Annotated in this window: 45 protein-coding genes and 3 pseudogenes; 42 read left to right on the forward strand and 6 right to left on the reverse strand. The window is 55.9% G+C overall.

Features of this window, described 5'->3' with window-relative positions:
* Both BFP96_RS06105 and BFP96_RS06110 read left to right on the forward strand, forming a co-directional pair.
* A pseudogene (locus BFP96_RS06105) lies at positions 1 to 366 on the forward strand (acetyl-CoA C-acyltransferase); the annotation flags it as partial.
* Positions 367 to 652: 286 nt separating this feature from the next.
* Positions 653 to 1,366: a GntR family transcriptional regulator gene (locus BFP96_RS06110; RefSeq protein ID WP_065892889.1), complete on the forward strand. Its 714-nt coding sequence runs from the start codon at positions 653 to 655 to the stop codon at positions 1,364 to 1,366.
* A gap of 6 nt (positions 1,367 to 1,372) precedes the next feature.
* Here BFP96_RS06110 and BFP96_RS06115 read toward each other — a convergent pair whose 3' ends face one another.
* Positions 1,373 to 2,323 carry a PDR/VanB family oxidoreductase gene (locus BFP96_RS06115; RefSeq protein ID WP_065935826.1) on the reverse strand — a complete coding sequence of 317 codons (951 nt, stop codon included), beginning with the start codon at positions 2,321 to 2,323 and terminating at the stop codon, positions 1,373 to 1,375.
* Positions 2,324 to 2,352: 29 nt separating this feature from the next.
* Positions 2,353 to 3,414 carry an aromatic ring-hydroxylating oxygenase subunit alpha gene (locus tag BFP96_RS06120; RefSeq protein ID WP_065935827.1) on the reverse strand — a complete coding sequence of 354 codons (1,062 nt, stop codon included), beginning with the start codon at positions 3,412 to 3,414 and terminating at the stop codon, positions 2,353 to 2,355.
* Positions 3,415 to 3,844: 430 nt separating this feature from the next.
* Between BFP96_RS06120 and BFP96_RS06125 the strand changes: the two genes are divergently transcribed.
* The 6 genes from BFP96_RS06125 to BFP96_RS06150 all read left to right on the forward strand — a co-directional run bounded on the left by BFP96_RS06125 (position 3,845) and on the right by BFP96_RS06150 (position 9,783).
* Positions 3,845 to 4,513: a GntR family transcriptional regulator gene (locus BFP96_RS06125; protein WP_065896222.1), complete on the forward strand. Its 669-nt coding sequence runs from the start codon at positions 3,845 to 3,847 to the stop codon at positions 4,511 to 4,513.
* A gap of 77 nt (positions 4,514 to 4,590) precedes the next feature.
* A complete protein-coding gene (locus tag BFP96_RS06130) occupies positions 4,591 to 5,400 on the forward strand; it encodes an ABC transporter substrate-binding protein (protein ID WP_065896221.1) in 810 nt (269 codons plus the stop codon).
* Positions 5,401 to 5,412: 12 nt separating this feature from the next.
* Entirely contained in the window at positions 5,413 to 6,189 is a 777-nt protein-coding gene (locus tag BFP96_RS06135; protein ID WP_003236553.1) for an amino acid ABC transporter permease, read from the forward strand.
* A gap of 2 nt (positions 6,190 to 6,191) precedes the next feature.
* Entirely contained in the window at positions 6,192 to 6,971 is a 780-nt protein-coding gene (locus tag BFP96_RS06140) for an amino acid ABC transporter ATP-binding protein (protein ID WP_053256191.1), read from the forward strand.
* Between the two features lie 23 nt (positions 6,972 to 6,994).
* On the forward strand, positions 6,995 to 8,605 hold the full coding sequence (locus BFP96_RS06145; protein ID WP_065935828.1) for a gamma-glutamyltransferase family protein: 1,611 nt from the start codon (positions 6,995 to 6,997) through the stop codon (positions 8,603 to 8,605).
* 419 nt (positions 8,606 to 9,024) lie between these two features.
* Positions 9,025 to 9,783: an SDR family NAD(P)-dependent oxidoreductase gene (locus BFP96_RS06150; protein ID WP_065935829.1), complete on the forward strand. Its 759-nt coding sequence runs from the start codon at positions 9,025 to 9,027 to the stop codon at positions 9,781 to 9,783.
* Between the two features lie 240 nt (positions 9,784 to 10,023).
* Here the strand turns inward: BFP96_RS06150 and BFP96_RS06155 are convergent, their stop codons facing one another.
* Positions 10,024 to 10,929: a LysR family transcriptional regulator gene (locus tag BFP96_RS06155; RefSeq protein ID WP_065892882.1), complete on the reverse strand. Its 906-nt coding sequence runs from the start codon at positions 10,927 to 10,929 to the stop codon at positions 10,024 to 10,026.
* Between the two features lie 95 nt (positions 10,930 to 11,024).
* Between BFP96_RS06155 and BFP96_RS06160 the strand changes: the two genes are divergently transcribed.
* The 6 genes from BFP96_RS06160 to BFP96_RS06185 all read left to right on the forward strand — a co-directional run bounded on the left by BFP96_RS06160 (position 11,025) and on the right by BFP96_RS06185 (position 17,928).
* Positions 11,025 to 11,810, forward strand: coding sequence for an SDR family NAD(P)-dependent oxidoreductase (locus tag BFP96_RS06160; RefSeq protein ID WP_065892881.1), 786 nt, complete (start codon positions 11,025 to 11,027; stop codon positions 11,808 to 11,810).
* A gap of 184 nt (positions 11,811 to 11,994) precedes the next feature.
* Positions 11,995 to 13,395: an aspartate aminotransferase family protein gene (locus tag BFP96_RS06165; protein WP_065892880.1), complete on the forward strand. Its 1,401-nt coding sequence runs from the start codon at positions 11,995 to 11,997 to the stop codon at positions 13,393 to 13,395.
* A gap of 70 nt (positions 13,396 to 13,465) precedes the next feature.
* A complete protein-coding gene (locus BFP96_RS06170) occupies positions 13,466 to 14,833 on the forward strand; it encodes a glutamine synthetase family protein (RefSeq protein ID WP_065935830.1) in 1,368 nt (455 codons plus the stop codon).
* Between the two features lie 430 nt (positions 14,834 to 15,263).
* The gene (locus tag BFP96_RS06175) at positions 15,264 to 16,376 is read left to right on the forward strand and encodes an alcohol dehydrogenase catalytic domain-containing protein (RefSeq protein ID WP_170875983.1); all 1,113 of its coding nucleotides are present in this window, start codon (positions 15,264 to 15,266) and stop codon (positions 16,374 to 16,376) included.
* Positions 16,377 to 16,426: 50 nt separating this feature from the next.
* Positions 16,427 to 16,963 (forward strand): cupin domain-containing protein, encoded by a 537-nt coding sequence (locus BFP96_RS31120; RefSeq protein WP_065892878.1) that lies wholly within the window; start codon positions 16,427 to 16,429, stop codon positions 16,961 to 16,963.
* Between the two features lie 59 nt (positions 16,964 to 17,022).
* Entirely contained in the window at positions 17,023 to 17,928 is a 906-nt protein-coding gene (locus tag BFP96_RS06185; RefSeq protein WP_170875984.1) for a SphA family protein, read from the forward strand.
* A gap of 18 nt (positions 17,929 to 17,946) precedes the next feature.
* On the opposite strand, the gene BFP96_RS06190 is transcribed toward BFP96_RS06185, so the two are convergent.
* Positions 17,947 to 18,624, reverse strand: a complete 678-nt coding sequence (locus tag BFP96_RS06190) for a GntR family transcriptional regulator (RefSeq protein WP_065935831.1) — start codon at positions 18,622 to 18,624, stop codon at positions 17,947 to 17,949.
* A 451-nt stretch (positions 18,625 to 19,075) separates the two neighbouring features.
* On the opposite strand from BFP96_RS06190, the gene BFP96_RS06195 reads away from it, so the two are divergent.
* The 24 genes and pseudogenes from BFP96_RS06195 to BFP96_RS31725 form a co-directional block, all read left to right on the forward strand.
* Positions 19,076 to 20,548, forward strand: coding sequence for a 4-hydroxyphenylacetate 3-hydroxylase family protein (locus BFP96_RS06195; protein ID WP_065935832.1), 1,473 nt, complete (start codon positions 19,076 to 19,078; stop codon positions 20,546 to 20,548).
* Between the two features lie 79 nt (positions 20,549 to 20,627).
* The gene (locus tag BFP96_RS31715) at positions 20,628 to 21,128 is read left to right on the forward strand and encodes a flavin reductase family protein (protein ID WP_083216592.1); all 501 of its coding nucleotides are present in this window, start codon (positions 20,628 to 20,630) and stop codon (positions 21,126 to 21,128) included.
* A gap of 74 nt (positions 21,129 to 21,202) precedes the next feature.
* Complete coding sequence (locus BFP96_RS06200; RefSeq protein WP_065935833.1) at positions 21,203 to 22,477, forward strand: OprD family porin; 1,275 nt, start codon at positions 21,203 to 21,205, stop codon at positions 22,475 to 22,477.
* Positions 22,478 to 22,526: 49 nt separating this feature from the next.
* Positions 22,527 to 23,867 (forward strand): MFS transporter, encoded by a 1,341-nt coding sequence (locus BFP96_RS06205; RefSeq protein WP_065892874.1) that lies wholly within the window; start codon positions 22,527 to 22,529, stop codon positions 23,865 to 23,867.
* A 186-nt stretch (positions 23,868 to 24,053) separates the two neighbouring features.
* The gene (locus BFP96_RS06210; protein ID WP_065935834.1) at positions 24,054 to 25,832 is read left to right on the forward strand and encodes an acetolactate synthase catalytic subunit; all 1,779 of its coding nucleotides are present in this window, start codon (positions 24,054 to 24,056) and stop codon (positions 25,830 to 25,832) included.
* Complete coding sequence (locus BFP96_RS06215; protein WP_065896210.1) at positions 25,829 to 26,581, forward strand: SDR family oxidoreductase; 753 nt, start codon at positions 25,829 to 25,831, stop codon at positions 26,579 to 26,581. Before BFP96_RS06210 ends, BFP96_RS06215 begins: the two co-directional genes overlap by 4 nt.
* A 47-nt stretch (positions 26,582 to 26,628) precedes the next feature.
* A complete protein-coding gene (gene dapA / locus BFP96_RS06220; protein WP_017138682.1) occupies positions 26,629 to 27,525 on the forward strand; it encodes a 4-hydroxy-tetrahydrodipicolinate synthase in 897 nt (298 codons plus the stop codon).
* 19 nt (positions 27,526 to 27,544) lie between these two features.
* The gene (locus tag BFP96_RS06225; RefSeq protein WP_017138683.1) at positions 27,545 to 27,862 is read left to right on the forward strand and encodes an NIPSNAP family protein; all 318 of its coding nucleotides are present in this window, start codon (positions 27,545 to 27,547) and stop codon (positions 27,860 to 27,862) included.
* A 56-nt stretch (positions 27,863 to 27,918) separates the two neighbouring features.
* The gene (locus BFP96_RS06230) at positions 27,919 to 28,884 is read left to right on the forward strand and encodes a VOC family protein (RefSeq protein ID WP_017138684.1); all 966 of its coding nucleotides are present in this window, start codon (positions 27,919 to 27,921) and stop codon (positions 28,882 to 28,884) included.
* A 65-nt stretch (positions 28,885 to 28,949) separates the two neighbouring features.
* Positions 28,950 to 30,068: an alcohol dehydrogenase catalytic domain-containing protein gene (locus BFP96_RS06235; RefSeq protein ID WP_065892871.1), complete on the forward strand. Its 1,119-nt coding sequence runs from the start codon at positions 28,950 to 28,952 to the stop codon at positions 30,066 to 30,068.
* A 271-nt stretch (positions 30,069 to 30,339) separates the two neighbouring features.
* A complete protein-coding gene (locus BFP96_RS06240; RefSeq protein WP_065896227.1) occupies positions 30,340 to 31,287 on the forward strand; it encodes a 3-carboxyethylcatechol 2,3-dioxygenase in 948 nt (315 codons plus the stop codon).
* A 72-nt stretch (positions 31,288 to 31,359) separates the two neighbouring features.
* Positions 31,360 to 32,229, forward strand: a complete 870-nt coding sequence (locus BFP96_RS06245) for an alpha/beta fold hydrolase (protein WP_017138687.1) — start codon at positions 31,360 to 31,362, stop codon at positions 32,227 to 32,229.
* A 113-nt stretch (positions 32,230 to 32,342) separates the two neighbouring features.
* Complete coding sequence (mhpD, locus tag BFP96_RS06250; RefSeq protein ID WP_065935835.1) at positions 32,343 to 33,137, forward strand: 2-keto-4-pentenoate hydratase; 795 nt, start codon at positions 32,343 to 32,345, stop codon at positions 33,135 to 33,137.
* A gap of 25 nt (positions 33,138 to 33,162) precedes the next feature.
* Positions 33,163 to 34,098 (forward strand): acetaldehyde dehydrogenase (acetylating), encoded by a 936-nt coding sequence (locus tag BFP96_RS06255; RefSeq protein ID WP_065935836.1) that lies wholly within the window; start codon positions 33,163 to 33,165, stop codon positions 34,096 to 34,098.
* Positions 34,099 to 34,108: 10 nt separating this feature from the next.
* Positions 34,109 to 35,128 carry a 4-hydroxy-2-oxovalerate aldolase gene (dmpG, locus tag BFP96_RS06260; RefSeq protein WP_065896206.1) on the forward strand — a complete coding sequence of 340 codons (1,020 nt, stop codon included), beginning with the start codon at positions 34,109 to 34,111 and terminating at the stop codon, positions 35,126 to 35,128.
* 177 nt (positions 35,129 to 35,305) lie between these two features.
* Entirely contained in the window at positions 35,306 to 36,565 is a 1,260-nt protein-coding gene (gene mhpT, locus BFP96_RS06265; RefSeq protein WP_065935837.1) for a 3-(3-hydroxy-phenyl)propionate transporter MhpT, read from the forward strand.
* Between the two features lie 153 nt (positions 36,566 to 36,718).
* Positions 36,719 to 38,473 (forward strand): FAD-dependent monooxygenase, encoded by a 1,755-nt coding sequence (locus BFP96_RS06270; RefSeq protein ID WP_058422020.1) that lies wholly within the window; start codon positions 36,719 to 36,721, stop codon positions 38,471 to 38,473.
* Positions 38,474 to 38,563: 90 nt separating this feature from the next.
* Positions 38,564 to 40,144: an aldehyde dehydrogenase (NADP(+)) gene (locus BFP96_RS06275; protein ID WP_065935844.1), complete on the forward strand. Its 1,581-nt coding sequence runs from the start codon at positions 38,564 to 38,566 to the stop codon at positions 40,142 to 40,144.
* Positions 40,145 to 40,400: 256 nt separating this feature from the next.
* Positions 40,401 to 41,099 (forward strand): pirin family protein, encoded by a 699-nt coding sequence (locus BFP96_RS06280; RefSeq protein WP_017138694.1) that lies wholly within the window; start codon positions 40,401 to 40,403, stop codon positions 41,097 to 41,099.
* A 535-nt stretch (positions 41,100 to 41,634) separates the two neighbouring features.
* Positions 41,635 to 42,756: a Re/Si-specific NAD(P)(+) transhydrogenase subunit alpha gene (locus tag BFP96_RS06285; protein WP_065935838.1), complete on the forward strand. Its 1,122-nt coding sequence runs from the start codon at positions 41,635 to 41,637 to the stop codon at positions 42,754 to 42,756.
* 15 nt (positions 42,757 to 42,771) lie between these two features.
* Complete coding sequence (locus BFP96_RS06290; protein WP_003220416.1) at positions 42,772 to 43,092, forward strand: NAD(P) transhydrogenase subunit alpha; 321 nt, start codon at positions 42,772 to 42,774, stop codon at positions 43,090 to 43,092.
* Positions 43,092 to 44,528, forward strand: a complete 1,437-nt coding sequence (locus BFP96_RS06295; protein ID WP_065935839.1) for an NAD(P)(+) transhydrogenase (Re/Si-specific) subunit beta — start codon at positions 43,092 to 43,094, stop codon at positions 44,526 to 44,528. Before BFP96_RS06290 ends, BFP96_RS06295 begins: the two co-directional genes overlap by 1 nt.
* Before the next feature lie 1,200 nt (positions 44,529 to 45,728).
* A pseudogene (locus BFP96_RS31720) lies at positions 45,729 to 45,929 on the forward strand (HAMP domain-containing protein); the annotation flags it as partial.
* Positions 45,930 to 46,268: 339 nt separating this feature from the next.
* Positions 46,269 to 46,787 (forward strand): annotated as a pseudogene (locus BFP96_RS31725) (methyl-accepting chemotaxis protein); the annotation flags it as partial.
* 423 nt (positions 46,788 to 47,210) lie between these two features.
* Here the strand turns inward: BFP96_RS31725 and BFP96_RS06305 are convergent.
* Both BFP96_RS06305 and BFP96_RS06310 read right to left on the reverse strand, forming a co-directional pair.
* Positions 47,211 to 48,479: a tyrosine-type recombinase/integrase gene (locus BFP96_RS06305; protein ID WP_065892810.1), complete on the reverse strand. Its 1,269-nt coding sequence runs from the start codon at positions 48,477 to 48,479 to the stop codon at positions 47,211 to 47,213.
* Between the two features lie 153 nt (positions 48,480 to 48,632).
* On the reverse strand, positions 48,633 to 49,547 hold the full coding sequence (locus BFP96_RS06310) for a LysR family transcriptional regulator (RefSeq protein ID WP_065892809.1): 915 nt from the start codon (positions 49,545 to 49,547) through the stop codon (positions 48,633 to 48,635).
* A gap of 269 nt (positions 49,548 to 49,816) precedes the next feature.
* On the opposite strand from BFP96_RS06310, the gene BFP96_RS06315 reads away from it, so the two are divergent.
* The 4 genes from BFP96_RS06315 to pgm all read left to right on the forward strand — a co-directional run bounded on the left by BFP96_RS06315 (position 49,817) and on the right by pgm (position 56,153).
* Entirely contained in the window at positions 49,817 to 50,839 is a 1,023-nt protein-coding gene (locus BFP96_RS06315; protein WP_065888106.1) for a zinc-dependent alcohol dehydrogenase family protein, read from the forward strand.
* Between the two features lie 701 nt (positions 50,840 to 51,540).
* Positions 51,541 to 52,965: a hypothetical protein gene (locus tag BFP96_RS06320; RefSeq protein ID WP_083216594.1), complete on the forward strand. Its 1,425-nt coding sequence runs from the start codon at positions 51,541 to 51,543 to the stop codon at positions 52,963 to 52,965.
* 34 nt (positions 52,966 to 52,999) lie between these two features.
* Positions 53,000 to 54,403, forward strand: a complete 1,404-nt coding sequence (locus tag BFP96_RS06325; RefSeq protein WP_065935841.1) for an aminotransferase-like domain-containing protein — start codon at positions 53,000 to 53,002, stop codon at positions 54,401 to 54,403.
* Positions 54,404 to 54,509: 106 nt separating this feature from the next.
* Positions 54,510 to 56,153 carry a phosphoglucomutase (alpha-D-glucose-1,6-bisphosphate-dependent) gene (gene pgm / locus BFP96_RS06330; RefSeq protein WP_065935842.1) on the forward strand — a complete coding sequence of 548 codons (1,644 nt, stop codon included), beginning with the start codon at positions 54,510 to 54,512 and terminating at the stop codon, positions 56,151 to 56,153.
* The last annotated feature ends 234 nt before the right edge of the window (positions 56,154 to 56,387 follow it).

Below are 56,387 nucleotides of genomic sequence, written 5' to 3' on the forward strand. Positions count from 1 at the left end.
CTGGCCAGCGCGGTGGTCGGCGTGGCCCCCGAGTTCATGGGCATCGGCCCGGCGCCGGCGATTCGTCTGCTGCTGCAACGCAGCGGGTTGAGTCTGGATGACATCGGCCGCTTCGAGATCAACGAAGCCCAGGCCGCCCAAGTGCTGGCGGTGGCCCATGAACTTGAGCTGGACAGCACCCGCCTCAACGTCCAGGGCGGCTCGCTGGCACTGGGGCATCCACTGGCTGCCACTGGCCTGCGCCTGGTCATGTCCCTGGCCCGACAACTGCGTCAGCACAACCTGCGCTACGGGATTGCCGCGGCGTGTGTGGGCGGCGGGCAGGGCACGGCGCTGCTGATCGAGAACCCTGCTTTTCGCGCATGAGTACGTGATTCTTTTTTAGTCGATGAGGCGTCCCGATGTGGAGCTATGAGGCGCCCCTGCGCGATATGCAATCGAGCGTGTGCAGATGCGTGCACCGTCAAGGCCCGAAGAGGTGGCCGCCCGGTTGGCGCCTTTGCTGACGCCCATCATCAAGGGTTTTTTCACCGAGCAGGGCTGGCGCAACACCTGGGTGCCATAGAGGGGGCGCGCGCCGCACTGGCGTTCGTCTGACGGGATCGGATGCTTGCGGTACTATGGCAGGTCACGTTTTCTGGAAGTTGCCTGGATGAGTAAGCCCGGTCAATTGGTGCTGGTTGCACTGCGCAAAATGATTGCCAGCGGGGAGTTGGTGGCGGGGGAGCGCCTGATGGAAATCCCTACGGCGCAACGCTTTGGTGTGTCGCGCATGCCGGTGCGCATGGCCTTTCGTACCCTTGAGCAGGAAGGGCTGCTGGTGCCGTTTGGCGGGCGCGGCTATCAGGTGCGCTCGGTCAGCCCCAGTGACATTGCCGGCGCCGTCGAAGTGCGCGGTGTGCTGGAAGGCCTGGCTGCGCGGCAAGCCGCCGAGCATGGTCTTTCCGACGCGGCTCTTGCGGCGCTGGAGCGCTGCCTGGTGGAAGGCGACCAACTGTTCGACAAAGGCTATGTGACCGAAGATGACCTTGAGGTTTACCACGACCTGAACATGCGCTTTCACCAGGTCATTGTGGAGTCCAGCCACAATCCGGCGATCACCGATGCGCTGGCACGCAATGATCACCTGCCCTTCGCATCGGTGACCGCGCTGGCGGTGGATCGTGAGGACATGGCCCGTGAATACCGGCGCTTCAACTATGCCCACATGCAGCATCACTCGGTGTTCGATGCCCTGGTCAATCGCCAGGGCGCGCGCGCCGAAGCCATCATGCGCGAACACGCCAATGCGACGTTGCGTTATGCCAAGATCTTCAGTTCAGCCACCGCCGACGCGCGCATGAAGGTGATTTTGCCCGCGTCGTGACACGGTTCAGATGTCGAGCACCAACAGTGGGGTTTTCGAGCGTGAGCAGCAGGGCGTGAACTGGTCGTTCAGCGCCTGTTCCTGCTCGGTGAGGAACAGGTCGCGGTGCTCCGGGATGCCGTCCAGCACGCGGGTCAGGCAGGTGCCACAGATCCCTTGTTCGCAGGACACGGCAATCTCGATGCCCTGGCTTTCCAGGACCTGGACCACGGTCTTGTCGGCGGGGATCGTGAAGACCTGGCCGCTGCTGCCGAGCTTCACCGCAAAGCTCCCGTCGAGGCTGTTGTCCACTGGCGCCGCGGAGAAGTACTCGCGATGCAGGCAGTTCTCCTGCCAGCCTTGCGCCCGCGCGCTGTCGAGCACGTGTTGCATGAAACCACCGGGGCCGCAGACATACAGGTGCACATCGTCTGTGGGCGCAGCCAGCACCTCGGCAGTCTTGAGCGCCGTGTGGGGCTGCTCATCGAAATGCAGGAACACGCGCTCGGCAAACGGTGACGCCTTGAGCCGCTGTACAAACGCCGCACGCTCACTGGCGCGGGCACAGTAATGCAGGTCGAAGTCGGCACCTGCATGGGCCAGGCGCTCGGCCATGCACAGGATCGGGGTGATGCCGATGCCGCCGGCGAACAGCAGGCTGCGTCGTGCTTCATGGGCCAGGGGGAAGAGATTGCGTGGTTCGCTGATCGTCAGGTGGGCGCCCTCGTGTACCTGCTCGTGCAAGCTGCGCGAGCCGCCGCGAGAGGCCGGGTCGTTGAGTACGCCGATCAGATAGCGATGACGCTCCTCGGGGTGATTGCACAGCGAATACTGGCGTACCAGCCCGTCCGGCAGATGCACGTCAATGTGCGCGCCGGCACTGAAGGCGGGCAGCGGCTGGCCATCGACCCTGGCCAGTTCATAGCTGCAAATGTCTTGGGCTTCGTTATTACGGGATACCACCACCACATCGATCATGTTCGGTCCTCGCAGAGTTGTCGCGCCGTTCAGGCGGTGGTGGTCGTGATCAGCTGTGGTTCGAGGGTGCGTTCCCGGGCAATCAGTCGCTCCAGGATCTTGCGCGACTGCACGCCGCCGGCATCGATATTCAACTTGAGCAGGTTGCGTTGCGGGTGGGCCAGCAGGTTCTGCTGCTGACGTTCAAGCATCTCCAGGTCTTCGCTGAAAATCTTCCCCTGGCCTTCGCGAATGCTGGCGGTCAGCGCCTCATCGTGAGGGTTGAAGTTGCGCGCCATGCCCCAGAAATACCAGATCGACGTCTCGGTCTGCGGGGTGATGAAGTCGACCACGATGCTTGCCGCCTTGTGTCCGGGCGCTGCGTGATAGCCGCCCTTGCCGGCGTGGGCCACGCCCACCTCGATCAGCACATGGCTGGGCGGGGTGAAGCGACAGATCTGCCAGCGGTCCACCGGCACATCGTCGGCGAGGTTGTTGCCGCGCAGGGCCATGCGCCAGAACGGCGGAGCCATGATGTTTTCCATGTGTCGGGCGGTGATGACTTGGTCGCCTTCAACCGTGGTGACGGGAGGCGCTTCATCGATTTCCTTTTGGCCGATGCTGGAAGCGTGGACGTAGGTTTCGTGGGTCAGGTCCATCAGGTTGTCGATCATCAGGCGGTAATCGCACTGGATATCAAACAGCCCGCCGCCGTACGCCCACTGGTCACTCACTGCCCACTCCAGGTGATGAATCAGCGCCGGGTCGGCAAGGGTCTGATCGCCGGGCCATACCCAGATAAAACCGTAGCGTTCAACTGCGGCAAAGGTCTTGTTGCACGGAAAACCACGCACCCGCTGCCCGGGCATTTCAACGGTCTTGCCGTCGGCCCCCATGACCAGTCCGTGATAGCCGCACACCAGGTTGCCATTTTCGACATAACCCAGTGAAAGCGGTGCGCCGCGATGGGGGCAGAAGTCCTCGACGGCTACGACGCTGCCTTCCGGGCCTCGATAAAACACCATTTTTTCACCGCAGATCTGCCGACCCAAGGGTTTTTGGGCGATTTCATCGGGTGTGCAGGCGACGTACCAAGTGTTTTTGGGGTACATGGCAATTCTCTGGCTGATTAATTATTTTTGTTTAATGGATCCATTAAATTTCCAGAGTTGTTGTGAGTCAATGTATTAGTCTGTGGTTTTAAGGTTATTTTGGGCGATTATCGATCAGTGCGATTTTACTGGATCCATTGATTGGGAGGCGCCTGGTGCGCTCATGGCAAAAAGGCCTGCCAAAAATACTCTGTGTAGATCATCGGGCGTCACCGGGCCCTTCACCGGACATCCGCTACTTTTTTGCGCAAAAATTGAAAGTCACTGCGTCATTTGGTAGCAAATCTCTTTACCCGCTTTGCGCAATTTTCCCCACCCAGACGAAAGACTTCATTTAAATCAACGAGTAATGCTCTGTGGGAGGTGTTGGCACGCGTTATGCTTTTTATATTCGTGGATAATTGGATACAAAAATACAAAGAGGCTGCCAATGCAATTTGCCCCCGCTTACGTTGACCGCCAGCCCCTCACTGCAGAGGAGGAGGCCTACAACTTCCTCCTCGACGCCATCTGCGGCGGTCGTTTCCGCAAGGGCGATCGCCTGATCGCCGAGGATATCGCCAGCGAGATAGGCATGAGCCGCATGCCGGTGCGTGAGGCATTTCGCCGCCTGGATGCCCAGGGCCTGGTGACGCTGCGGCCCAATCGCGGTGCCATTGTCAGCGGCCTGGATATCGCGGAGCTGCACGAGGTGTTCGAGATGCGTAGCGCACTTGAAGGCCTTGCAGTTCGCGTCGCGGTCAGCCGTATCGGTGAGCGCCAGATGGCGGCTCTGGAGCGCCTGCTGGACGAGATGGATGACTACCGAGACGAGAGCGCCGCGTGGGTCCGTTGCCACCGTGCCTTTCACGAATACCTGTGCGGGCTCAGCGGCCGGCCACGCTTGCTGAAGCAGATTTCGGCGTTGTATTCGCTGGTGGAAGCGCCCATGCGCTTGTGGCTGCAGCACAGCGAAAAACCCCTCAGCGCGCGCCAGGAACACGCGGTGATCCTCGACGCGATTCGCGCCGGTGACGCCGCCGGTGCCGAAGCTGTGGTACGCGAACACATCGAAAGCACCGTGCCGCTGCTGATTCAATTTCTGCAATCGAGAAAATAAGAGAGACGGGGTCCTGACCCGTCCGTGTTTTGACTTTAGTCCTGCCCCCTTTATCTAACGAAGTGGAGTGTCTGGTCATGCATAAACAACGCCGCGCCTTGCTGGTGGCTGTAACCCTGGGTCTCTGCACACAATGGGCGGTTGCCACGCCCCAAGTGCCGGAGCGTCTGCAAAAGATCAATAAACTCACCTACTGCTCGGGGATGGATTCACCGCCCCTGGTCTCTTTCGACGAAGCCCAGAAACCGCGCGGGCTCACGGTTGACCTGGGGCTTGAGATCGCCAAACGGCTGGGCGACAAGCAGGTGCAGTGGCGGGTGATTCCGTTCTCCGGCTTGCTACCGGCGCTGCTTGCCCAGCAGTGCGACATGATCGTCGACCAGTTGTTCGACAAACCCGAGCGCCGCCAGGTGATCGACATCGTCAACTACATGTATTCCAGCCAGGCGGTGGTGGTGCCCAAGGGCAACCCCAAAGGCATCAAGACCCTGGATGACCTGTCCACGCACAAGGTGGCGGTGCTCAACGGCTCTACCATCAAGACCCTGCTCGACACCCAGAACGAAAGCCTCGCCAAGGCCGGCAAGCCACCGATGAAACTGGTGGTCTACAACACCGACACCGATGCGTTCCAGGCGCTGCGCATCAGCCAGGTCGACGCCTACGGCACCACCGTGGAAACCGCCGGTTACTACGCGGCGATGGCCCCGGAGCTGTTCCAGGAAGGGGTGCCTGCATTCAGCCGCATCCTCACCGGCCTGGGCATGCGCAAAGACGACCCGCAACTGACCGCCGCCGTGCAGCAGATCATCAGCGACATGCGCAGCGATGGCAGCTATGTGCAATTGCTCAACAAATGGCATGTCAGCAGCGACACACTGGACTGAGGTTCTACCACGATGAATTTCAATTGGGATGTGTTCTGGCAATACCTGCTGCAACCCAGTGGGGTCTACCTCACCGGGCTGTGGCTGACGTGCCTGATCAGCGTGCTGGCGATGCTGCTCGGCTGTGCGCTGGGCCTGGCGGCGGCGCTGTTGCGCCTGTCGAAGAACCCGCTGCTGCACTTGCCGGTACGCCTTTACGTGTGGCTGATGCGCGGCACGCCGTTGCTGGTGCAGATCGTGTTTTTGTACACCGCACTGGCAGCGGGCGGGATCTTCCGCTTCGAGGACATCGAGCTGTTCGGGCTGATCATCCCCGGCAATATCCAGGCGGCGATCATCGCCCTGGGCCTGAATGAAGGCGCGTACATGGCCGAAATCATCCGCGCCGGCATCGGCGCGGTGGACAAGGGCCAGTACGAAGCCGGGCGTTCCCTGGGCATGGGGTTTGGCAAGCTGATGCGGCGCATCGTGCTGCCCCAGGCGTTTCGAGTGATCGTGCCGCCGCTGGGCAATGAGTTCAATGTGATGCTCAAGAACACCACCCTGGTGAGTGTGATCGGCGTGCAGGAATTGTTGCTCAGCACGCAGATGGTGACCTCGGCGACGTTTCGCGTATTCGAGTTGTACCTGGTCGTCGCGATTTACTTCCTGACCTTGACCACGCTGTGGGGCTTTTTCCAACGCTGGCTCGAAAACCGTTTCGGCCAGTCCGATCGACCTTCGGCGCCACCTCCTGCCGCCAGCCGCATGTTCGGTCGCAGCACCCTGAAACTGCTGAGGGGACGTTAACCATGGCGCACCAAAGTGAAGAGCTGATCATTGACGCACAGGATATCCAGAAGTCGTTCGGCGAGTTGCAGATCCTCAAGGGCATCTCCCTGCAAGTGCGGCGCGGTGAAGTGGTGGTGCTGATCGGCGCGTCCGGCTCGGGCAAGACCACCTTTATCCGCTGCATCAACCTGCTGGAAGACATCCAGGGCGGACGCATTCGCGTCAACGGCCGCGCCATGGGCTATCGCGAACGCGCCGATGGCAGCCTGGTGCGTGATTCGGAGCGCAACATCGCCCGTCAGCGCCGCGACATCGGCATGGTGTTCCAGCGCTTCAACCTGTTCCCGCACATGACTGCATTGGAAAACATCATCGAAGCACCGATCCAGGTGCTCGGCGTACCGCGTGCCCAGGCGCTGGAACAGGCCCGGGGCTTGCTGGCGCGGGTCGGCCTGGCGGACAAGGCCAGCCACTATCCGTCGATGCTCTCCGGTGGTCAGCAGCAACGAGTGGCGATTGCCCGTGCGCTGGCGATGAAACCCCAGGCGATGCTGTTCGACGAACCCACCAGTGCCCTCGACCCGGAAACCGTCGGCGAAGTGCTGCAGGTGATGAAGGAGCTGGCCGAGGAGGGCATGACCATGGTGGTGGTCACCCACGAAATGGGCTTTGCCCGTGAAGTGGCCGACCGCGTGGTGGTACTCGATCAGGGCGAATTGATCGAGCAAGGGCCGCCGGAGCAGATTTTCAGCCACCCCAGCCATCCGCGGACCCGGGCGTTTCTCAGTCGCGTGTTATGACCTTTTTTTGAAGAGCCTTTGCCATGTTGAAATTTTCCGCTCACGAATACCCCTATTCCTCGCAACGCCAGAGCGTGTTCGCGCGTCGAGGCATGGTCGCCGCCTCGCAACCGCTGGCATCTCAGGCCGGCATCGAAATCATGCAGAAGGGCGGTAACGCCATTGATGCCGCCATCGCCACCGCCGCTGCGCTGACCGTTGTAGAGCCCACCGGTTGTGGACTGGGTGGCGATGCCTTTGCGCTGGTGTGGTGCAAGGGGCAGTTGCATGGCCTGAACGGCAACGGCCATGCGCCGGCCGCCTTGAGTATCGAGGCGGTCAAGGCGGCGGGGCATCAACAGATGCCGTTGTACGGCTGGACCTCGGTGACGGTGCCCGGTTGCCCGTCGGCGTGGGCCGAGTTGTCCAAACGCTTCGGTAAATTGCCGTTTGCCGATTTGCTGCAGCCGGCCATCAGCCTGGCGCGCGACGGTTTCCCGTTGTCGCCGGTGGTTGCCCATCAATGGCAGATCTCCTTGAACGAATTCAGCCCGCACCGCGATGACGTGCTGCAAGCCTGGTTCGACACCTTCCTGATCGACGGGCGCGCGCCCCGGGCAGGCGAAATTTTCCGCAACCCGGCCCAGGCCCGTACCCTGGAAGAACTCGCCGCCACCGGCTGCGAAAGCCTGTATCGCGGCGCGCTGGCCGAGCGCCTGGATGCGCATTCGCGCGCCAGCGGTGGTTACCTGCGCGCCAGCGACCTCAAGGATTACCGCGCGCAGTGGGTGGAGCCGATCCAGATCAATTACCGGGGCGTGGATGTTTGGGAAATCCCGCCGAGCGGCCAGGGCCTGGTTGCACTGATGGCGCTGAAGATCCTCGAAGGCTTCAACTTCGATCACCGCGACAGCCAGCAAACCTGGCATCGCCAGCTGGAAGCCATGAAGCTGGCCTACAGCGACGGCCTGCATTACATCACCGACCCAGCGCACATGCGCGTGGCGGTGGCCGACTTGCTGAGTGACGACTACAGCACCCGTCGCCGTGGCGAGATCGGCGAGCAGGCGCAGCCGCCCAAACCCGGCACCCCCCATGCCAGCGGCACGGTGTACCTGGCGACCGCCGACGCCGAAGGCAATATGGTTTCGTTCATCCAGAGCAACTACCACGGCTTCGGCTCCGGCGTGGTGCTGCCCGACAGCGGCATCGCCTTGCAGAACCGCGGGCAGGAATTCAGCCTCGATGAGTCCCATGCCAATTGCCTGGCACCGGGCAAGAAAACCTTCCACACCATCATCCCGGGTTTTCTCAGCAAGGACGGCGAGGCCCTTGGCCCGTTCGGCGTGATGGGCGGCTACATGCAGCCCCAGGGCCATGTGCAGATGGTGATGAACCTGGTGGACTTCGGCCTCAACCCCCAGGCGGCATTGGACGCGCCACGCTGGCAATGGCTGGGCGACATGAAGGTCGGCATCGAACATGGCGCGTCCCGCGACCTGGTCAATGCGCTGGCACGGCGCGGGCACAAGGTGCAGACCGACAGCGACCTGACCGACTACGGGCGTGGGCAGATCATCCTGCGTGACCCGGTCACCGGCGTATTGTGCGGGGGCACTGAGCCACGGGCGGATTCGCATATCGCGGTCTGGTGAGCGGCTACACAAGCGCTGAGCCAGACGGATAGTAACGATGGGGTTGATGAGTTGTTCGATCTTCGCTGCGGCGGGTTGGTGCTCGTTGGAGCAAGGATTGAACCTCACAACTCAGGCCTCTGTTCCATCTGCTATCTGATTCTCGACATCCTTGCTCGTGCAACGGGTCCTAAAGAGCCAGCGTCCATGACCGAGAGGAGGACCTTTATTACCTCGCTGGTAAATACCATGGCATTGTCAATTTCTCTGATATCAGTCGTCTTTTTTCAATCAGATAAAAGCGCCTAAATTCCACCTCCACAACGTCGGCATGTCCATGCAGGGGAGCCCGGGGGTGGAAATTGCTTGGTCGAAAACAAGACTCTTTGAGTCTGGATGAACCCTATACGTTCTTAAACTCTATCTTGGCAGGAGGTTCCATGGCCCCTCGAACTGTACTGATCACTGGCGCAGCCGGTGGTGTTGGTCGCGCGCTGGTTGAGCGTTTTTTAAATGAAGACTTCAAGGTTTTCGCGACAGATCTGGATGCGAAAAAGCTCGCAGACTTACAGGTTGAATATCAGGTATCAGGCATTTTTTGCGGTGATATCCGCCAACCCGCTGTGTGTGCTGCAGCCGTTAATGCAGCCGTTATGGCGATGGGCCGACTGGATGTATTGATCAACGCTGCGGGAGTATGGCGCGAAGGTCCGGTTGAAGATTTTACCGAAGAGGATTTCGACCTTGTTCTGGACGTAAACCTGAAGGCTACGTTCTTCATGTGTTCAGCCGCTATTCCCCAACTGAAATTATCAGAGGGTTCGATCCTGAATATTTCAAGCGATGCCGGCCGGCAAGGCAATCGAAATGCCGCAGCTTATTGCGCAAGCAAGGGCGGCGTGACCCTGCTGACAAAAACCCTGGCATTGGACCTGGCACCCTTTGGCGTGCGCTGCAACGCTATTTCCCCAGGTGATATCGAAACCCCAATGCTCAAATTTCAAGCCACTCAATATGGGCAGGGAGACCCTCAGGCCTACTATCAGGATCTGTTGGACAAGTACCCCCAAGGTGCCCGAGCCCGATTTATCCAGCCGGAAGAGGTTGCCGAGCTGGCGTTTTTCCTGTCCCAACCCGGTGCGCGATCCATCACTGGCGCGGACATGGCGATTGATTGCGGCGTCTCCGCTGGAAACTGACAGTGGCCCATTGATGTCGATGGGAGCGATACCCAAGGGGGCGCTATGACAGTGGCCGATAACCGTCGTCTCCAGGCTGCGCTTTGATGGGCGGGGTAGCACAGGCATCTAGAAGGCATTAGTGAGGAGGCCATCGCACTTGGCGATGGCTGCGTGATGGATGGCGAAAGTCGCTCTTGTGAGCCAACCGTCGGGCCGCATCTGGACCCCGCCGCCAGCTTCAATGTGCACTTTTACTCATCAAACACGACGAGGCTCGCCTTCCGCAATTTCGCGTATCAGGCTCAGGTAACGAAGCGCGCCCAGTCCCAGGGGCCGGTTTTTTACCCAGATGATATCGACCCATAGCCGCATCTGACTCGGCATGTAGTCAAACACCACCTCCGTCAATGAACCTGACGTGATGAGAGGGTATACCAGCGATTTTGGAAGATATGCCCAACCCAATCCTTGCTGTACCAGGTCCAGCGTGGCCAGATAATTGTCGCTGTGCCAAATCCGCCGCGACAGCACAACACGTGGGTCAGAGTCTGCAGGTCCTCCGGTCGCGACGATGATCTGCCGAACATTGACCAGTTGCTCCTCATTCAAGGGGCTTTTTTTGCCGGCGGCCGCAGGGTGATCCGGAGCAGCAACCGCGATTAACAATTGGCTCCCCGCCTCAAGAAATGTCTCGCGCTCGTCAAGCCCTGGTCGTTCGAACCCAAGTGCCAATTGCACACGCCCTTCATGGAGCATGCGCATCGCTTCTGGATGGGATGCGGAGCGAATCTCGATTTCCAGCGTGGGAAACTCCCTGGCGATAGTGGACAGCGGACGATTCCAGATGCCTGTTTGCAACTCTGGCGCCATCGCAAGGACCAAGCGCTCTTCCAACCCCTGATGAAGCTGCAGCGCATGGGCGTCCAGCAGGTTCAGCTGGCTGGCGACCTGTCGTGCCTGGGGCTCGAGTGCCTTGGCGGCTGGCGTAGGAATGGCTTTGCGGGTTGATCGGTCAAAAAGCAACAAATCCAGCTCGGCTTCAAGCTGCGACACCGCCATGTTGATGGCGGAGGGGACCCGGCCTAATTTTCGCGCCGCCGCCGAAAAGGATCCGCTGTCGATGACCGAGAGGAAAATTTTAAGTGACTCACTGGTAAACGCCATAGGTGTTGTCAAATTTTCTGATGATGATTGTCTTTATGTATCAGATTTATTCGCCTAGTTTCTACTCTCTTTCAAATTAAATACGTGGGCACACCATGTTGGATACGCAATTTAGAGGGCATGTTGCACTGGTCAGCGGTGCCGGAAGTGAAGCCGGGATCGGAATGGCCATCGCTCGCAGGCTAGGTGCATCCGGAGTGAAGTTGATCATCACTGCGAGCAGCGCTCGTATTCTGGATCGGGTCAAAGAGCTGCGCGCTGAAGGGTTCGACGTTGAAGGCCGACCCGCTGACCTCACTGATGAAAGTCAGGTGCGTGAATTCGGCCTATGGGCAGAGTCAGTCTGGGGGCGGGTCGATATTCTGGTGAATAATGCCGGTATGGCCATGCAAGGAAGCCCTGAGGTTTTCTCGGAATTGGCAACAATGGAACTGCATGAGTGGAATCTTTCACTGGCCAGAAATTTAACTACAGCTTTTCTTCTGACCCGCGCTGTTTTGCCTGGCATGAAGGCGAGAGGTTATGGGCGCATTGTCAATATCAGTTCCACCACGGGCACCCGGTGCGGCAATCCTGGTGAAGCCGCTTATAGCGCCGCCAAGGCCGCGATGGTGGGTATGAACATGGGGCTCGCACTTGAAGTCGCCAAACAGGGAATTACCGTAAACAGCGTGGCTCCGGGATGGATCACCACCGGCTCCACCACTCCAGCCGAAACAGAGGCGGGGCGTTTTACCCCGATTGGGCGCTCGGGCAACCCCCGCGAAGTGGCGGCGGCGGTTGCATTTCTGGCGTCGCCTGACGCCAGTTACATCACCGGTGAAGTCCTGGTGGTGGATGGCGGGAATTGTCTGGTCGAGAACAAATCCCCTCACGCCTGACGTCAAGAACGGGGCTATCACTGCGCGCTGTAAAAGCGCGATGTTTTCGAAGAATGAGTAAGTTCGCCGAGCCGTATTAATGCACCGTCATGCGCCGACAAGCATGAACGCAGTGTTGGACAGTTCCTCTCTGAGCGGCACGGATTTTTAACTGATTTTTTGTAATTAACATAGGGTGTTGATCATGTCGAAAAGTGGAATTAGTGAATCAGCGATTGCTGCTTTTACCGCCTCCGAGCGTGCTCGTTTTATAGAAAACAACCCAACGTCAATAGGGCTTGCCAAACGCGCCAAGGCGAATCTGTTCAACGGTGTGCCCATGCACTGGATGAGCGATTGGTCGATGCCTTCGCCACTCTTCGTCCAGCGTGCCAAAGGGGCGCGCTTCACCGATGTTGACGGTCATGAGTACATAGATTTTTGCCTGGGCGACACCGGCACGATGTTTGGTCATTCACCTGATCCTGTTGCTCGCGCAATAGCCGAGCAGGCCAATAATGGCTTGACCACGATGCTGCCTGGCGAAGACGCGGTGGTCTGCGGCGAGTTGCTGGCTGAGCGATTCGGGCTGCCTTACTGGCAGGTGACCGCCACTGCGACGGACGCCAATCGTTATGTGTTGCGCTGGGCGCGCGCGATTACCAAACGCAACGTCTTGCTGGTGTTCGACGGCTGCTATCACGGTACCGTGGATGACGTCATGGTGCGCTGCCGCGACGGTAAAACAGTGCCCCGTGCAGGTCTTGTGGGCCAGGCCTACGACTTGACTCAATACAGTCGATCCATCCCCTTCAACGATGTGGACGCACTGGAAGCTGCTTTAGCCCAGGGCGATGTGTGCGCGCTGATGTGCGAGCCGGCGATGACGAACATAGGCATGGTCCTGCCCGATCCGGGTTTCATGCAGAAGTGCCGAGAGTTGACCCTCAAATACGGCAGCCTGTTGGTCATTGATGAGACCCACACTATTTCCACAGGCCTGGGTGGATGCACCCGCCAATGGGATTTGAAACCCGACTTTTTCGTGGTGGGTAAACCCATCGCGGGAGGCATACCTTGCGCGGTGTTTGGCGTAACCGAGCAGGTTGCCCTGGCCATGCTCGATGTGCAGAAAACGGTCAGTGAAGAGAGTCACGGGCATGGCCACAGCGGTATGGGAACCACGCTGTCGGCCAACTCGCTGGCGATGCGTTGCATGCGCGTCAGCCTCGAAGAGGTCATGACAGAGTCCGCCTACCAACATATGTTGCCTCTTGCCTCGGGATTGGCTCAGGGACTTCGGTACTTGTTCAAGCAGCACCAGTTGAATTGGTCCGTCACAGAGTTGGGGGCTCGCTGTGAGTTTCAATTCTGTGCTACCTCGCCCAGAACCGGTGCGCAAGCCGAGGCGGCTTTTCATGACAGCCTTCAAATGGCGCTGCACCTGTACTTGATCAATCGCGGCATCCTGATCACGCCTTTTCACAACATGACCTTGTGCTGTCCGCAAACAAGCCATGCGGATGTCGACAGGCTGATCGGTGAGTTGGATAACGCGTTGACCACGCTGCTTGCCATACCTGGCGCGCGGGTTATCGCTTCATAACTGCACGTCAGAAAATGCCATTGTTCTTAAATACTGCCCAGTCGCTTGAATGAGCGCTAAGAGGTTTGACATGCAATTTGCTGATAAAAGAGAGGCCGTGGATTATCTGGCCGCCCACCCTGAAGTCCTGAGCATCGAGTTGTTCCTGATCGACGCGAATGGTGTTCCGCGGGGCAAACTGTTGCATCGCGACGAGCTACTGGCGATCTACGAAAATGGTCGGCCGCTGCCCAGTTCCATTCTCGCCCTGACCGTTCAGGGGGAGGACGTGGACGAGACTGGCCTGGTCTGGGATGTCGCTGACGCTGATTGCTGGACCTATCCCTTGCCGGGGAGCCTTACCCTGCAACCCTGGCGCACCCAACCCACCGGTCAAGTGCAAGTGAGCATGCACCCGACCCAGGGGCTTCCAGCCGCGCCCGCCGACCCGCGCCATGTACTGGTGAACACCATCGAGCGGCTCAAAGCTGATGGATTCCATCCGGTCATGGCCGTTGAGTTGGAGTTTTACCTGCTGGACCAGAAGCGCGACGTCAATGGTCGCCCGCAGCCTGCGACGCAAACCAATGGCGTACGCCCTGTTGCCCCGCAGGTTTACGGCGTCCACGAACTGGAGCAGGTTCAACCGTTTCTTGATGACCTCTATGCTGCCTGCGCGCTGCAAGGGCTGCCGGTACGCACGGCGATCTCCGAGTACGCGCCGGGCCAGCTCGAGTTGACGCTGGAGCATCGTTTCGACGCACTCCAGGCCATCGATGAAGGCGTACGTTACAAACGCCTGGTAAAAGGTGTTGCCAACAAACACGGGCTACAAGCGTGCTTCATGGCCAAGCCATTCAGCGATCAGGCCGGCAGCGGTCTGCATCTGCACGTCAGCCTGGCGGACGTGCAGGGCAACAACCTGTATGCGAGCGAAGACCCGCAAGGCACGCCGCTGTTGCGTCACTCCATCGGCGGGATGATGGCAACCCTGTTTGACTCGCTGGCGATATTTTGCCCCCATGCCAACTCATATCGCCGCTTCCAGACCGGCAGTTACGCGCCGCTGGCCAAAAGCTGGGGCGTCAACAACCGTACGGTGTCGTTCCGCGTGCCCGGCGGCCCCGCGATAAGTCGGCACATCGAGCACCGGATTTGCGGTGCCGATGCCAACCCCTATCTCGCCGCCGCCGCAGTACTTGCGGGAATTCACTACGGCATCACTCATGAAAGCGATCCGGGCGCGGCGATTGTGGGCAATGGCTATGAACAGGCGACCGATTTTCTACCCACAGACTGGCTGACAGCGTTGCAGGCACTGGAACGTTCAACCTGGGCACGCGAGGCGCTGGGCGCTGAATTCCTCAAGGTATTCCTGGCGATCAAGTGGCGCGAGTTCCGTGCATTCAATGCGGAAGTCGGGGAACAGGACTGGCGCTGGTACCTCACTCACGCATAAATGGTAGCCCGTGAACGCGTCTTAAAATGGATTGCTGGAGACTAGCTGACAACTAAGATCCCTACAGCACATCCTGCGCATTTGGCAGTGACTCATCATTATGAGCCGCAGGTCGTATGCCCGCGGCTCGGATCTAATCACGCATACGAACGGGGTGAGAAAAGTCTCAAATTGATCTTGCATGCTAGCATTCAAAGGTGCAGTATTTGGGCATAACAACAAATTGAAGATGCCCCTAATGAAAACGTATACCCACGTTCCATTGGCTTGTGCAGTAACCATCCCCAAGGCGCGAATGCGCCCCCCAGATCAACAGCCCTAGTGCTCTGGGCTTGTCTCCGAACGACTCTTATCAGTTCCGTACCAACCTACAGCTCCTTCTGTGGCTAGCAGGAGTACATGTGTGTGCTCACCTAATAAGGATAAAATCATGGGCAAAATGCAAGCAGCTCGACTTCACAATGTCGGCCCGACCTTTGTGATCGACGAAATCGACATTCCTGCCATTGGGCCAACGGACGTGTTGGTGCACGTTAAAGCCTGCAACGTTGTCCCTAACCTGCGTAACGTTATCGAGCGTTATCCTGAGTGGTTCCCCTATCTTCCCCTGCCTAAATTGCCAGCCATCTATGGCTTAGATGCCTCCGGGGTAGTCAAGGCAGTAGGTAGCCAAGTGCATTCGGTTAAGCCGGGCGATCGTGTATACGTCAACCCAGGCAGAAGCTGCGGGTCTTGCCACGCGTGCTTGCGAGGTCAGCACCTCAACTGCACCGCATTCACCTTCCAAGGATATTTTGGCTTCGGTGCTGGCTCGCAACGAGTGTTTGAAGATTACCCTTATGGTGGCTTCTGCGAGTTCATGACGGCGCCTGTCAACGGGCTCGTGAAGCTCCCGGAATCCATCAGTTTCGAACAAGGCTGTCGTTTCGGTTATCTCGGCACTGCCTACTCTGCATTGCGCAAAGCGAATGTAGGTTCTGGGCAGACAGTATTGATCAATGGCGCTTCGGGAACGTTGGGGGTTGGAGCTGTGATGCTCGCGCTCGCTATGGGAGCAACGAAAGTGCTCGGCATGGCCCGTAACCGCGAACTGCTCGAAAGAGTCCGCCAGTTGGATCCGTCTCGCGTGCACGTACTTTCTCTCGGAGAACGGCCTGTTGATGAATGGGTTCGCGAGCATACCCAAGGCCTGGGCGCCGACGTTTTCATCGATGCAGTCGGCCCCGGAGCTCCCCATCGAATCACCGTCGACGGGATCAAATCGCTTCGTAGGGGAGGGCGTATGGTCGACATTGGGGGCATGTCTGAAGACTTGCCCGTGCCAATGTTCCAGCTGATGTGCTACCAGATCAGCATCATCGGTTCGCTATGGTTCACGGTTGCAGAAGGTCAGGACATGGCGGAGATGGCGGCTGCCGGTACGCTCGATTTGACAAAATTTGATCAAGAGGTTTTCCCGCTATCTGAAGTGAATGACGCTCTGGACGCCTTGGAAAACCGTAAAGGTGGTTTCACGAACGTTGTTGTAACGCCAGGCCATTAATCGAACTGGCGCGGCATCGAGCTGCGCCAGTCTTATTTCAGAGGTGATCTATGACAATTAGGCGTTTAGTGGTAGGAACGGTCGATGGCCGTTCGGTTGTTCTGAATGATGGACTGGTACCACGTTCTCACGACTACGAACATGTACCTGGTTTTTCTACCGCCTTGGTTTGGGGTACGACAACATCAGAGCAACCCTCTAGTGGTAGAGATGAAACAATCTCGGTGAGCAGTTCGTTTGTTCCTGGGCCTGGGGAAACGAGACTTGAAATCGTCACCTTTCCTCCGGACTCGATTTTTGCTCATCCGGATTTCAGTCATCAGGCTGCTTTTGCCGAGCAACAAAAGCATCTGACAGGGATGGTGGATCATTTTGATCCCGAACGACCAGGAATGCACTCGACCCCGACAGTTGATTATGGCGTTGTGCTTGAAGGTACCATTTGGCTTGAGCTCGACGATGGCGTCATAGTGAAGCTAGAAAAGCATAACGTCATCATTCAACAAGGGAATATTCACGCCTGGAGAAACCAAGGTGATGTTCCTGCTACGTTAGCGTTTGTCTTGGTAGGTACCAATAAGCAATAAATACTCCTGTTTAGAAATCCGAACAATCCACATCCAATAACAAAAAAGTGAGATTGATTATGAAAGCGTATGCATTTTTGTGCGTATCTGTGGCTGCTACCTGCGCAGCGAATTTAGCCATGGCAACGGAACGGGGTGATACAACCTGGCCGTTGGGTGTGCAAACCGTTGTACCCGCTTTGATGCCGAGCCCAGGAGAAACCGAGTTCTATAGTTATACTGTTTATTATCATGCTGGAAATTACAAAGATAACTCCGGGCGCTCCAGCGTTCCAGGGTTCAATTTGGAAAATTATATTCAGGCGATACGTCTCGTTCATACCTGGGATTATCAAACTGAATCAGGTGTTCGATTCACAAGCGGAATTATTGGGACTGGGGGGCACGTAAATATAAAGGCCGGAGGAGCGTCCGATTCTAAAACGGGGATGCGGCAGACCTATATCAGTCCTTTGAACGTGCTTTACTCTCCGGCCCCTAATTTTCATCTGCTCGCCGGCGTCAGTGTCTTTAAACCCTTGGGAGGCTATGATAAGAATGATTTGGCCAACACTACGCCAAATTATACAACTTATATTTCAGAGTTTGCGCTGACTTGGTTCCCACATCCGGACTGGGAAGTTTCTCTGGCGCCCACTTATTCATTCAATGAGCGAAACAAGGATACAGACTACCGCTCCGGCAACGTGTTTAATGTCGACTACTTATTGGGGTACCGCTTTCCCTCTATGCCAAAACTTCAGTTTGGTTTGGCTGGGTACTACACCAAGCAGATGTCGGATGACAATGTCAGCGGCGACAACTTACCTGGGGGCAATCGGCTGAGAAAGGTGGGTGTGGGCCCTCAGCTGTTTTACTCATTCAACCAGAACACCGGTGTGGTGCTCAAATGGCTGCATGAGACCAATGTGAAAAATGGTCCTCAGGGTGACTCAGTCTGGCTTGAAGCTGCGTTTCCACTATAAGCACGTGGCTGCTACGGCTCAAACCGTGGCAGCCATCTCCTCGCTGTGCAGGCGCTGCATTGCCTCGATAACATGCCTTGATACGCTGTCAATGTGCGCCATCGCCGCCTTTTTACACTGTTTGTCGTTGCGGGTGCTCAGCGCTGCGATTATCTCGTCATGTTCGCCGGTTACGTCAGGCAGGTGCGCCTGAAAGCCACAACTTTGAACGATGAAAAAGTCTGACAGTTCGAAATTGGCCATCTGCCGTGTCGACACGATAGGTGACCGTGCCATCGCATGGAGAAGCCGGTGGAAGTCAACGTTCAGGTTTCTATAGCTCTCCGAGGCATCACTGTGGGCTGGGTTGATCCGTGCGATCTGTTCATTTAACTCTTGAAGCCTTGCGACCTCCATAGGCGTTCCGCGCTCTGCTGCAAGGCTTGCGATCAGGCCTTCGGTATTGGCGAACATTCGATAGAAATCAGCAACCTCGTCCGGGCTTGGTTGCACCACCTGGCAGCCAACCTGCGCAATGATTTGAACAAATCCCCGCTCTTGCAGGCTGTTCAATGCCGTCATTATGGGCTGCCGACTGACTCCCGTCGATTCACCAATTTCCTTCACGAAAATTTTTTCACCAAAGCGATAACGGCGGGTGAGCAAGCGCTGCAAAATTTCTTGATAGATCGCGACTTTTTTGTTTGGCGTGTGCATAGGTCTTCGGTAGGTGAGGTGCAATCGAGGGGGGAATGCTCATTCGTCCACTTTAGTGCGCAAAGTCTTGATCTACAAGGGACGCAGATCCATGACGGCTTTCGTGGCGAGCAACGGTCGAGTAACTGAGCGCAAATCGGTTGACAACATCAGCTTGCATGCTAGCATGCCAAATAAGAAATATAAAAGCAGATGAACTGCCACGCGGAGTATTCAGGTATGAGCAATGCCTTGCGACTGCCCCATATAGCTGCCCAAGCTACGGCTCGATCGCAGCCCACCTTCGAGCGCGAGGCTTACTTAAGCTTGCTTATTCAAATCCCACTTCCCCCAAGAAATCCCCGCACGTCAAGTTAATTGCGCGCCAATGTTTATATATGATGTGTATACACAAAAGCAGGATTTTTTTTGGCAGAGTTTCGTTCGCCTTAATAAAAATAAGGAAAGTCCAATGGGTATTCGTTCAGGTAAAGAGTTCATAGCTGGCCTTAAAGAAAATCGTCGCGACGTGTGGGTAAATGGGGTTCAAGTTAGTGATGTTACGACCCACCCTGCATTCAGCGGCGCAGTCAAGCAATTAGCCGAGCTTTACGACACGCAGCATAATCCCGAGCTTCAGGACAAGGTAACTTATGTTGTCCCATCCACCGGACAACGTGCAGGCATGGCGTTTCATCCTGCGCAAAGTGTAGATGATCTGACTAAGCGTCGCGAAGCATACAGGGTGTGGGCTGAAACCAATTTTGGGTTAATGGGCCGCTCTCCTGATTTCATGAACGTTACTCTCTTGGCTTTCTGGGAGGCCCGCGATACGTTCGCTGAGGGTGGGCAGCAGTACGCTGACAACGTCGAGCGTTACTACGAATATATCCGTGACAATGATCTGTTCTTAAGTCATGCACTGATTACGCCGCAAAATGATCGTTCTAAGCAGTCTTCGCAAATGGGCAACATGCACCTTCGGGTTGTACGCGAAAGTGCTGAAGGCATCTACGTAAGCGGAGCCCGGATGATTGCCACGCTGGGGCCGGTGTCAGACGAAATGGTTATGTACAACCTGCCATCCTTTAAAGCCGGTGACGAAGATCATGCGTTGGTATTTGCGGTGCCGACCCACATTGAAGGCCTTCGACAAATCTGTCGCGACCCTTACTATGTTGAAGGGCGCACGAGCTTCGATCACCCGCTTTCAACGCGCTTTGAAGAAAACGATTCTCTGCTGGTATTCAACAATGTGTTTGTGCCTTGGGGGCGTGTTTTCTGCTACCGAAATGTTGAGCTCTCTAACCGTCTCTACGCCACTACCGGCGTGCGTAATCACACGGCACATCAAACCAATACCCGTGCATTGGTTAAGATGCAGTTTTCCGTCGGGCTTGCGATGGCCGTAGCGCGCTCCATCAAAGCTGACCAATTCCTTCACGTTCAACAAATGTTGGGCGAATGCCTTGGTTATATTGAGCAGGTCAAGAGTGCGTTGGTGCGTGCAGAGGTTGAGGCCCAGCGGACGTCTCGTGGAACACTCCAGCCTAATCTCGCACCACTACAGGCCATTCGAACCATGCTGCCTACTGCCTATCCGCGGGTGATTGAGGTGCTGCAAACGATCGGTGCAGGTGGCTTCATGCTGATGCCGAGCGCTGCGGACTTCCAGGCGCCGGAAATTGCAGATGATCTGCATGCTTACTACCAAGGCGCTGATGGCATGCCGTCCCTGGAGCGCGTGAAGCTATTTAAGTTGGCCTGGGATCTCGCAGGGGAGGCGTTCGGTCAGAGGCTTGTGCAGTACGAGCGTTATTACGCTGGCGACCCTGTACGAAACCTTGCCATGAACTACCTGAGCTCCAAGGATCCGAATCCTATTCGCCTGGTGAACCAAGCGTTGCAGTTGGCAGGCAATCCAGAACCGGCCTCGTGCCTGTGATGACACTGTAAGCGGGCGCAAAAGTGTCCGCAGCTAGCTACTTACTTAAAATCCAAGACTTTATTATACGAGGTCGGATATGACGCAGCTCAATATCGGAGTGGCGCCTGGAGTTAGTACAAGTGAATTCCGAGGCGCTGTGGGTCAATTTGTCACGGGAATAACTGTAGTTTCGGTTCTTGATGAGCAGGGGCGACCATATGGAATGACCGCTAGTTCTTTTTGCTCTCTTTCTCTTAATCCTCCGCTGATTCAATGGAGCATTACGACCGAGTCCTTTTCATTCCAGAAGTTTCAGAGGTCGAAGTATTTCGCGATAAATATTCTCGCCTCTGATCAAGAGGATGTTTCGAGAAATTTCTGCAAGCCAATAGATCGTTTTGCGACTGTCTCATCCACATCTGGCCTACACGGTTTACCGCTCATAGACAACTGTCTGGCGTGGCTGGAGTGTGAGGTAGAAGAAATGGTCGTCGGCGGGGATCACACAATCTTCATTGGTCGGGTTCTCAGAAGTCGTGTCTTCGACAAAGGCCCTTTACTGCATTGGAGGGGGAAGCACATTCCATTGGAGGCGTAGCCTTATGGTTGAAATCAGTATGGGTGCCAAAATTCTGAAACGATAAATAATATAAAAACAAGATAGGGCGTCAGATGAACAATTATAAAAACGTTCTTGGGTGGACATCATTACCCATCGCATTTTCGATTTGCGGCATTGCCAGCGCACAGGGATTTTTTGAAGATAGCAAAGCCACAGTTACGCTGCGTAACTACTATTTTGATCGAGATTACAAAGGAACAACCCCACAGAGCGCCGCTCGGGAATGGGCGCAGGGGGGGATAATGAGATTTACCTCTGGGTTCACGCCTGGCGTCGTTGGCTTCGGGCTTGATGCAGTTGGAATGATGGGCATCAAACTGGACTCGTCGCCTGATCGTTCTGGTACCGGGCTTTTACCTCGAGATGCGGTCACCCGCAGAGCGCCTGATGAATATTCAGAGTTAGGCCTTACCGCTAAAGCAAAGGTGTCGAAGACCGAGCTGCAGGTAGGCTCAATCTCAACGTTTCTCCCCATTGCTTTCGCCAGCCCAACAAGGCTTCTTCCTCAGACATTCCGAGGGGCCTATATCCGCTCCACTGACATTGATAAATTTAGTCTGCATGCAGGGTATCTGGATCGCATCAACTATCGGGATTCAACTGACTACCAGAAAATGTCAGTGGCTTCGCCGAACCGTCGCTTCATACCCACCGCCGAATCAGACAAATTTATTTTCATGGGGGGCGACTACCAGATCACCCCTGCGCTGAACTTGAAGTATTTCTATGCCGAGCTGGAAGATATCTACCAGAAAAACTACCTCGGGTTTGAGCACTTTTGGCAAGTTGGCGGGGGCAAGCTGAAAACAGATTTTCGATTTTACCAGACTGATGAAAGCGGCCAGGGCCGCGCAGGTAAGGTCGATAATAAGAATGCCGGGATCATGTTCACGTACACCTACGGCGCGCAAAGCTTCGGTGCCGGATACATGCAACTTAATGGTGATACCGCGATGCCCTATCTGGCGGGTACTGAGCCGCTGGTTGTAAGTGAGGGGTTTCTTAGTTCTGAGTTCCTCAACCCCAAAGAACGCTCTTGGCAGGCGCTTTACAGCTATGACTTCGCCTCATTCGGCATGCCGGGTCTCAAAGCAACCACTCGATACATCAAGGGCTCCAATATCGAGCTGCCCACTCTCGGTGGTCAAGGTCTTACTGAAAGTGAGCGATACCTTGAACTCAGCTACGCGTTTCAAGGCAGCCTAAAAGGCGTAAGTGTGCGTGCAAGGCACTCTCTATACCGAAATGACTTCTCTAGCGCCGCCAGCGTGCGCGATGACAATGAAACGCGAATCAATATCGATTACACGATGAGCCTTTGGTAGCAGCGCGACCTGTACCAGCCCAATTTAAAAATAATAAGTGGAGAAGGTTATGACCGTGTCAACTGAGCTGCAGCTTGAAATAGCGATCAAGCGCAAAACCGCTTACCGCAAAATTTGGTGGCGCATAATACCTTTCTTGTTTATCTGCTACGGCGTGGCCTTCATTGATCGAATCAATCTAGGCTTCACCAAGCTGCAGATGAGTGAGGAGCTTGGCATCAATGCTACGTGGTTCGGGATTGCAGCCGGTGCTTTCTTCATTACCTATGCATTGTGTGAAATGCCGAGTAATGCACTGTTAGCTCGATGGGGCGCCAGACGGACTTTTTTGCGCATCATGTTCTTGTGGGGGCTAGCGACGGTCGCCACTGCATTTGTTACCAGCGTTTCTCACCTCATCACCCTGCGTCTGCTGCTGGGAGCTTTTGAGGCGGGCTTTCTACCCGGCATCATTCTCTATCTGACGTTCTGGTTTCCTTCATCTATGAGGGCTCGTGTCACGGCAGTTATTTTTGTTGCCAACGCAGTAGCTGGCTCTATTGCGTCTCCATTAAGCGGTTGGATCATCACTTATATGGACGGGGTGGGAGGGCTATCAGGATGGAAATGGGTGTTCGTCGTCGAAGGTGCGCCGGCTTGCTTGCTGGGTATCCTATGTTTTTTCGTACTGCGTGATCGCCCCGACGACGCGACCTGGTTGACGGATGATGAAAAACGACTGGTGAAGGAAGACCTGGCAAAGGACGAAATCCCTGAGGAGCAGCACTCCAAGGGCGTTATGAGGAACATTCTTTGTAACCCCGTTAACTATTTAGTGGCTTACCTGTTCTTTACCGCGGCATGCAGCAACTACCTGTTGTTTTTTTGGCTTCCCACGATCGTTAAGGACTCTGGTGTGAACTCCCTTGTGGATGTCGGTTTCCTGTCTGCGATTCCCCTGCTTTTCGGATTTGTGGGGGCTATCGCACTAAGCTGGAGCTCAGACGTGTTACGTGAGCGACGGTGGCATCTCGTGTTTTGCTTTGGTTTGATCAGCTTTGGTTTAGTGGCAGGAACCATCGCTCAAACGCTTCCCTGGATGCTGTTCTTCTTCGCCGTGGCGAGTTTCGGCACGGGGGCGAGCGGGCCTTTGATTTGGTCACTACCGCCTGGATATCTGGATCGTAAATCGGCCCCATTAGGGATCGCATTCATCAGCACGCTGGGTAACGTCGCAGGCTTCGTTAGTCCTCCGATTCTGGGCTACATCAAGACCGTAACCGGGAGCTTGAACCTTGGAATTATCGGCATCGCGATGTTGGGGCTGACCGGCGCGGTGCTCACGCTATTTGCACTGTCCCCGGCAGTGGTGAGGGTCAAGAAATCTATCGACTCGCCTTCTGTTGTTTGATAGTCACACCGGAAGTATATATCTAACAATTCGATGGTTTTGGCGGCAACGTATTCAGTTATTAGCACGTACCAAGCATTGACTCGCTAACCGCATAGGCTTAGCTTACATGCTAGCATTCCAATAAAAAGGTTCGTCTACGCGGACCGCACAAATGCCTTAGGGCAATGCACTCAGGAGGTCGAAGTGAAACAATCCCAAGAAGCGGATAAGTCTCAAGCTGCCGCAACAGAATCCAACACCACTGCCGCTCACGTCCTTGCCGCTGCACTGCGCCGTCATGATGTCACTCATGTGTTCGGTCAAGCCATTCCTGCCGCTTTCTTCGTTATTGCTCATGAATATGGTATCCGTCAGGTTGGTTACCGTACCGAAAACGCAGGCGGTGCAATGGCTGATGCCTATGCTCGTGTGAGTGGCAAAGTGGGTGTAGTGGCTGCGCAAAATGGTCCGGCAGCGACCCTATTGGTCGCGCCATTGGCGGAAGCATTGAAGGCATCAGTTCCAATGGTGGCGATCGTTCAGGACGTGCCTATGGGCATGACTGACCGCAACGCGTTTCAGGAGTTTGACCACGTCAGCCTTTTTCAGTCTTGTGCAAAATGGGTTAGACGTCTGACAGAGGTCAGCAGACTGGACGATTACATTGACCAGGCTTTCACTGCTGCATCCAGCGGCCGACCAGGGCCAGCTGTGCTTATTTTGCCAATGGATCTGCTGCGCAAGCCTGCTACATCCAGCCCGGCGCGCACCTCCAATCTTGGGCATTTCCCACTGGATCGCTTCGCTCCATCGCCGGAGGCTGTACAGCACGTTGCCAAGCTGATCGCAGGCGCCAAGCGACCGATTATCGTAGCCGGTGGTGGTGTGCATCTCTCTGGAGCGACGGCTAGTATCAATCGCTTGAGCGAGCTGTGCGGTATTCCCGTTGCCACAACCAATATGGGCAAGGGGACAGTCGACGAAACCGGCCCGCTGTCTCTGGGCGTCTTTGGCAACTGCATGGGGCCTGGCACACCCGGTCATGAGCTCGGCCACCATCTGACTGACGCCGACCTGATTCTGCTGGTTGGTACTCGTACCAATCAAAATGGGACGGACACTTGGAAAATTGTTCCAAACGGCGCGACGATCGTCCACATCGATATCGACCCGATGGAAATCGGGCGCAACTATGATTCTGTGCGCTTATTGGGCGATGCGCGACTCACCGTTGATTCGCTCATCCAGGCATTGGCTTCGCATGACTTTAGTCATGGTGCTCAACGGACTGCAGCGGTCAAAGCGGAAATCGAAGCTGCTCGACCGCAAGTGCGAGAAGCACGTGCTGCGATAGGTAGTGGTCGCAATGGCGCGCTTCGACCGGAGGCGTTGATGGCGGAACTGGACAAGATTCTGCGCCCAGATGACATCGTGGTGGCAGACGCGAGCTACTCCACCAACTGGGTCACCAGCTTCCTCACGTCTCGCCGTGCAGGATCTCGCTTTCTGACTCCACGAGGACTCGCAGGTTTGGGCTGGGGTTATCCAATGGCGCTGGGGGCTAAGGTAGCGCATCCGAATGCACGAGTGATCGCCCTTGAGGGCGATGGTGGATTCGGTCACTGCTGGTCGGAGCTTGAGACAGCACGGCGCATGAATATTCCAGTGGTTCTCATTGTTTTGAATAACAGCATTCTGGGTTATGAACTTCATGCCGAGCATGTCCATTACGGTGTGCACAGTGACGCCTGCCGATTCCAAGCGGTAGACCATGCGGGTATTGCGCGGGCTGTTGGCTGCTGGGCCGAAACTGTAAGTGATCCTGCTGAAATGGCGGGTGCACTGGAGCGTGCATTCGCCGCCGGTGTTCCTGCTTTGCTGGACGTCATGATTGATCCCAACGCGTTCCCGCCGCTTTCGCTTTTCTGCGGTGACGTGAATCCAGGAAGCGATGAGTTCCTGGAAGTCGGGGGTGTGTCATGAGCAACACGAATCGAACTGTTTGCTGGGTAACGGGGGCGTCGAGCGGAATCGGTCTTGCAATAGCGGAAGCACTTGTACAAGACGGGCATTTTGTTGTGATTTCTGCCAGGGGTGAAGCAGCGCTTGCGCAAGCGCTAGAACGCTTGCACACCCTAAGTCCGAACGCTGCTGCTGTAAGCGTTGATGTGACATCTTTCGATGCGGTTCGTAGTGCTGTAGCCCAAATCGAATCTGACTACGGGCCGGTAAGTATCCTAGTGGCGAATGCTGGGATGAACGTGGCGGCTCGCGCATGGGGAGAGCTCTCCAGTTCAGATTTCGATCAGGTCACGCAGATCAATTTGAACGGCGTCTACTACACGATCGACGCGGTGCTCCCATCGATGCGAGCGCTTAAGAGCGGGTTGGTAATCAACATCGCCTCGTGGGCCGGTCGGTTCGTGTCGGCCAAGCCAGGACCTTCCTATAGCGCGGCCAAGGCAGCGGTGATCGCGTTGACCACCAGCCTCAATGCCTCTGAATACCAACACGGTATCCGAGCCTGTGCGCTGTCTCCTGCAGAAGTCGCAACGCCTGCCATGTCGCGTCGCAAAGTGCCACCCACCGAGGCGGCTTTGTCGAAGATGCTCAAACCTGAGGATATCGCCGCTGCGGTCAGGTTTGTCGCCAGTATGCCCCGTCATGTCTGTGTTAATGAGTTGGTAATTTCACCGGTTTGGAACGGGGCCTATGGCGCCCCGCAGCTCTAGGTGTACTTGACGGATTGCAGTGCAATTCAGTTCTGAAGAGGTATGTGATGGTTAGCCTGGCAGGCAGTATCGTTGCTGTTGTTACACCGATGCTTGAGAACGGAGGCGTCGACTACGAGTCCCTCGCGCGGCTTATCGAATGGCATATCGCCGAAGGAACACATGGCCTTTGCGTCGTGGGCACTACCGGCGAGTCCGCCATGCTTTCCGTCGAGGAGCACATTGAGGTATGTGCCTTCGCGGTTCGCCAGGTGGCTAGTCGCGTACCTGTTATCGCAGGGGCAGGTGCGAACTCAACCAGCGAAGCTATTGAGTTGACGGCGCTCGCTAAGAAGATTGGTGCGGACGCTGCGCTACATGTAGCTCCTTACTACGTTCGTCCTACGCAGGAAGGCATGTTTCAACATTTTCGAGCCGTCGCTCAGGCAGTAGACCTTCCTATTGTGCTCTACAACGTCCCTGCGCGAACCGGGGTAGATATTGGGGTTGAGCTAACTCTGAAGCTTGCATGTGAGCCAAGCATTATTGGTATCAAGGATGCTACCGGCAGTATCGAGAGGGCTTCTGAAATTCTTCGCTATAGACCTAGCGGCTTTAGCTTGTATTCAGGTGATGACCCTACAGCTGTGGCGCTAATGCTACTTGGAGGGGAGGGGACGATAAGCGTTACTGCGAACGTTGCCCCCCGTCTAATGGCTCAGCTCTGTGAGCGCGCATTGGCAGGAGAGGCAAAAGCAGCGTCGGCGCTTAACTTGCAACTGATGCCTCTTCACCAAGCACTGTTCATCGAGAGCAGCCCATCGCCGACGAAATGGGCCCTTGGGGAGCTAGGCCTAATCAAGCCCCACTGCCGACTACCGCTGGTTCCGCTTTCTGAAAAGGCAAGGCCGGTTCTCGCATCCGCGATGCGAGATGCCGGGATCGTGAAAGTTAATCACACCTAATTTAACAAGGATTTAGCCAATGATCGTAGAAATGCGGACTTACACGCTTTTGCCCGGAAAACTTCGTGAATGGTTACCGTTTTTTGAAAAAGAGCGCTTTCCAATTCAGAAAAAACATTTAGGCAATCTGGTGGGTTACTACACGACTGACACGGGTGAACTCAATCAAATCGTGCAGCTCTGGGCGTACGAAAATTACGCTGATCGTGAAGCCCGTCGTAAGGCGCTCTGGTCTGATCCAGAGTGGACGGATCCATCCAAATCGACCATCAGCGTGATGCAGAAGCAAGAAAGCAAAATCCTGCTGCCCACTGCATTTTCCCCATCTCATTTCTAAACGAGGCGACTCGCTATAGCGGTAAGTGCATCAGCGACGACAGAGGATATGCAGTAATGACGCTTAAAGCTCTGGGTTATTTGGGAGTCGATACTACCGACTCCTCCGGTTGGAAGGATTATGGCTCTCGCTTTCTTGGGCTCCAGCTCACCGAAACGGTGAGTGATGGTATGTCCTTCAGGATGGATGACCGTAAGCAACGGTTGACCGTCAACGAAGCGAACCGCAACGGTCTTGGCTTCATGGGGTGGGAGGTTGCCGACGCTGCGGCTCTGGATCAATTTGCAGTGCGTTTGGAGCGGGCACAGGTACGCGTCAATCGCGGGTCGCGCTCGCTTTGTGAGCAAAGGCAGGTTCGGGACTTGATTGTTTTTTCAGATCCCATTGGCAATCGCATTGAGGTCTATCACGGATTGGCTGAGGCAGGAACGCCCTTCATTCCAGGACGTACGATGCAAGGTTTCCGGACTGGGGACATGGGCATTGGCCATGTGGTCCTCACCGTACCAAGCGCCAAGGATATTTTGCCGTTTTACCGTGACCTTTTGGGTTTTCATCTGAGTGACTATTTCGAGCGACCGTTCAAGGCGATCTTCCTGCATCTAAACCAACGTCACCATAGTCTGGCAATTCTGGAAACGGGCAAGGTTGGTATCCACCACCTCATGTTTGAAACCTTGAGTCTTGATGACGTCGGACAGGCCTACGACTTGGCGTTGGTGGATGAAGGGCGAATTGCAACGACGTTGGGAAGGCATACGAACGATCAGGTGGTTTCATTCTATGCAAAGAGCCCATCCGGGTTTCTGGTTGAGTGCGGTTGGGGCGGGCTGGTTATTGATCCCGAAACGTGGGAGCCCTATGAAGTCGTCCACGGGCCCAGTTTCTGGGGGCATGACCGCAACTGGCTGCCTCCAGAAGGCCAGGAAGAGGCTAGACGTATCAGGATGGCCGCCGCTCAAGATGGTGCACGTGCCAACGTAAACGTAATTGAAGGGTTGTACAACGCGACGCGAAAGTGATCCGTGTCAGCGTGCAGCATGAGTAAAAAATAACTCCGCTATCAATAACAAAATGGAGAATTCAAATGACTAATAAAATGCGTGCCGCTCGGCTTCACGATATCGGTTCCCCGATGAGTGTGGACGAAATCGATATTCCTACTCCTGACAGCGATGAAGTGCTTGTACGAGTAGAGTCGTGTGGTGTCGTGCCCAACCTTGGGAACGTGATCAAGAACTATCCAACCTGGTTTCCAGATCTGCCGCTGCCGAAGTTACCTGCCATTTTCGGTTTGGACCCTGCCGGTACCGTTGTCGGGGTCGGAAAACGCGTTTTCAACTTTAAAGAGGGCGATAGGGTTTATGTAAATCCGGCTCGGTTCTGTGGCACATGCCGCTGCTGCCGCAAGGGTGATCCCCTGAGCTGCGAGCGCTTCGGCTACTCGGGTTATTTCGGTTTTTCGCCCGAGGCGAATGATCTTTTGAAGCACTACCCCTACGGTGGCTTCTCGCAGTTTATGACAGCTCCCCAATATAGCCTTGTGAAGCTGCCAGATAATGTAACGTTCGATCAGGCGGCGCGGTTCGGGTATCTGGGAACGGCGTACGCTGCTCTTAAGCGTGGTAAAGCGGGCCCTGGTATGACTGTGTTGGTCAACGGTGCAAGCGGGACTCTTGGTCTTGGCGCTGTGCTATTGGCGCTAGCGCTTGGCGTCACTCGTATCTTTGCTGTCGCCAGGGATAAGGCGCTTCTGGAGCAAGTTCGCCAGTTAGCCCCTCAGCGAATCGAAACATTCTCAACGTCTGACGGCAACTCCTTGTCAGAGTGGGCCTTTTCTAATACCAACGGAGCAGGGGTTGATCTCGTTGTCGACACCTTGGGGCCGGGAGCGCCTGCAAGCGCAGTCACTGATGCGATCGATTGCCTGCATCGTGGTGCGCAAGCTGTGCATGTGGGTGGTGTGTCTGAGTTGGTTCCGATGAATCTGTTCAAGCTAATGGCAGCCCAGGTTCAGTGGCTGGGTTCTAACTGGTTCACAGCCGGCCAGGGACAGGATATTGCTGACATGGCGGAGCGAGGCGTTCTCGATCTGTCGGTATTCGAGACGACTGGTTTTGGGCTGAGCCGCATCAACGAAGCCTTGGATTCCATAGCCGGGCGACATGGTGGATTCACTAATTTCGTTATAAACCCGCAAGCGTAAGTGCGCTCCCTACGGCCGATTCAACATCGGCCGCAGGGATTCCAGAACAATCATTGACGAGAAAATGCCAGCGCCTCAGGTTAATATTGTTCTTGCATGCTAGTATGTGAGTAGGCATGATGATTTCACCAACAACAAAAGCGTACGCATGACGACGAGCGCTACTCGCCCTTTTTAGGGTATCGATGCAGCCTTCACTGCATTCGACTTGGGCCGTCGTTAGTGTGCCGAAAACCTTCGGGTTTTTTAGCGCATGACAAGGTGCATGGCTATGAGCGTTTTCCTCCACTGTCTGTCACACACACCTCTGGTCGGCTTAGTCGACCCTTCCCCCGATGTTCTGGCAGAAATTAATGCCGAGATTAATTCGGCCCGTCAGCAGATCGAAGCTTTCGATCCTGAACTTGTAATCCTGTTTGCTCCTGACCATTACAACGGTTTCTTTTACGACATCATGCCGTCCTTTTGCATCGGTACTGCTGCAGAAGCCATCGGCGATTTTGGATCTGCTGCGGGTGTCATCTCAGTGCCAGCTCGGGAAGCTGAGGAACTCGCTTTTGCGGTGTTAGCTGCGGGAGTAGATGCTGCAGTTTCTTATCGCATGCAGGTCGATCACGGTTTCGCCCAACCACTCGATTTTCTGCTAGGCGGGTTAGATCGGTATCCCACGATTCCGATTTTCATCAATTGCCTTGCGCGCCCCATGCCGAGTTTTCAGCGGGTTCGAATGTTCGGTGAAGCAGTGGGGGCTTATGCCGCCAAAACCGACAAGCGTGTTCTGTTTCTGGGATCTGGCGGTTTGTCTCATCAGCCCCCGGTACCCGAGCTGGCAACTGCAAACTCGCACTTACGAGAGCGTTTGTTAGGTGGAGGCAGGAACCTGCCGCTAGATGAGCGGGAGGCGCGCACGCAGCGGGTTATCAACGCGGCCCTGCTCTTTATCGATGATCAGAATTCCCTGCATCCGCTAAACCCGACATGGGATCGCTATTTTCTCGACACCCTTCAAGCCGGCGATTTGCATGAGCTTGATGGCATCGGTGATGACGAACTCTCAGCCATAGCGGGCAAATCCACTCACGAGGTCAAAGCCTGGGTGGCTGCATTCGCCGCCATGACGGCTTATGGCTCTTATCAAACGAGTAACCGCTATTACCGACCGATCCCAGAGTGGATTGCGGGCTTCGGTGCTTTGAGCGCTCGTCCAATCGCGGATTAAGCGAATTTGAGTTTTTTCCTCTCCTGCGTCTTATCGCAAGAGCCCATCTCCTGATCATATGAGGAAGAAGAGATGACGTCTGCCAAGCAAACCTTCACCAATGAAAACACCAGCAAACTGGTTCGCGTCAAAGAAGGCGAACATGAGTTTCAACTGCACTATAACGATGCTGGTGACGGGGCTGAAACAATCATCATGCTCCACGGCTCGGGTCCTGGCGCCAGCGGTTGGGCAAATTTCAATCGCAACATCGACACGTTTGTAGACGCAGGTTTTCGCGTCATTTTGATGGACTGTCCGGGCTGGAGCAAAAGCGATCCCGTGGTCTGCACTGGCTCACGCTCCCATCTTAATGCTGCTGCGCTTAAAGGGTTTGTCAACGCACTTGGGCTTGACCGCGTCCACCTGGTAGGCAATTCGATGGGTGGCCACACAGCAGTCGCTTTTGCGTTGGACAACCCTGAGCGGGTGGGCAAGTTGGTCTTGATGGGCGGTGGTACTGGTGGAGCGAGTTCCTTCGTGCCAATGCCCACAGAGGGCATCAAGCTGATCCAGAGCGTCTACCGCGAGCCCAATATCGAGAACCTCAAAAAAATGATGAAGGTGTTCGTCTACGACAGCAGTGCGCTGACTGACGAACTATTCCAAGGCCGCCTGGATAATATGCTGAGCCAGCGCGAGCACTTGGACAACTTTGTCAAAAGTATCGACGCAAACCCTAAGCAATTTCCAGACTTCGGCCATCGCCTTGGTGAAATCAAAGCCGAGACCTTCGTCATTTGGGGGCGTAACGATCGCTTCGTCCCGATGGATACCGGACTGCGCTTGATTGCTGGTATTTCGAACTCCGAATTGCACGTTTTCAACAACTGCGGGCACTGGGCGCAGTGGGAGCATGCTGACAAGTTCAACCGCATGGTTTTGGACTTCCTCACCCATTAATCGCTTACCTGGTGTCGGTGACTATGGTTCCTTCAGTCCCGACACCCAACACCCCGATGTCCCACACGCACAGCATCGGGTGATTCGTACAGCGCGCAATTACGAGGTGTCTTATGAATGTGCCCCAGCAGACTCTAGAGCAATTAGCGGGAGCTTTGCGCCAGGCTGAAAGCAGTGGTGAGGCAATTGAGCCTCTACGTGATCAGATTGGTCTTGATAACCGGGAAGCGGCGTACGCCATTCAGCGATTGAACGTGGCCCACGCCATTGCAGCTGGTCGGCGGGTCATCGGTCGCAAGATCGGCTTAACAAATAAACAGGTTCAGGCCCAGCTAGGGGTCGATCAACCCGACTTTGGCACGTTGTTCGCCGACATGTGTTATGGCGATAACGAAGTCGTTCCCTACGCAAGCCTACTGCAACCAAAAATTGAAGCTGAGATCGCTCTGGTTTTGGAGTCTGACCTGCCTCGAGTGGATACCACATTTGCGGATGTCCTGGCCGCTACCGGGTGGGTGCTTCCTGCGCTCGAAATTGTAGGTAGTCGTATTCAAGGCTGGAATATCCGCTTTGTCGACACGGTGGCTGACAACGCTTCAAGTGGATGTTTCGTATTGGGCGGCCCAGCACGGCGATTAGACGGTTTGGATTTGCGTGAAGCAGAAATGGAAATGACTAGAAATGGTGAGTCAGTTTCAGTAGGTAGCGGCGCGCAATGTCTCGGACATCCTTTGAATGCTGCGGTATGGCTAGCTCGCACTATGGCTCGACTTGGTGAGCCTTTGAAAGCAGGTGACATCATTCTTACGGGTGCCCTAGGGCCGATGGTGCAAGTGGCTGCCGGTGATCGGTTTGAAGCAACGATTAGCGGCATCGGAAAAGTCGCGGTGGAATTCAGCGCTGGTTGATTGCGCACCTGAGAGAGCAAAAAACATGAAAAAGCTCAAAGTAGCCATTGTCGGCTCCGGCAACATCGGCACGGATCTGATGATTAAGATCATGCGTAATGCGAAGTACCTGGAAATGGGCGCTATGGTAGGTATCGACCCTAATTCTGACGGCCTCGCTCGAGCGGCACGTCTAGGCGTCGCCATTACGCACGAGGGCGTAGAGGGCCTGACTAAGCTTCCGATATTTCCCGAGATCGACTTTGTCTTTGATGCGACGAGTGCCGGTGCTCACGTGAAGAACGATGCTTTCCTGCGTAGCATCAAGCCAGGTATCCGTTTGATCGACCTGACGCCTGCCGCCATCGGGCCCTATTGCATTCCCGTAGTGAACCTTGAACAGAACCTCAATGCGCTCAACGTCAACATGGTGACATGCGGCGGTCAGGCGACCATCCCGATGGTGGCGGCGGTTTCGCGAGTGGCAAAGGTTCACTACGCCGAGATCGTCGCATCTATCGCTAGCAAGTCCGCTGGGCCGGGTACGCGTGCGAACATTGATGAGTTCACTGAAACCACCTCTCAGGCTATCGAGGCTGTCGGTGGGGCCGCTCGCGGCAAGGCCATCATCGTAATGAACCCGGCAGAGCCGCCTTTGATGATGCGAGATACAGTGTTCGTTCTCTCGGAAGCCGCGGATAAAGCCCAGATCGAAGCGTCGGTTGAGGAGATGGTCGCTGCGGTACAAGCATACGTTCCCGGCTATCGCTTGAAGCAGAAGGTTCAGTTCGATGAGATTTCGGAACAGGCGCCGTTGAACATTCCTGGGCTAGGAAAATTTCACGGCCTCAAGATTTCCATTTTTCTGGAAGTCGAAGGCGCTGCGCATTACCTGCCGTCCTACGCGGGCAACCTCGACATCATGACATCCGCCGCGTTGGCAACTGCAGAGCGCATGGCCCATTCAATGACGAGCGTCTGAGGAATATTCAATGAGCATCGATCTGAATAAAAAACTCTACATATCTGACGTTACTCTGCGCGACGGCAGTCATGCGATTCGTCATCAGTACAGCATCCAGAATGTTCAGGACATTGCCCGGGCGCTGGATAAAGCCAAGGTCGACTCCATCGAGGTGGCGCACGGTGATGGTCTTCAGGGCTCAAGCTTTAACTATGGTTTTGCGGCGCACACCGATCTTGAGTGGATCGAGGCTGCAGCTGACGTCATCACCCACGCGAAGATCGCGACCCTGTTACTACCAGGCATCGGGACTGTCCATGATCTCAAAGCAGCCTACAACGCTGGCGCTCGTGTCGTTCGCGTGGCCACCCATTGCACCGAAGCGGATGTATCCAAGCAGCATATCGAGTTTGCGCGTGAGCTAGGGATGGATACCGTTGGGTTCCTTATGATGAGCCACATGATCGAGCCGGAAAAATTGGCCGAGCAGGCAAAGCTGATGGAAAGCTACGGTGCGACATGCGTTTACATGGCTGATTCCGGCGGTGCCATGAATATGCAGGATATCCGCGATCGGTTCCGTGCTTTCAAAGCAGTGCTCAAACCTGAGACTCACACCGGCATGCATGCTCACCATAACCTCTCACTGGGCGTAGCTAACTCCATTACCGCAGTGGAAGAGGGGTGTGACCGAATCGACGCCAGTCTTGCTGGTATGGGGGCAGGCGCAGGTAACGCGCCGTTAGAGGTTTTTATCGCGGCAGCTGAGCGATTGGGCTGGAACCATGGCACTGATCTGTACACCTTAATGGATGCTGCAGACGATATCGTCCGACCTCTACAAGACCGCCCAGTACGTGTCGACCGTGAGACTCTGGCTCTGGGCTATGCCGGGGTCTATTCCAGTTTCCTGCGACACGCCGAAGTGGCTGCCGCAAAGTATGGCTTGAAGACCATCGACATCCTGGTCGAGCTTGGCAAACGCCGTATGGTCGGCGGTCAGGAAGACATGATCGTCGATGTCGCTCTGGATCTCTTGAAGCGTTAAAAAACGGCCGCCTTTAAAGCGGCCTTTTGCTCAATGACAACAATAACAATTGGGTTACTGATATGAACGTCTGCCAATCATTCATTGGTGATAAAGACCGGCACCGCATTTTATTTCGACCGCGTCTTTGTCTCGTAAAAACAGCTGTGTCGGCTACATCGCACCGGAGGTTAGGTAATGTCTAATCTACCGAGTAACACAGCCCGCGGCGGGCTCGTCATCACCATTGCACTTTGCTTCATGGTTGCCCTAATGGAGGGTTTGGATCTTCAGGCTCCGGGGATTGCAGCCCAGGGAATGATGTCTGCATTTAGTATAGACAAGCTCCATATGGGCTGGGGTTTTAGTGCGGGTGTGATGGGAATGCTACCGGGTGCTTTTTTGGGCGGCCGGTTGGCGGATCGATATGGACGTAAGTATGTGCTCATGGCTTCTGTCGCCCTATTTGGTGTTTTTTCTTTGGTGACAGCAGAAGCGTGGGACTTCAACTCGCTCATTGCGGCGCGTTTTCTCACCGGTGCCGGTCTAGGAGCTTCTCTGCCCAATCTCATTGCATTGACCTCAGAGGTCGCTGGTCCCAAGTTTCGTGGCACCGCAGTGAGCATGATGTATTGCGGCGTACCCTTGGGGGCAGCCGGAGCTGCGCTGTTTGGCGTTAACGATTTTGGTTTAGGGTGGCAACTGGTCTTCTATGTCGGCGGTATCGTTCCTTTGTTGATCGTGCCTTTGCTAGGAGTTTACCTACCCGAATCGAAAGCTTTTTCTGGAACGATGCAGGATACGTTAAGGATTTCAACGCTGCTTTTTGCAAAGGGCAATGCTAAACCCACGTTACTGCTGTGGGCGAGCTTCTTCTTTACATTGATGGTGACGTACATCTTGATCAACTGGCTGCCGAGCCTTTTGGTTGCTCAGGGATTCTCGGGCAAAAATGCCAGTTGGGTTGTTCTCACGATGCAGCTTGGCGCCACAATCGGCACGCTGATGCTCGGTATGTTGATGGACAGAATGCCGACTTGGGTAATGTCACTCATCATCTATATAGGCATGCTCGTAGCGTTGATGGGGCTGTACGTATCCACTACGCTGATCGGAATGCTTGTGGCTGGTTTTCTTGCGGGTATTTTCACCACTGGAGGCCAAAGTGTGTTGTATGCCCTGGCACCTTTATTTTATCCCGTAAAGGGCAGAGCTACCGGCGTCGGGACCGCCGTGGCGATAGGCAGGCTAGGTGCAATGAGTGGGCCCTTGGTCGCTGGTAAAATGCTGGCTCTTGGCACTGGCACTGCCGGTGTGATGCTCTCCTGTGTGCCAGGGATAGTGGTGGCGGCTGTATCTCTTTGCTATTTGTCGGTGGTAAAAAGTGGTACATCATTCGCGACGCCGGACTCGGACACACCGGTCGTTCAATCATCAGAAACTCAGGCTCCTACCTAGATAAATCTAATTTACGATTAATACTCTTGCATGCTAGCATGCAAGAAATCAGCGCTCAGATTGATCGCTGCCAATCCTGAAGTCGATCCCAGGATTGGCCAGATGCTCTAGTCAGACAATAACTACAAGCCTGTCGTAATGGAGACAACAATAATGAACAATTCCCAGCACTTCGATACTGACGTTTTGGTTGTGGGAACAGGTCCTGCCGGCGCCACCACAGCACTCGCTCTAGCCACCTATGGAGTAAGAGTGCGAGTTGTCACCATGTTCAATTACTTGGCCAACTCCCCGCGTGCTCACATTACGAATCAACGGGCCATGGAGGTCTTCCGTGACCTGGGTGTTGAAGATGTAGTCAAGAAACACGCGACGCCGTGGGAGCTAATGGGAGACGCCCTAATCACCACCAGCTTGGCTGGTGAAGAGATCGCTCGGATGAGATCCTGGGGGTCAGGTGATGCACGCAAAGGCGATTACATCAAAGGCAGCCCATGCCCAATGGCTGATATCGTCCAACCGCTCATGGAACCTATTCTGGTTCAACACGCCGCTGAGCGTGGCGCGCAATTCTCGTTTAACACCGAGTACCTCAATCACGTCCAAGATGCGGACGGCGTTACGGTCACCCTCAAAGACCTACTCACGGAGCGCGAGTACACGATTCGTGTCCGTTACTTGGTGGGAGCGGATGGCGCGCGCTCGAAAATTGTCGAGCACATAGGCCTGCCTATCGAAGGGGAGATGGCTCGAGCAGGAACTGCCTATGTTGTTTTTAACGCTGATCTAAGCCGGTACGTTGCCCATCGCCCGAGTGTGCTGCAGTGGATTGCGAATCCTGTTGCTGGCTTTGGTGAGATTGGCATGGGCTTGCTTCGCGCGGTCAAGCCTTGGAGTCAATGGATCGCCGGTTGGGGCTTCGACATGGCGAAGGGCGAACCTGATTTTTCACCAGAACATGTTCTGCAGCGTATCCGTACTCTTGTGGGTGATCCTGAACTCGAAGTAGAGATAGTCAGGAACAGCACCTGGTACGTTAATCAGGCATACGCGTCCTTCTACTCCAACGGTCGGGTGCATTGCGGCGGTGATGCCGTGCATCGTCATCCGCCATCAAGCGGGTTGGGTTCGAATACTTCGGTGCAGGACGGCTTCAACCTTGCTTGGAAACTGGCTTACGTCATTAAGGGCTACGCGAATCAATCCCTGCTGGACTCCTACACTCTTGAGCGTCAACCCGTAGGAAAACAAATTGTCACGCGGGCCAACCAATCACGAGCGGATTACGGGCTTTTCAAAGAATGCTTCAAAATGAACCAGGGCGTGGACACCGTCGACAAATTGCTTAAGCGTATGCGCGAACCGACTGCGGAAGGCGCGAAAACTCGCGAGCTTCTTCAGAAGGCTCTCGAGCTCAAGGATTATGAGTTCAACGCTCAGGGCGTAGAGCTGAATCAACGCTATGAATCCGATGCAGTTGTTGTTGACGAGGCCGCCGGTGAAGAGGTTTGGGCTCAAGATAAACAACTCTTCCTGCAAGCGACTACTCGGCCTGGTGCGAAGATTCCCCATGCCTGGCTCGTCGATAAAAACGGACTGAGGACGTCAACACTTGACGTAACAGGCAAGGGCAAATTCTCTCTGGTCACCGGTCTTTCCGGTCAGGCCTGGGTCAGTGCAGCGAAGGAGCTCAATCTTCCCTACCTACGCACAGTCGTGACAGGTGAAAAGGGTACTGCTGACGCCTATTTCGATTGGCAGCGCGTGCGAGAGATTGACGAAGCTGGAGCGATCCTGGTTCGCCCTGATGGCTACATTGCATGGCGTCAATCGGAGGCAGTTTGGAGCGTTGAGGGGGCGATTACTCAACTTCAGGGTGCTTTGGAGAAAGTCCTGGGTACAGCCTGATTTTGAAGGGGCTTAGTGTGCCCCTTTTATCAGTTTTTCGCAGACCTAACGCTTAAGGCTGTCGCAAGAGGCAGTGAGGGGATCGATCATATGCAGCATATTGTTGGTAAGAACTTCATCGCAGGAAGTCGCAGTGGTATAGGCGCTGCTTCATTACGCAGTATCGAAGCAGCTACCGGTGAGGAATTGGATTGCGTTTTCTTCCAGGCAACACCTCAAGAGGTGGACGAAGCGGCCTGTGCAGCTCAGGATGCCTTTCCTATTTTTCGAAACCTTTTGCCATCTAGAAGGGCTGAGTTTTTAGAAGCAATCGCAGAAGAGCTCGATTTCCTGGACGATGACTTCATCTCCATCGTTAGCCGGGAAACGGCACTACCTGCGGCGCGAATCCAGGGCGAGCGAGCTCGTACGAGCAATCAAATGCGGATGTTCGCGAAACTTTTAGGTAGAGGCGATTACCTCGGGGCTCGTATTGATCGTGCTTTGCCAGAGCGCAAGCCCGCTCCTCGAGTTGACCTTCGTCAATATCGAATTGGGGTCGGACCCGTTGCGGTATTTGGAGCAAGTAACTTTCCACTGGCGTTCTCGACCGCCGGTGGTGATACCGCTGCAGCATTGGCAGCAGGTTGCCCGGTAATCGTAAAAGCTCACAGCGGACATATGGCCACGGCCGATCTTGTGGGATGCGCGATTGAGCGCGCGGCAAAGCGCACCGGAATGCCTCAAGGTGTTTTCAACATGATTTTCGGCTCAAGGGTCGGCGAAGCCCTGGTTAAGCACCCGGCTGTTCAAGCAGTTGGTTTTACGGGTTCACTGTCAGGTGGTACCGCACTCTGCAAGATTGCCTCTGAACGTGCCCAGCCTATTCCGGTGTTCGCCGAGATGTCGAGCATCAACCCTGTGTTCGTACTTCCTGAGGCACTTAAGATCCGTGGCGCAGCAATCGCCAATGAGCTTGGTGATTCAGTGACGCTGGGGGCAGGGCAGTTCTGCACTAATCCTGGTTTGGTTATCGGTTTGAAATCGCCAGAGTTCTCGCGCTTCATTGAGTATTTAGTACATCGGCTTAGCCAAGCTCCCGCCCAGACCATGCTTAACGCTGGAGGATTAAGCAGCTATAGCCAAGGCGTCCATAAGCTGCACGCCCACTCAGGAGTCACGCATCTTGCTGGTAGACCTCAAACCGCCGGTGTGGCTGAGACCCAACTTTTCAAGGCCGATGCGGCGCTGTTGATAGACGGCGATTCCTTACTTCAGGAAGAGGTATTTGGGCCGACCACTATATTGGTGGAAACTGCTAATAGTCATGAGCTGCGATCTGTCTTAAAAGCGATTCGGGGGCAACTAACAGCCACCCTGATCGCTGAAGGTTCTGACTTGTCAGAGCATGAGTGGTTGGTGCCAATGCTCGAAGAGAAGGTGGGGCGTATTCTTGTTAACGGCTATCCCACGGGAGTCGAGGTATGCGATGCGATGGTGCATGGCGGGCCATTCCCTGCTACATCAGATGCTCGGGGAACCTCAGTAGGGACGGCCGCCATAGATCGATTCCTGAGGCCAGTGTGCTATCAGAATTATCCAGATGCTCTTCTGCCTGACGCGCTAAAAAATGCGAATCCTTTGGGCATAAATCGTCTGGTCGATGGTGTTTGGTCATCTGCCGCAATCTAGAATTTTAAGCGTTTCTGAGCCCATAGGCACGCCTGATTACAAACTTGGCGTGCAGCGATTGGGCGCCATCCTTAAAGCAGATGACGAATACATGGTAGCCGACCGGTAGCGATCTTCCCGACCTCGACGCCATACGCGGCTTCACTTCATGAACTATCTAAAATACTGGACGAATTGGACACTAATTTGCACTTTTTTTAGTGTTTTTTTGAAAGGATGATGTCTGCCAATTCCAACCTGAACCCGGGGAAAAGACATGATAGAGCTGCGCCCATTTGATCAACTTGGTAGCGATCACCACGGGTGGCTGAACGCGAAACATCACTTTTCATTCGCGAGCTACTACGATCCTAATCGCATGAACTGGGGGCGCCTGCTTGTCTGGAACGACAACATAATTGCGCCCAATTCAGGCTTTCCTTCTCACCCCCACAAGGATATGGAAATCATAACCTACGTTAGCGAAGGGGCGATTACCCACCAGGACAACTTAGGTAACAGAGGGCGAACGGTTGCTGGAGACGTCCAGGTCATGAGTGCCGGCACTGGTATCGCCCATAGTGAATACAATCTTGAGCCAGGTGTCACCAAGACCTTCCAGATATGGATCCAGCCAGACCAGGCCGGTATGCCGCCATCTTGGGGGACACGTCCGTTTCCTAAGGGTGTTTCAGCAGGGCGTTTTGTGACCTTGGCCAGTGGGCTCGAAGGGGACGTAGACGCGTTGCCTATTCGCTGTAACGCGCGTCTTGTTGCAGCAACGCTGCAAGAGGGCCAGAGCGCCCGCTATGCAATCGACCCTCTTCGCTTAGCATATTTGGTCGTGGCCAAGGGCAGCATGAAGTTGAATGATAAAATTCTGAAGGAGGGCGATGGTGCGGCCGTTAGAGATGAAAGCCTGCTGGACTTCAATGCTCTTGAGCACAGCGAAGTCGTAATGGTGGACATTGCGTGAAATAGGTCGCCGCCGAAATCGTGTCATACAGGGTCAGCTTTTGTACTTGCATGCTAGAATATTAGTGGTGCATCATCACTGCGCATAAAAATAATAGATTGCATGAGAGATAGGCTGATCTGATCCTCCTTAGCTAAGGATTGTCTCACTCGCGGGACAACGGACTCGGTTCAGTACCCCACACAACTCCTGTGAGTGGATCGTCTTTTCATGCGTTTCAGAGAGAACCTAGAGCGCTCCAACTGCGCCGTACAAGGTGTCTACAGATGACGTCTCACAACGCTCGCTGCTTACTCACGACATTAGTAAAGTCCTCCACTGTGTATTCTGCTTTAGGGAACGCTGAGCCAGCGTTGCATAACCTCAGCACTTCGCACGAAAGGTCGATCGAGCAGCCCCCGCAAGCCCTCGAAAATATTTGCCTAGCCAGGCCTCTGCTTCCTCTCTAGTCCCGTTCACCTAAACCAGAAGATATCTACGCGGTGGCTGCTCATCCAGCCGCATGGTGCGTTCTTATCTTGGTATGGAGATATACGTGAAAATCGGTATTCCTCTCGAAACTCTGACGGGTGAAACGCGGGTGGCTGCCACCCCGGAAACCATCAAGAAGCTGATCGGCCAGGGCCATAAGGTCACTGTTCAAAGCGGCGCAGGTATCAAAGCCAGTATTGTCGACAGTGCCTATGAAGCGGCAGGCGCGGCCATTGGCAGTGCCGGCGATGCGTTTGGCGCCGAGCTGATTCTCAAGGTGGTTGCTCCCAGCGACAGCGAGCTCGCGCTGATCAAAAGCGGCACAGTGTTGGTGGGCATGCTCAATCCGTTCAGCAACGAAACCATTGCCAAGCTGGCAGAGCAGGGCATCACCGCTTTCGCACTCGAAGCCGCGCCACGTACTTCGCGGGCGCAGAGCCTGGATGTGCTGTCATCCCAGGCCAACATCGCCGGTTACAAAGCCGTGCTGCTGGCTGCGCATTACTACCCGCGCTTCATGCCGATGCTGATGACCGCTGCCGGCACTGTAAAAGCCGCGCGCGTACTGATTCTCGGCGCCGGCGTCGCAGGCCTGCAGGCCATTGCCACGGCGAAACGCCTGGGGGCGGTGATCGAAGCGTCCGACGTACGCCCTGCCGTCAAAGAGCAGATTGAATCCCTCGGCGCCAAGTTCGTCGACGTGCCTTACGAAACCGATGAAGAACGCGAATGCGCCGTCGGGGTCGGTGGCTATGCACGTCCAATGCCGACCAGCTGGATGCAGCGCCAGGCCCTGGCCGTGCACGAGCGCGCCAAGCAGGCCGACATCGTCATTACCACCGCCCTGATCCCCGGCCGAAAAGCGCCGACCCTGCTCAGCGCCGAAACCGTCGCACAGATGAAGCCCGGCTCAGTGGTCATCGACCTCGCCGCCGCCCAAGGTGGCAACTGCCCGCTGACCGTCGCCGACCAGGTGGTGGTGGAAAATGGCGTGATCATCTGCGGCCCGACCAACTTGGCCGGTGCCGTCGCTGCCGACGCGTCAGCTTTGTATGCGCGCAACCTGCTGGACTTCCTGAAGCTGGTCTTCACCAAGGAAGGGCAGTTTGAAATCAACCTCGAAGACGACATCGTCGCTGCGTGCCTGATGTGCCGCGACGGCCAAGTCATCCGCAAAAACGCCTAAGCAGGGATTCAGACGATGGAAGAGCTTATCTCCCCCGGTATCTACAACCTGATCATCTTTGTGCTGGCGATTTATGTCGGTTACCACGTGGTCTGGAACGTAACGCCCGCACTGCACACGCCATTGATGGCGGTGACCAACGCCATTTCCGCGATCGTGATCGTCGGCGCCATGCTCGCCGCAGCCCTCACCGTCACACCACTGGGCAAGACCATGGGCACGCTGGCCGTGGCACTGGCAGCAGTGAACGTATTCGGTGGCTTCCTGGTCACCCGCCGCATGCTTGAGATGTTCAAGAAGAAAGCCCCGAAAGCAAAAGAAGAGGCGCCGAAGTAATGAGCATGAATCTGGTAACGACGCTCTACCTGATCGCGTCGATCTGTTTCATCCAGGCCCTCAAAGGCCTGTCACATCCGACCACGTCGCGGCGCGGCAACCTGTTCGGGATGCTCGGCATGGCGCTGGCGGTACTTACCACGGTGGGCCTCATCTATAAGCTGGGCGCTGAGCTCGCCACCGCCGGCATCGGCTATGTGATCGTCGGCCTGCTGATCGGCGGCACCGCCGGTTCGATCATGGCCAAGCGCGTAGAAATGACCAAGATGCCGGAGCTGGTGGCGTTCATGCACAGCATGATCGGTCTGGCCGCCGTGTTTATTGCGATTGCCGCGGTGGTCGAGCCGCAATCCCTGGGCATCGTCAAACACCTGGGCGACTCGATTCCAGCCGGTAATCGCCTGGAGCTGTTTCTCGGCGCGGCCATCGGCGCAATTACGTTCTCCGGCTCGGTGATCGCGTTCGGCAAACTGTCGGGCAAGTACAAGTTCCGTCTGTTCCAAGGCGCACCGGTACAGTTCGGCGGCCAGCACAAGCTGAACCTGGTGCTCGGCCTCGCAACACTTGGCCTAGGCCTGGCGTTCATGTTCACCGGCAACCTCACTGCCTTTGCCCTGATGCTGGCCCTGGCCTTCGTGCTTGGCGTGCTGATCATCATCCCGATCGGCGGCGCGGACATGCCGGTGGTGGTGTCGATGCTCAACAGCTACTCCGGCTGGGCAGCGGCGGGCATCGGCTTCTCGCTGAACAACTCGATGTTGATCATCGCCGGCTCCCTGGTGGGCTCCAGCGGCGCAATCCTCTCGTACATTATGTGCAAGGCGATGAACCGCTCCTTCTTTAACGTACTGCTCGGCGGTTTCGGCAATGCGCCGGATGCCGGCGCGGCGGCGGGCTCGAAAGAAGCGCGCCCGGTGAAATCCGGTTCGGCCGACGACGCCACCTTCCTGCTGACCAACGCCGACACCTTGATCATTGTGCCGGGCTACGGCCTGGCAGTGGCGCGAGCGCAACACGCACTCAAGGAACTGACCGAGAAGCTGACCCATCGCGGCGTCACCGTGAAATACGCGATTCACCCAGTGGCGGGCCGTATGCCTGGGCACATGAACGTACTGCTCGCCGAGGCGGAGGTGCCTTACGACCAAGTGTTCGAGATGGAAGACATCAACTCCGAGTTCGGCCAGGCCGATGTGGTGCTGGTGCTTGGCGCGAACGACGTGGTCAACCCGGCCGCCAAAAACGACCCGAACTCGCCGATTGCCGGCATGCCGATCCTGGAAGCGTTCAAGGCCAAGACTATCATCGTCAACAAGCGCTCGATGGCCAGTGGTTATGCCGGTTTGGATAACGAACTGTTCTACCTAGACAAGACCATGATGGTTTTCGGTGACGCCAAGAAGGTCATCGAAGATATGGTTAAGGCAGTCGATTGAAACTAATGGCCAAGGATGGCCATCATCCTAACGCCTGCGCACTGAAGACGCGCGCGGCGTCAGAAAACAATTAATGTTCTGGTCATGTGCTCTAGTAGTTGTGGAAAAAATAATAGCGCCTTTAGCTTCCTAAGCAAGAGTGAGAAAATAATGAAAATAAAATCTCTTCAGTTGAGCATTATGTTTTACGCAGGGGCTGCCATTCTCTCCGTAGTGGCAGTATTAGTGCTATATGCGCTAATCTCTGGAGAGAAAACCCAGAACTGGATCGGTGATAAAACCCGAGAGGTTTTGGGGGGGGAGGTTAAAGAGCACTTGGTAGGCCTTTCAAAGTATCAGGTTAGCGAAATTCAGAGGCAGTTGGATCAGCCAATTGCGGTCGCAAAAAATCTTGCAAGAGCCAATGTTTTGGCTGCATCCAAGCCTGATGGTGATCGTGACGCCGAAGGGAAGTTGCTCAGTGATCTTGCCCTTGATGCGCTCGTTCAAAACCCACAACTTGTGACTACCTACATAGCCTGGGAACCAGAAGGTATTTTTGAAAAAACTGCTAATAGCGGTTTGACCGAGCAAGAGCGCTTCTTGCCCTTGTGGTTTCGCGCTGAAGGCGGCAAATACACTCTGTCAAAGCTATATGCTATGGAAAGTGAGGCTCTGCTACCTACGGGGGTAAGAGAGGGCGAGTTTTATTTGTGTCCAAAGGAAAGTCGCTCTGCCTGTGCAACCGATCCTGTAATTTATACTATCAACGGAAAATCAGTACAGTTGACTGCGTTTACCGCTCCGATTCTCGTAAAGGATAAATTCAAAGGTATTGCTGGTGCATCGCTAGATTTGGAGTTCGTCCAAAAAATCCTCGAAAAAGCAAATCGTGAGCTGTATGGAGGGGTGGGTGACATGGCCCTGGTTTCCGGCAACGGCCGTTTCGTAGCGTACACTGGGGATGCTAGTCAAGTAGGGAAATCTGCTAGCGAAGCCTTCGGGAAAGAATTGGTTAGCTCATTTTCAACGCTAAGCACTTCAGACGAAAGTTATAGTCTTGATCAACGAGGCATGATTCAGCTGGCAATTCGTTTTGCCGTTGCCAACACAGCTACGAAGTGGACACTATTGGTGCGACTTCCAGAAAGTGTAGTTTTCAAGAGCGTTAGCGATCTGAAAAATCTCTTGGAAAAACGCTACATTTCCGAAGCGCGCTCAATGGGATTAGTTGGTTTGCTGGTGAGTGGCTTTGGAATTCTGATTGTCGGATTCGTGGCGCGTGGAATCGTTCGTCCACTTCACAATATGCTGGCGATGATAAAGAATGTCGCTAAAGGGGAAGGGGATTTAACCCAGCGAATGAGTAGTTCGCGGGCGGACGAGTTAGGGCTTATTGCTCAAGAGTTTAATGTGTTTTTAGAACAGTTACAGATGTTAATTATTAAGGTCGTAGACTCAACCAAAATGATTGCTGACTCAACGTCCGACGGCGCCGCTATGGCGGCACAAACCCATAAAGGGATGCAGAGTCAGCAGAGTGACGTTGAGCAGATTGCAACAGCAATTAATGAGATGACTACATCCTCGCAGGATGTCGCAGCAAATGCCATGAATGCTGCAAAAGCAACGGAGCGTGCGGAACAAGCGGTAATTGACGGGAAAGTTGCGATGGAGGACGCCGTCGCCGCTATTCACGCGCTCGCTATTCGCATGGAAAATTCTGTCAAGACGGTGAAAGTACTCGAAGAAAGCAGCAATGATATAGGAGCTGTTGTAACTGCGATCCGTGCCATCGCAGAACAAACCAATTTGCTCGCACTCAATGCCGCTATTGAAGCCGCTCGAGCCGGAGATCATGGCCGTGGTTTCGCTGTTGTGGCTGATGAAGTTAGAAGCTTGGCGCAAAAAACCCAGCTTGCGACTGAGGAGGTTAGATTAATCATCGAACGTTTGCAGGGGGGGAGTCAGTCGGTGACCCAATCAATGCTTGAAAGTCATACCCATACTCAATCATGTTTACAGCAAGCGCAGATGGCCGCGCATACCTTCCTGGGTATCACGGCGTCCGTAAACATCATCAATGAGATGAATAATCAGATTGCTGCAGCTGCAGAACAGCAAAGCCAGGTGGCTGAAGAAATCAACCTCACAATAACAGGAATGGGACAAATTACGGATCAAGTCGCCACAGCGGCGAAGAAAGCGTTGGAGTCAGGATCAACCCTTAATGCACTATCGGCTGAGCAGTGTAGGTTAGTCTCCCAATTCAAGGTCTAACTAGCTATTAGTCACGACTGGATGCCGACCTTTAATTAATACTCGTTAATGGTTGGCCCGCTTCAAGCGTAGGCTCAGCTAACATAGGTCGATATGACGTAAATAAGAAGCCCATTAATATCTTTACGCATCCTGATCCTTTTTTTCAGTCAACGGATCCCCGTGCTCTCTCATTCATAGTTCTCTACGGTGATGCGAAAACAGCGTCAATGAGGGAGAGTTCGTCGATTGGCGATTGGCGATAAGTAGAATTAAATGGCATAGTATGGAGTCACTTGTACTTGGCTCCTGATGTACCTCAGTAAAATTTATAATTAAGTCCTCCCCTGCTTCGGCAAGAAAAGAAAATCTTTAGATTTCAATGGGGCGGGCGTTAGATGCGAGTCTCGTTTCCTGTTCCATTCTCCTGATTTTCGTATATCGTCAATCTGTCGTCACTCGCCAAGCGTTTTGCCGTAGATGATCTAAATAGTCAGCCCATCGTTGAGCCGCTTCCCGGCGTTGCGCTAGCAGTTGCGCACGCGCATAAACAGCCCCTAGCGCACCTGGCATTCTGTGGGATAACGATAGTTCGAGCACAATTGGATCGATTCCCAAGTGCTCGTGTGCAATGGTTCTGTAGGTCGCGCGAAAGCCGTGAGCAGTGATGTTGTACTCCGGCCAAATACGCTGAAAGGACTTGAGCATGGAGGTCGGGTTTATGGGACGTCCCGGATAGACCGGCGAGACGAACACCCAGCCTTTGCCTTCTTCATCCACCACGCGGGTTTTATGTAGCTCGCGTAACAGAACCAAGGCTTGTTCAGGCAACGGCACGATGTGTTTGCTCTTGTCCAGATGCTTGGTCTTGCTCACCACATAACGCCAATCGGCGCCCACCAAGTCGACATCTTCCCAGCGCATCTGCACCAGTTCGCCTGGGCGGACCGGCAACATGACCAGCAGGCGCATTGCGGTGGCAACGCTGCCGTCGTTGCAGTCATCAAGGCGTAGAAGAAACCTGCCCAGGTCGGATGGCCTTTCGATCGCCGGGTTGCTGGTCACGATGTGGCGAATCTTCAACTCCTCAATGTTGCTGAGCGCCACGTTGCGCTCCACCCAGCCGCGACCTTCGGCAAAGCCCAGAACGGCACGTATGATGGTGCGCACGCGCCGGGCCATGGCCATGGTGCGTTGGCGGCGCAACTCAGTGATGATCGTAGTGATGTGCTCCAACTTGATCTCGCTGATCGGTTTTTTGCCAATGGCAGGCAAGATGTGGTTGTTCAGCGCTCCGGTAAAGCCCGAGATGGATTTTGTCACCAGTTCGGCAGACTTGAATGCCAACCATTGCTCGGCCACGTAAGCGAAGGTGCGCTCTTCATTGAGCAACTGTGCCTCGATCTTGGCGGTCTTGGCCTTGAGCGGAGCGGTGTGGTTAGCCACGTCGCGGCGTGCGCCGCGGGCAATGTCGCGCGCCTCCTTGAGGCTAATGTCGGGGTAAGCGCCGATGGAGAAGCGGTTTTCCTTCCCATGCAGCCGATACTTCAATCGCCAAACCTTGGAAGGGGATTTGCCGACCTTACTCGACGCCCTCACCTCCAAGTAGAGGCCAGGAACTTCGCCATCGGCGTGTTTGCCAGGTTCGGTCAGTGATCGGATCAAGGCATCGCTGAGTTTTCGTTTGAAAACAACCGCATTATCTGGGGGCATCGGTGGGGGCATCCTTTTTAAGGAACCGAAATTTGCCCCCAATTATGCCCCCATGAGTCGTGGAATTCATTGGATTTAGACAGACGGCTATGGACTTAAACAACCAATAACTTGTTGTTATAAAAAGGTTTTATGGAATTTAGTAGAATTCCATTACAGGCTATCGGGGTCCCCAAAAAACATCTGAATCCGCGACCTCAACCACCGCTCCCCCGGATCATTATCCTGCGACCCGCGCCAGGCCATGTGCAGTTCGAACGAGCGCACCGGCAGCGGCGGGTCTTCGGCGCGCAGGCCGCCGGCCGAGGTCAGTGCCTCGGCGGCGTAATCCGGTACGTTGGCAAGGATATCGGTGCCTGCCAGTAGCGTCCCCAGGCCGTTGAATTGCGGAACGGCCAGCACTACGTGGCGTTTGCGCCCGAGTTTTTCCAGTTCTTCATCGATAAACCCGCTCAGGTCACCGGCGAACGACACCAGGGCATGGGGTCTTGCGCAGAAGTCGTCCAGGCTCAATGAGCCGGGCACGCTGTCGGCGCGCAGCAGTTTCGGCAGGCTGCGGCGAAGGACCTTGCGCTTGGCGTTGGCCGGCAGGTCGGCGGTGTAGCTGACGCCGATGGAGATTTCGCCTGAAGCGAGCAAGCCGGGCATGAGGATGTAGTTGACGCGACGCACCACCAGCACGATGCCGGGCGCTTCGGCGCGCAGGCGTTTGAGCAGTTGTGGCAGCAGGGCGAATTCCACGTCGTCGGACAGGCCAATGCGGAAGACCGCAGTGCTGGTGGCCGGGTCGAACTCGGCGGCGCGGCTGACGGCGGTGGAGATCGAGTCCAGCGCCGGGGAGAGCAGGGCGAAGATTTCCACGGCGCGGGCGGTGGGCTCCATGCTGCGCCCGGTGCGTACGAACAGCGGGTCGTCAAACAGCCCGCGCAGGCGTGACAAGGCCGCGCTGATGGCCGGCTGGCCGAGAAACAGTTTCTCGGCGGCGCGGGTCACACTGCGCTCATGCATCAAGGTTTCGAATACGATCAAGAGGTTAAGGTCGACACGACGCAGGTCGTTACGGTTCATCTTGTGTCCTGGAAGAGTCAGCGAACTTGACGAGAGCGGCCATATCAAGAACCTCCAAGGTTCCACTCTGAAGCATGACCGGCATGAATCTTACGGGGAAAGGCTGGTACTCTGCACAGGATAATTGAGTTTTCCTACGTTAGCTGAGGTCTATTCCTCACATGCGGAATCAATGACAAGCATGTCGACTATTAATGGCGACCTGTGGTCTTACCCGTAAAGCCCAGATAGAGTTCATGGCATTAGAGGTTACTTTGACGAGGTTTGCGATGTCCCGCACGATTCGTTTTCACAAGTTTGGTCCGGCCGAGGTGCTCAAATGCGAAGAGCATGCAGCCGCGCAGCCCGCACCGGGCGAAGTGCAGGTGCGTGTCGACGCGATTGGTATCAGCTGGTACGACATTCTGTGGCGCCAGAACCTGGCGTCGTCCCATGCACGTCTGCCGTCTGGCCTGGGTCATGAAATGGCCGGTGTGGTGGTCGCCCTGGGTGAGGGCGTGGACGATTTGGCGGTGGGCGACAAGGTCGCCAGTTTCCCCGCCGAAAGCCCTAACGATTACCCGGTGTATGGCGAGCAGATTGTCCTGCCGCGTTCGGCCCTGACCCGTTACCCGGATGTCCTGAGCCCCATTGAAGCCAGCGTGCATTACACGCCGCTGTTGATTGCGTATTTCGCCTACATGGACCTGGCACGGGTCAAACCCGGGCAATTTGCCCTGGTGACCGACGCCAGCCACTGCGCCGGGCCTTCGTTTGTGCAGCTGGGCAAAGCCCTGGGTGTACGCGTGATTGCCGCGACCAAAGACAGCGACGAGCGCGAGTACCTGCTGTCCCTTGGGGCGGAAAAAGTGATCGTCACCGAAGAGCAGGACCTGCTCATGCAAATCAACAAAATAACCGGCGATCGTGGTGTCGATGTGGTGTTCGACGGCCTTGGCGGGCCACAGATGTCGTTGCTTGGTGATGTGCTGGCGCCACGGGGCAGCCTGGTGTTGTACGGCCTGCAGGGCGGCAACCAGACGCCGTTCCCCGCCTGTGCGGCGTTCCAGAAGAACATTCAGTTCTTCGTGCATTGCATCGGCAACTTCACCGGCAAGCCGGAGCTGGGCATCATTCAGGACCACGTGGCGTTGCAGCGGGCCTTGCGTGATATCAACCAACTGACCGCCGACCGGGTACTGGTACCGCTGAAAACCACAGTGTTTCCGTTCAGCCAGTTCGTTGAAGCTCATCGCTACATGGACGAATGCCCGTGCCGCGAACGGGTTGCGTTGCAGGTTGAAGCTGTTTGAGCTGTAGGAGTATTCGCAAATGAATGCTCCAGCGTCTGCGCGGATACGGCAGATGCGCCATTTGTCAGGGCTTAACCCGCGCCAGGGTTGAGCCGCTCCGAGGGCGCTGCGCCCCGTAAACAATACCTTTTGCCCTCACGCCGCCCTGAAATCCAGCGCGGCGCTGTCGTGTGGGCGTTACTGAAGTTCGCGCTGCAGATCATCTGAGCTGCTTTCCTGCGTTGTTCTGTATCTATTAATCATTATTTGAGCGCCGATAATTGTGGCTTCACCATCATCTCAAGGATTGAGCAATGATTAGCTATTGCACACTACTGTCTCGCGTCAGCGAACTAATCAAGCGATACCCTGGCTGCAGAAATGCGCTCAGAACATCCGGCCTTGTTGTCAGGAGCAGGATTAAATGGTTGATTTAATATTTGTCGGAAGTTTCGCTAGTTTGTTAGTTAGGGCGCTGTAGGAAGTTGTCGGAATATTCCTAGGGTGTGCGACGTGACCACACGGGGCCCTGGATTTTCGCGTCTGCGCGTAGGTTCGGTCGTGCGCGGCTCAGGTGCCTGCGCCGGTGATTTTGTTGCCAGGTGCTAGTGTTTAATCATCTTTGTGCCCTCCAGCGGAAGACAAGCCTACAGATGTAATGGGTCAAGCAGCGGTATCAAAAGTTGCTTTGAAACTGATATTTCAACTCAGGTAGTAGAACGATGAGCGCAATTCACGAACAAGCCATGAACTATGTTTATCAGCAAGTTCTGCAACGTTTGATGGGGCACTTCACGCGCGCCGAAAGGACTGCACTCCAATTGTTGATCCAGCGCATAGTGGTGGCGGCAGGCGGGATGGAACAAGTGGCCAACTACAAAGTGTTGATCGCGCACGGCGGCGGTGAGGTGAGCAGTTACACCCTGGCGCTGCTGCGAGCGGCGCAGTTGAGCATCGCTGGCCGTGCGCCCAAGACTTTTCACCTGCGGGTCGCAACGTTGCGGCATGCCGGGATGACACAGGCGACGCTCGACAGTCTGAACGAGGGCTACGGCGCGCTGTTTTTCCACGATGATCCTCGCGTGGAGCTGTTGATGGTGGAAAACCAGGATGTGCAGCCTTTCCATCATCAGCGGCCGGCATCCAGCGTTGGCCGTGAGGTCAGCCAGCGCAATAGGCTGATGATCGGGCACCTGACGTCCGGGGATGTCCGCGCAACGCTGTGCAACGATACTTACCTGGCCATGGGGGATTTCTACCAGCGCATCAGCACGTGGAACGGCGGCGTGCACGCCCTGGTCAGCGGCGACGCGCCACGCAAACAGAGCCAATACCTGGCCTGGCTCAAGCGCGCGGCACTGGGCGCGGGCGTCACTGTGCCGCCGCGCAGGCCCGCCTCGCTCAATATCCTGTTTGCGCGCATGCAGGAGTGGAGCACCGGTTGCTACCGCGACCTCTATGGCGAGCAGTTCGTGGAGACCGAGGGCACTGGCCGTGGCGGGCACCGCCATTTGGCCTATATCGGGGTGGCCGATCTGCTCGACGAGGTCGATATCGCCTCGGCGCCGCTGCTGACCGATTTCCTGGCCCACAAGCCGGACCCGTTCGACTTTCACTTCAGTCATCCTGACTATCCCAACCCGCTGCTCATGGCGCATCTGCATGGGCTGCAGGCTCGCTGCCTGCGGGAGTTGTCGTACGAGGAGGGCGTCGAAGCGTTCGTGCACCAGGCCAGGGGGGCGATGGGCCGTCGACAAATCCCGCAGAGCCTGATCGACGAGATGAGCAGTCACGAGGGACGCGTGTTGTCGACGACCTACGCCAGCGGGTTCTTTGGCCTGGACGAGGGCCAACTGACTTGCCTGTTGTTCTCTCCGTTCATTCATCACGGCGAGCGCCTGGAGGGTTACCTGCGTCAGTGCCATCCCGGCATGCTGGTGGGGCTTCCTGAATTGCATAAGGCGTTGCAGGGCAAGCCCGCTGCCGACATGTTGCAGCAATGGCTGATTGACACCAGTGGCCTGCCATTGCCTCTCCTGCAGCACTTGTATCGCAAGCGGCCTCTGCACGCGGGCCGTGGCGTCCAGGCACGCAAACGGCGCGGAGCGCGGGTGCAGGCGCAGATTGCGCAGTTGTCGGGACGTTAAGCGTGCCGGTACGTGCAAGCCCGAGCGGACGCTCATGAAGCTGCGAGGAGAGCGGCAAGCCGATTTTGCCTATCAGGCGGTGTACCGCTACATGATCAACCTGATCAATGAAGTCAGCCTTGAGACACCGGTAAAGCTGCCTTCACTGCGGCAACTGTCGACCCGGTTGAAGGTGTCGATCTCGACGATTCAGTACGCTTACTCGATATTGGAGAAAGAAGGGCGGATCTACTCCGTGGCCAAGTCAGGCTACTTTGCCTGGCCGGTGGCCGCCAACGCACAAATGACCACCGGTACCGACTTGCTTGAGCGCCTGTATGCGGCAACGCGGCGGCCGGCCATGGTGGTGCTCAGCGGCGATGAACCGGCGCTGCTGGGCTCACTCGATAGCGCATTGCTGACGCTGGAGCGCCAGTTGATCCGCCGCTATCCCCATCACCTGCAAACTCGCTTGCAACCCTCTGGCGTCTGGGAGCTGCGCGCGGCGCTGGCGGCGCGGTATACCTCGTCGCCCACGCGTTGCTGGCAGGCGGATGAGGTGTATATCGGCGCCGACTTGCGCGGTGTCCTGGAGATCCTGATCGACGCCCTGGGTCTCAAGGGCACGGTAGTGGTCGTCGAGTCACCTTGCGATTATCGGGTCTTGCGCCTCTTGCAGGGCGCTGGCGTGCGGGTTATCGAACTGCCGTGGCAGGCCGATGGACACTTCGATTTGACGACCTTTGAACACCTGCTGCGCCACGAGCCGGTGCATCTGGTGCTGCTGTCGTCGGTGGCGAGCATGCCGTCAGGCAGCGTGTTGTCGCTACAGGAGCGGTTGCAGGTAGCGCACCTGCTGGAACGCTACGGTTGCTGGCTGCTGGAGAATGACACCTTTGGCGAACTGAGCTTCGTACCGTCCCCAACGGCCTTGCGAGACCTGGTCAACCCCGAGCGACTGATGGTGTTTTCGTCACTGGAAAAGACCCTTGGTCCGGAAGCACCGTTTGGTTTTGTACTGTCGCGGCAACTGAGCAGCCAATTGCAGCGCCAGTTTTTGTTGCGCGCATTCCGTTTGTCGTCGATCCGCCAGCGGGCCATTGCGCGCTTGTACGAAAGCGGGCGGTTTGACCAGCACTTGCAGACGCTGCGCCAACGGCTTGGCGAACAAGCGCAGGCCATGAGTCATCGTCTGGACGTGCGGTTGGAAGGGCGGGTGAGCTACCGAATGCCTGGCGCCGGTGCCAGCTTCTGGCTGCAGTCGACGACGGCGGTGGACATGCATCAGGTGTTCCAGCGCCTGGTGACGCAACAGGTGGTGATCGCCCCGGGTGAGCTGTTCAGCCTCAGCGGCCTGCATCACCAGCATATGCGCCTGAGTCATGCATTCAGCGGTCATCCGAACCTGGATATCGTGCTGGATACGTTGGCCGCGGCGCTGCAGCAGGCACAGGTCTGATGGGTATGAAATTTCTGTTTGAGTTGTGGGATCGATACCGTCGCGCAGTAGTCCAAGTCCCCGTAAACTGTCATTTTTCCGAATACTCATTTTCCGAGGTTTATGCATGACTATCAGTCCTTTTGCGGGCAAGCCGGCACCAGCCCAGTTGCTGGTGGATATCCCGCGACTGGTCACGGCCTATTACACCGGCCAGCCTGATGCAGCGATCTCCACCCAGCGCGTGGCGTTTGGTACTTCCGGGCACCGTGGCAGCTCGTTCGAGCTGAGCTTCAACGAATGGCATGTGCTGGCGATCAGTCAGGCTATCTGCCTGTACCGCGAGGCCCAGGGCATCGATGGCCCGCTGTTTGTCGGCCTGGACACCCACGCCCTGTCGACGCCGGCCGGCGCCAGTGCGTTGGAAGTGCTCGCCGCCAATGGCGTGCATGTCATGCTCGCCGAAGGCGACGAATACACGCCGACGCCGGCGATTTCCCACGCCATCATCTGCTACAACCGTGGCCGCACCCGTGGCCTGGCCGACGGTATCGTGATCACGCCGTCCCACAACCCGCCGCAAAGTGGCGGCTACAAGTACAACCCGCCTAACGGTGGCCCGGCCGACACCCATGTCACCAAGTGGATCGAAGCCAAGGCCAACGAACTGCTGGCCAACCAGCTCGCCGGGGTCAAGCGCATCACCCACGCCCAGGCGCTCAAGGCTGATACCACCCACCGCCATGATTACCTCAACAGCTACGTGGCCGACCTGGTCAATGTGATCGACATGGATGCCATCCGCAGCGCCGACTTGCGCCTGGGCGTCGATCCGCTGGGTGGAGCAGGGGTGCGTTACTGGTCGGCGATTGCCGAACACTACCGTCTGAACCTGGACGTGGTGAACACCGAAGTCGACGCGACCTTCCGCTTCATGAGTGTGGACTGGGACGGCCAGATCCGCATGGACCCGTCTTCCAGCTATGCCATGCAAGGGCTGATCGGCCTCAAGGAGCGCTTCGATGTGGCGTTCGCCTGCGACCCTGACCACGACCGTCACGGCATCGTGACCCCGTCGGGCGGGCTATTGGCGCCGAACAACTACCTGGCGGTGTCCATCGATTACCTGTTCCAGAACCGCCCCGACTGGCGTGCCGATGCGGCGGTGGGTAAAACCGTGGTCAGCAGCGGCCTGATCGATCGTGTTGCGGCGCGTATGGGCCGTCGTTTGTACGAAGTGCCGGTGGGCTTCAAGTGGTTTGCCGATGGCTTGTTTGAAGGCTCGTTGGGGTTTGGCGGCGAAGAAAGCGCCGGGGCTTCGTTCCTGCGCAAGGACGGTACCGTCTGGAGCACCGACAAGGACGGCCTGATCCCGGCGCTGCTCGCCGCGGAAATGACCTCGCGCAAGGGCCAGGACCCGAGCCAGCTCTATCGCGGCCTGACTGACGCACTCGGTGAGCCGTTCGCTATCCGCGTCGATGCCAAGGCGACGCCGGCGCAGAAGGCCCTGCTGGGCAAATTGTCGCCGCAGCAGGTTACGTCCACGCAATTGGCCGGGGAGAGCATCCAGCAGGTTCTCAGCCATGCGCCAGGCAACGACCAGGCTATCGGCGGTTTGAAGGTCATGACCGAAAACGGCTGGTTCGCCGCGCGTCCATCGGGTACCGAGGATATTTACAAGATCTACGCCGAGAGCTTTATCGGCGAGGATCACCTCAAGCAGTTGGTGCAGGAGGCTCAGGTGCTGGTAGACGGGGCGATCTCCGAGTAACTGAACGCCCTGAGATCAAAATGTGGGGGCTTGTCCCCGATGGCCTCTGGGCTGGCCGGGCTTTTGTGCCGATCCCGGTCCAAATGTGGGAGGGGGCTTGCCCCCGATGGCGGCCTCTGGGCCGACCCGGATGTTGGATCGGACCGAGTACATATCCGTTTCTGCGGTAACGGCTGCTAATGGTTCCGCTTTTACAGCGGCTCACTTTTGAAAAGCGCAAAAGTAAGCAAAACG

It is taken from the genome of Pseudomonas sp. 34 E 7 (assembly GCF_900005715.1).
In the GTDB taxonomy this organism is placed as follows: Bacteria; Pseudomonadota; Gammaproteobacteria; order Pseudomonadales; family Pseudomonadaceae; genus Aquipseudomonas; species Aquipseudomonas orientalis_A.

Excerpts from the sequence above, each read along its gene's own strand:
- BFP96_RS06235 (WP_065892871.1), top strand. The coding sequence starts at position 28,950 with ATGACTAATAAAATGCGTGCCGCTCGGCTTCACGATATCGGTTCCCCG.
- BFP96_RS06230 (WP_017138684.1), top strand. The coding sequence starts at position 27,919 with ATGACGCTTAAAGCTCTGGGTTATTTGGGAGTCGATACTACCGACTCC.
- BFP96_RS06215 (WP_065896210.1), top strand. The coding sequence starts at position 25,829 with ATGAGCAACACGAATCGAACTGTTTGCTGGGTAACGGGGGCGTCGAGC.
- BFP96_RS06280 (WP_017138694.1), top strand. The coding sequence starts at position 40,401 with ATGATAGAGCTGCGCCCATTTGATCAACTTGGTAGCGATCACCACGGG.
- BFP96_RS06225 (WP_017138683.1), top strand. The coding sequence starts at position 27,545 with ATGATCGTAGAAATGCGGACTTACACGCTTTTGCCCGGAAAACTTCGT.
- mhpD (WP_065935835.1), top strand. The coding sequence starts at position 32,343 with ATGAATGTGCCCCAGCAGACTCTAGAGCAATTAGCGGGAGCTTTGCGC.
- BFP96_RS06170 (WP_065935830.1), top strand. The coding sequence starts at position 13,466 with ATGCAATTTGCTGATAAAAGAGAGGCCGTGGATTATCTGGCCGCCCAC.
- dmpG (WP_065896206.1), top strand. The coding sequence starts at position 34,109 with ATGAGCATCGATCTGAATAAAAAACTCTACATATCTGACGTTACTCTG.
- BFP96_RS06125 (WP_065896222.1), top strand. The coding sequence starts at position 3,845 with ATGCAATTTGCCCCCGCTTACGTTGACCGCCAGCCCCTCACTGCAGAG.
- BFP96_RS06315 (WP_065888106.1), top strand. The coding sequence starts at position 49,817 with ATGTCCCGCACGATTCGTTTTCACAAGTTTGGTCCGGCCGAGGTGCTC.
- BFP96_RS06135 (WP_003236553.1), top strand. The coding sequence starts at position 5,413 with ATGAATTTCAATTGGGATGTGTTCTGGCAATACCTGCTGCAACCCAGT.
- BFP96_RS06140 (WP_053256191.1), top strand. The coding sequence starts at position 6,192 with ATGGCGCACCAAAGTGAAGAGCTGATCATTGACGCACAGGATATCCAG.
- BFP96_RS06240 (WP_065896227.1), top strand. The coding sequence starts at position 30,340 with ATGAGCGTTTTCCTCCACTGTCTGTCACACACACCTCTGGTCGGCTTA.
- BFP96_RS06150 (WP_065935829.1), top strand. The coding sequence starts at position 9,025 with ATGGCCCCTCGAACTGTACTGATCACTGGCGCAGCCGGTGGTGTTGGT.
- BFP96_RS06270 (WP_058422020.1), top strand. The coding sequence starts at position 36,719 with ATGAACAATTCCCAGCACTTCGATACTGACGTTTTGGTTGTGGGAACA.
- mhpT (WP_065935837.1), top strand. The coding sequence starts at position 35,306 with ATGTCTAATCTACCGAGTAACACAGCCCGCGGCGGGCTCGTCATCACC.
- BFP96_RS06255 (WP_065935836.1), top strand. The coding sequence starts at position 33,163 with ATGAAAAAGCTCAAAGTAGCCATTGTCGGCTCCGGCAACATCGGCACG.
- BFP96_RS06325 (WP_065935841.1), top strand. The coding sequence starts at position 53,000 with ATGAAGCTGCGAGGAGAGCGGCAAGCCGATTTTGCCTATCAGGCGGTG.
- BFP96_RS06295 (WP_065935839.1), top strand. The coding sequence starts at position 43,092 with ATGAGCATGAATCTGGTAACGACGCTCTACCTGATCGCGTCGATCTGT.
- BFP96_RS06310 (WP_065892809.1), bottom strand. The coding sequence starts at position 49,547 with ATGAACCGTAACGACCTGCGTCGTGTCGACCTTAACCTCTTGATCGTA.
- BFP96_RS06320 (WP_083216594.1), top strand. The coding sequence starts at position 51,541 with ATGAGCGCAATTCACGAACAAGCCATGAACTATGTTTATCAGCAAGTT.
- BFP96_RS06120 (WP_065935827.1), bottom strand. The coding sequence starts at position 3,414 with ATGTACCCCAAAAACACTTGGTACGTCGCCTGCACACCCGATGAAATC.
- BFP96_RS06165 (WP_065892880.1), top strand. The coding sequence starts at position 11,995 with ATGTCGAAAAGTGGAATTAGTGAATCAGCGATTGCTGCTTTTACCGCC.
- BFP96_RS06115 (WP_065935826.1), bottom strand. The coding sequence starts at position 2,323 with ATGATCGATGTGGTGGTGGTATCCCGTAATAACGAAGCCCAAGACATT.
- pgm (WP_065935842.1), top strand. The coding sequence starts at position 54,510 with ATGACTATCAGTCCTTTTGCGGGCAAGCCGGCACCAGCCCAGTTGCTG.
- BFP96_RS06130 (WP_065896221.1), top strand. The coding sequence starts at position 4,591 with ATGCATAAACAACGCCGCGCCTTGCTGGTGGCTGTAACCCTGGGTCTC.
- BFP96_RS06160 (WP_065892881.1), top strand. The coding sequence starts at position 11,025 with ATGTTGGATACGCAATTTAGAGGGCATGTTGCACTGGTCAGCGGTGCC.
- BFP96_RS06195 (WP_065935832.1), top strand. The coding sequence starts at position 19,076 with ATGGGTATTCGTTCAGGTAAAGAGTTCATAGCTGGCCTTAAAGAAAAT.
- dapA (WP_017138682.1), top strand. The coding sequence starts at position 26,629 with ATGGTTAGCCTGGCAGGCAGTATCGTTGCTGTTGTTACACCGATGCTT.
- BFP96_RS06175 (WP_170875983.1), top strand. The coding sequence starts at position 15,264 with ATGGGCAAAATGCAAGCAGCTCGACTTCACAATGTCGGCCCGACCTTT.
- BFP96_RS06155 (WP_065892882.1), bottom strand. The coding sequence starts at position 10,929 with ATGGCGTTTACCAGTGAGTCACTTAAAATTTTCCTCTCGGTCATCGAC.
- BFP96_RS06145 (WP_065935828.1), top strand. The coding sequence starts at position 6,995 with ATGTTGAAATTTTCCGCTCACGAATACCCCTATTCCTCGCAACGCCAG.
- BFP96_RS06290 (WP_003220416.1), top strand. The coding sequence starts at position 42,772 with ATGGAAGAGCTTATCTCCCCCGGTATCTACAACCTGATCATCTTTGTG.
- BFP96_RS06245 (WP_017138687.1), top strand. The coding sequence starts at position 31,360 with ATGACGTCTGCCAAGCAAACCTTCACCAATGAAAACACCAGCAAACTG.
- BFP96_RS31715 (WP_083216592.1), top strand. The coding sequence starts at position 20,628 with ATGACGCAGCTCAATATCGGAGTGGCGCCTGGAGTTAGTACAAGTGAA.
- BFP96_RS06110 (WP_065892889.1), top strand. The coding sequence starts at position 653 with ATGAGTAAGCCCGGTCAATTGGTGCTGGTTGCACTGCGCAAAATGATT.
- BFP96_RS06190 (WP_065935831.1), bottom strand. The coding sequence starts at position 18,624 with ATGCACACGCCAAACAAAAAAGTCGCGATCTATCAAGAAATTTTGCAG.
- BFP96_RS31120 (WP_065892878.1), top strand. The coding sequence starts at position 16,427 with ATGACAATTAGGCGTTTAGTGGTAGGAACGGTCGATGGCCGTTCGGTT.
- BFP96_RS06205 (WP_065892874.1), top strand. The coding sequence starts at position 22,527 with ATGACCGTGTCAACTGAGCTGCAGCTTGAAATAGCGATCAAGCGCAAA.
- BFP96_RS06200 (WP_065935833.1), top strand. The coding sequence starts at position 21,203 with ATGAACAATTATAAAAACGTTCTTGGGTGGACATCATTACCCATCGCA.
- BFP96_RS06275 (WP_065935844.1), top strand. The coding sequence starts at position 38,564 with ATGCAGCATATTGTTGGTAAGAACTTCATCGCAGGAAGTCGCAGTGGT.
- BFP96_RS06305 (WP_065892810.1), bottom strand. The coding sequence starts at position 48,479 with ATGCCCCCAGATAATGCGGTTGTTTTCAAACGAAAACTCAGCGATGCC.
- BFP96_RS06185 (WP_170875984.1), top strand. The coding sequence starts at position 17,023 with ATGAAAGCGTATGCATTTTTGTGCGTATCTGTGGCTGCTACCTGCGCA.